Source organism: Arsukibacterium sp. (assembly GCF_033722355.1).
Classification (GTDB): domain Bacteria; phylum Pseudomonadota; class Gammaproteobacteria; order Enterobacterales; family Alteromonadaceae; genus Alishewanella.
In genome coordinates this window covers 1-56,715 of the sequence record NZ_JAWVZF010000003.1, presented here as the reverse complement: position 1 = coordinate 56,715, position 56,715 = coordinate 1, and the positions used below count along the sequence as shown (strand labels likewise).

Below are 56,715 nucleotides of genomic sequence, written 5' to 3'. Positions count from 1 at the left end.
TCAGCAACGGCATCTGCCAGCGTGCTGGCTTGCACCGGCAAGCTTAACAGGGGGCCACTGATGCCGGCTAACGTGGTGATCAGGCAAAGCGATTTTTTCATTGTTGTTCTTCCTCTGCAGTTTGCTCAGTGTCGGGCGCGGGCTGGTAGAAGCGGCTTAGCCATAACCCGGCTTCAAACAGTAACCACATTGGCACCGCCAGCAAGGTTTGTGACAGCACATCAGGTGGCGTAAGCAGCATCCCCAGAATAAAAGCACCGACGATAATATAAGGGCGTTTGCTCGCCAGAACGGCCGGCGTGACGGTACCGGTCCAGACCAGCAATAAGATCGCCACCGGTATTTCAAAGGATAAGCCAAAGGCAAAAAATAATTTCAGGACAAAATCCAGGTAACTGCTGATATCTGTTGCCACGGTGACACCCACCGGAGCGACACTGGTGAAAAAAGCGAATACCAGCGGAAAAACCACAAAATAGGCAAAGGCAATGCCACCGTAAAACAGCAGCGTGCTGCTAATGACCAGCGGTGCGACCAGCCGCTTCTCCTTACCATACAGTGCCGGGGCAATAAATTGCCAAACCTGCAGCAATATATAGGGAATTGCCAGGCAAATCGCAACAATAAAGGTCAGTTTAAAAGGAGCAAAAAAGGGTGCGGCGACATCGGTCGCTATCATACTGCTGCCTTCTGGCAGCACAGCGATTAACGGGGCGGCCAGCAGCTGGTAGATATCTGCAGCGAAATACGCCAGGCTGGCGAATACAACAACCACGGCAATAACGCATTTTAACAGGCGGTTTCGCAACTCAAGTAAATGGCCAAGCAGACTGTCAGCTTCAGGTTTAGTTTTCATGTTTTTTATCAGCAGATCTGGAGGTGGCGGCCGATTTGGGTGCTGCGGTATCGTTAGCTTCACTGTCAGTCAGCTGTGGTGACGGCGGATTAACCGATTTGGCTGCCGCCCGCAGTTCATCCAGCGCGGCTTGCTCTTCCGGTGTCAGATTAAGCAGATTTTTACTTTCCGCATCTTTCAGCTTCTGGTGCAGTTCGTGTACCCGAAGGTTTTCGCTCAGCTCGGCCTGCATTTGGGCACCAAACTGTTTAATACTGCGCACCGTTTTAACGGTACTGCGAATGGCACCTGGCAGCCGCTCTGGTCCCAGGACCAGTAAGGCGATAACGGCAATAAGTAACAGCTCCCAGAAACCCATTTAGCTTTTATCTTTTTCAGATTGTTTACTTTGCTCGCTGTCACTCTGAGTACGCTTTTGCTCAGCGAGCTGTTCGGGTTTGTCTTCAGCCTGCGGTTCTTCATCTTTAACAGAACTACGAAATCCTTTCACTGCAGAGCCAAGGTCGCTGCCAATACCGCGTAATTTTTTTGTACCGAACAACAAGACAATAATCGCCAGAACAATAAGCAACTGCCATATACTAATGCCACCAAAACCCATAATCACACCCTCTGTAATCTATGCTGAAATTGCTGCGCCAGTATGCAACAACTTTATGACAATAGTGCTTTTGCACCGAAAAAGATAGCCCCGGCCAAGAGGACACCTGCCAGCCATAACGGCCCGATGCTAAGGGCTAGTGTACCACTTATCAGGGTGCCGGCGGCAAGCGCTGCCGCAATAATTTGCCGGTGTGTTTTGTGCTGCTGCAGCTGCAGTAATTGCAGCTGTTGCAGCATTAATGCCTGCTGTTTCGGGCCCTGTTCCAGATAGCGATGCAGCAGGGTGGGCATCTGCGGCATTTTTTCTGCCCAGAACGGGGCGTTATCTTTCATTTGGCGCCATAAAGCCGGCAAGCCGACCTGCTGTTTCACCCAGCTTTCCAGAAAGGGCTTGGCTGTTTTCCATAAATCCAGTTGTGGGTAAAGCTGCCGGCCCAGCCCTTCAACATATAATAACGTTTTTTGCAGCAGCACCAGTTGCGGTTGCACCTGCATATTAAAACGGCGGGCGGTACTGAACAAATTCAGTAAGACATGGCCAAATGAAATATCGGCCAGCGGCTTCTGAAAGATAGGTTCACAGACGGTACGGATGGCACTTTCAAACTCTTCCACATTGGTATTAATCGGCACCCAACCCGAATCCAGATGCAACTGTGCCACTTTGCGGTAATCACGGTTAAAAAAAGCGACAAAATTCTCTGCCAGATACCGCTTATCCTCGCTGTTTAATGTGCCGACGATACCGCAGTCAATGCCAATATATTTCGGGTTTTCCGGATGCTCGCGTGAGACAAAAATATTGCCAGGATGCATATCAGCGTGAAAGAAACTGTCACGAAACACCTGGGTAAAGAAGACTTCCACGCCACGTTTGGCCAGTAACTCCATGTCGGTACGCTGGGCGTTTAAGGCAGCGATGTCTGAGACGGGTATACCGTATATCCGTTCCATAACCATGACATTTGGTCGGCTGAAATCACTATAGACATAGGGAATATACAACGAATCGGAGCCTTCAAAATTGCGTCGCAACTGAATGGCGTTAGCCGCTTCGCGTTGCAGGTCAAGTTCATCAAGAATCGTTTTACGGTACTCTGACACTACTTCACGGGGGCGCAGGCGTTTACCGTCGGGTAAATAGCGCGCGGCAATCGCCGCCAGGCCATCCATTAAATCCAGATCAGCGATAATCTGCTGGCGGATGTCCGGTCTGATTACTTTTATAACCACATCAGCATCAGTACCATCAGGCAGGCGTAATACCGCTGCATGTACCTGAGCGATTGAAGCAGACGCCAGCGGCGTGACACTGAAACTGCTGAATAGCTGGCTGATATCAGCCAGCTCAAGCGCCTGTTCAATTAACTGCTGCGCCAGCTCGCCCGGGAACGGGTCGACTTTGTCCTGAAGCCTGGCCAGCTCATCGGCAATTTCTGCCGGCAGCAGATCACGGCGGGTTGATAACATCTGGCCAAATTTTATCCATACCGGGCCAAGACTCTGCAGCGCCAGCCGTAATCGTTTGCCTACCGGGTAACCCGCATAACGGTTGCGCAGCCAAAAAGCGCTTTTGCGCATCGCCCGGGCATACCAGGGCTGCCAGGTGGCAGGAATAAGCTCATCCAGACCGTATTGCAATAACGTCTTCTGAATGTGATAAAAACGACTGAATCGCACCTGTTACTCCTCGACATCGGGCAGGCTGGCAGTCAGCCTGGACACTCTGGCACTGAGTTCACTGACATCCTGACTGAACTGCTGCATTTCAAGGCTGGAAGGGGTCAGTAATAATTCGTCCTGTGCCAGCATGGTCATGCTCTGCTCAATTAACCGGCTTTTTTGTTGTAAATAGCACTGCAATTGCTGAATACTAAGCGCTATTTTATGCGCCATCGCATCACCGACATAGCCTGACAGCGCTTCCTGCCAATCCGGATTGAGACTTTGCAGAAAATAGCTGTATTGCTGGGCGACCTGAATGTCTCCCTCGATCTGCAAGGCATCGGCTTTAATTAAGCGGGTAAGCTGGCTGGCATCCCTGAGCTGACGCAGACTGGCAAGGTCAGTTCTGATATCACAATCAACGGCCTCATTATGCCGGTTAAATAACAGACGGTCAGTGCCGGCCGTCAGTACCAGCCGTAATTTTAATTCGCGCAGCGTAAAAGCCAGTTGCTTTCCCTGCAATTTTTTCAAGCGCTCCGTTGCCTCACTATCCATGCTGATAACACTCTGACACAGCCGTTCGGCACTGGCGCAGAGCAGTTGCGGTAACAGCGCAGTCAACATCAGAATTTAAAACCCCGGTGCAAGGCGACGATACCGCCGGTCAGGTTATGGTAGCTTACCTCGGCAAAGCCGGCGTCGATCATCATATTTTTCAGGGTTTCCTGATCGGGGTGCATCCGGATAGACTCTGCCAGATACTGATAACTTTCTTTATCATTGGCGATCAACTGGCCCATCACCGGCAGCAGTTTGAAGGAGTACATATCGTACACTTTGCTCAGCCATGGTTGCTCTGGCTTGGAAAACTCCAGTACCAGCAGCCGGCCACCAGGTTTTAATACCCGGAACATCGACTGCAACGCTGCCGCTTTATCGGTGACATTTCTCAGGCCAAAACCAATACTGACAATATCAAAGCTGTTGTCGGCAAAGGGCAGGGCTTCAGCATTAGCCTGGACGAATTCGATGTTAGAAATCAGCCCTGAGTCGCGAAGTTTGTCGCGGCCGACATTAAGCATTGACTCGTTTATATCAGCTAATATTACCTTACCGGATGGCCCGACCCGACGCGAAAACAGCGCGGCAATATCGCCTGTGCCGCCAGCAAGATCTAATACCTGCTGACCTGGCCTGACTCCGCTGCAATCCAGGGTAAATCGTTTCCATAAGCGATGAATACCCAATGACATGACATCATTCATAATGTCGTATTTAGCAGCGACTGAATGAAACACATTGGCCACCAGCGAAACTTTTTCAGCAGCGGGAACGGTTTTATATCCAAAATGAGTCGTGTCGTGTTTTGGTTCTGTCATGGGGTGGCCTGCGTCAGCACTAAAAGAATGGGTAGTGTAAAAGAATTGGCCTCAGTAGCCAACTGCTGGTTTTATACGGCTCAGACGGCTGCAGGTTCAGCCGGGTTGTAACATTAATTCGTCTGCAACCTGATTGCGGCCACGTTCTTTTGCCAGTTTTAAAATCTGCGAGCTGCGGGCAAGAAACTGATACCAGTTTTCTTTAGCCTGAAATAGCGCCACGCCCAGAGAAATCGTCACCTTGGGCAGGCTTTTTTTATCGCGGGATGAGACAAATCGTAATTTTTCGACGCCTTTGCGCACTTGCTCTGCTATTTCATTAGCGGTGCGAAGGTCGATGTCTGGTAACAATAATAAAAACTCTTCACCACCTGAGCGAACCGGCATACCACTGGCCTGAACATAGCTGCCAACTTTACGTGCCACTTTACTCAGGATCACATCACCAATGGTCTGGCCGTATTCCTGATTAAAACGACTGAAATGGTCAATATCGACGGCAATAGCGGCAATCCGCCGTTCGGGCTGCTCAGTTAACCAGATATCGACCTGATTCTGCATCGCTACCCGGTTGTAAAGCCCGGTAAGTGGATCCTGCATCCGCTGCAATTTCAGCTGTTCCAGTTCATGGCGTAACTGGTGGCTTTGCTTATTCGCCATCGCCAGCTGGTTGTGTAACTGCTGTTGTTGCTGCTGATAAGATTGTGCCTGTGCCTTGATAATACCGGCAATGTCTGCCAGCCTGGCCGGTTTAGCCGCTAAACTGTCTAACTGGTGTTCCAGCTGCTGAATAAACTGACCGGTTGCCTCAGCCGCTAAGTCGGTATAACCGGATAAACGTCCGACTATGCCGGTAACTTCCCGTAGTAATTGCTCCTGCTCTGCGCTCTCGTCAGCCAGCCAGCGCTGGTACAACTCGGCCATGATAAAATCATCTAACGCTGTTTTGCTGGCCAGCTTCTGCTCAATAGCCTGACATAAACCGGCGTTATTACCACTGATATAGTCGTACACCACCGCATAATTAACCGGATGGATAGCAAGTTGGTTATGCTGCAGGAAAGCTTTGACTAAGCCCGCTTTTTCCAGCGCTTGTTGCAGCGAATCCTGATACTTCATAAGACGATGTTTAGCTCCGGAGCCAATCACTTTATTATTATTTTCGGGTCCCATAGTAACCGAATCCGGCTCGCTGGCAACCTGCTATGTAAACAAAATCGTTCAGTAGCTGAAAATAACGGCAAACAGAATGGAAAATGTCAGCTCAGCTGCTGGTTTTGTCAGTTTAAGCGACTTTTTTCAATAGTAAATCAGGTTACAATCGGTGGCATCATCAGAGGAAGGATCAACGTTATGCGAAATTTGCTTACCCTCGTTGCGTTAATGACTGTGCTGGCGGGCTGTGCAATGGCGCCGAAACAGCAGGATGCCGATCAGCATTTCAGTCAGTTAGCCGATCAGATTTGGCAGGGAGAGACGAGACTGACAGCAAACGAACCAGACCGGTTGCCTGATATGTCGCCGGCAGCATTGAGTGCCCGGCAACAGCAACGGCTTGACTGGCAACAGCAGCTAATGAAGGTCGATACAGAGCTGTTATCAGAACAAAACCAGATTAATCACGCCATCTTGCAATATCGTTTGGCTAACCAGATTGACGAGTACCGCTTTAATGCACATCTGACACCTTTGACCTCAGAATCAGGGTTTCACAGCGCAGTGGCAATGATGCTGCAGCGCAGTAGCTTACGCCAGAGTGCCGATTACGACAATTATCTGAAAAAGCTGGCAACAGTACCGGTATATATGCAGCAACAAACAGACTGGATGCGTCAGGGGCTGCTTACCGGCATTACCCAGCCCAGGGTCGTTCTGGCAGGCTTTGAGAAAAGTATCAGCTCTTATATTACTGATGATATGACAGCCAGTGTGTTCTACCGGCCTTTTCTGGTTAAGCCCGACACTATCAGCCCGGAAAAATGGCAACAGCTGAAGACCAGTGCAGAACAGCTGATACGTGATGACGTGAATCCGGCCTACCAGGCATTTTACGATTTTATGGTGCAGCAATATATCCCGGGTGCCCGCGACAGTATTGCTGCCAGCGCCCTGCCGCAGGGCAGCGCTTTTTATCAGAACAGGCTTGAGCACTATACGACCTTGCAGATGAGTCCCCGGCAGGTGCATGAAACGGGGCTGGCAGAAGTGGCACGCATTCGTGCCCAGATGCAGGCGATTATTGAGCAACTTGAATTCACAGGAACTTTTGCAGATTTTATTCAGTTTCTACGAACCGACCCGCAGTTTTATCCAAAGACAGAACAGGAGTTACTGCGCTACGCTGCCTGGTTATCCAAACAGGCTGATGCCGAATTACCCCGCTTATTTAAAACGCTACCAAGAACACCTTACGGTGTGGTACCGGTACCGGCAGAAATTGCGCCAAAATATACAACAGGTCGCTATGCCGGTGCGTCACGCGATGATCAGGCCGGTTATTACTGGGTAAATACCTACGCGCTTAACCGTCGTCCATTATACGAGATGCCCGCGCTGACCCTGCACGAAGCCGTCCCCGGCCATCATTTACAAATCTCACTGGCCAGAGAGCAGGCCAGCCTGCCAGATTACCGCCGCAGTTTCTATACCTCTGCTTTTGGTGAGGGCTGGGGGTTATATGCAGAGTATCTTGGGCTGGAAATGGGTTTTTACGAGGACCCTTATACTGATTTTGGCCGTCTGACCTATGAAATGTGGCGTGCCGCCCGGCTGGTAGTCGATACCGGTATGCACAGTATGGGCTGGAGCAGACAACAGGCTATTGATTTTCTTGCTGAGAACACTGCATTGTCGATGCACAATGTGAAAACTGAAATTGACCGCTATATCAGCTGGCCGGCACAGGCACTATCGTACAAACTGGGTGAGCTGACGATCAGACGGCTCCGGACAGAGGCTGAGCGACAGCTGGGTAGCAAATTTGATATCCGCCAGTTTCATGATGTGGTGCTGGGTAATGGCAGTGTGCCGCTGGCAGTGCTGGAGCGGCAGGTTGCCGCCTACATTGCCGCCGGGCAGACTGACTAATCTCAGCGGCTTTAAAAAAAGATGCCGGCTGATGCCGGCTCTTTGCGGATAATGACTGTTTTATCTTAACGGTTAGGAACAGCCAATCGCTGGCCGGTTAAGCAGCAGCGTCAGCATCTTAATGTCGAACCACAACCTTAGGTTCTGTATCAATCTGACCGTCGTGATCTATTGCTGCCATTTTATTACCAGCAAACAACACTGCCACTTTGTGGTTGTCTTGTCGCCGGACAAACCGTAACTCATAGCCGAATCGTTGCAACTCAGCGACAGCAAACTTCTGTGCCAAATTGAGCTCTTCCCAGAAATAATGCATATCCTTATTCGTCTGGCGCCTCTCTTGAATCATACCTGGCTCCAACTACATGGACTTATGTTTCGGGTTCAGTCAGGCCAGTCAGGTAAGCGCTAAAATGGTTTGCCATTGTGCGCTGGTAACAGGCATAACAGAAAGTCTGTTGCCTTTACGTACCAACGGCAACTCTACCAGATTAGCTATTTTTTTCAGTTTGTCCAGTGGGATTAGTTCAGGCAGCTTGCAAACAAAAACTAAATCCACAGCTATCCAGCGGGGGCATGCCTCAGTAGATTTCGGATCATAATAAATGCTGCTGCTGTCAAACTGGCTGGGATCCGGGTAAGCCGGTCTGACAACTCTGGCAATACCGGCGATGCCGATATCCTTGCAACTTGAGTGATAAATAAAGACGTCATCACCAACAGCAACATCATCACGCAAAAAATTTCTGGCCTGATAATTTCGAACACCTTCCCAGCTAATGGGTTGGTCTGGTGCATTGGCAAAATCGTCAATACTGCACTCAACCGGTTCTGTTTTAAATAACCAGTAGTTCATCTTTGCCAGCTACCTTGCTTTGCGGCAGAATAGAGAATGCCCAGTGTAGCAAAAGGACCGCCGTATGAGTCAGGTATTAGAGAATTTATTATCGTTATTAAAACTGGAAACCATTGAGTTAGGCCTGTACCGTGGTCAAAGTCAGGATCTGGGTTTTAAAGCCGTATTTGGTGGCCAGGTAATGGGGCAGGCGCTGTCAGCTGCTAAGGAAACCTTGGCAGGTGATCGCAAAGTGCACTCTTTTCATTCTTATTTTTTACGGCCGGGCGATGCGGCAAAACCTATTGTCTATGAAGTTGAAAACATCAGAGACGGCAAAAGCTTCAGTACCCGCCGGGTCAGTGCAATTCAGTATGGCAAGCCCATTTTTTATATGACAGCGTCTTTTCAGACCGAAGAACAGGGATTTAGCCATTATGATCCTATGCCAGAGGTGCCCGGACCGGACGAACTGGTTTCTGATCTGGCATTTTATCAGCAACATGCCTCTCTTATCCCCGAAAGTCTGCGCAGCAAGTTTATCTGTGAAAAACCGATTGAAATGCGGCCAGTTGATTTTCAGAACCCGTTTCAGCCGCAAATCAGTGCGCCAAAACGCTATGTTTGGTTTAAAGCTAATGGCAGTATGCCGGACGATTTGCGGGTTCATAAATATTTGCTGGCGTATGCCTCAGATTTCAACTTTCTGCCCACTGCCTTGCAACCGCATGGCGCCTCGTTTATGGCGGCGAATATGCAGGTTGCAACCATCGACCATGCCATGTGGTTTCATCAGGACTTCCGGTTCGATGACTGGTTACTGTATGCGGTAGACAGCCCGCGGGCCAGCGGCGGGCGTGGCCTGGTGCGGGGGCAGTTTTTTAACCGCAGCGGCGAGCTGGTTGCTTCAACGATCCAGGAGGGCGTGATCCGCCAGTACGCCACGGCCCGTTAAGACGCAGCCTGCTGCGGCATGATGCTTTGCAGGCTTTGCAAAATATCGTTACGCAGTAAGGTGTTAACAGTCTGGGTCAGTTTTTCCAACCGTTCACTTCGGCAAACCTGATTGTGGCTGTCGGTATGGCTGATCCCGGCCTCTTTCAACGCATTGATCAAGGTCGTAAATAAGCCTTTATCGTAATACTCCGGCGCGACAATACCATGCAGATTCAGAAGTCGTTGTGCCAGTTGATGGCTACGTTTTTCTAGCTCAGGCCGGCTCAGCGGCCCTTGTGCCTGCACCAGATTCAGCACTATTGCATAACGCTGCAGGGTATCTTCGGCATTATACGCCAGCAGACTCAATTGATAATAATAGCGGCTTTGCTGTGCCGGCGCATAATAGTTATCGCCATTACTCTCAACTAGTCCCTGCTCTGTCATAAATTGCAGTATTGCCTGACAATAGGTCTGCAAAGAGCTGACATATAAAAATAATTCTGCCTGCAGCAGAGGATATAGCTGCTCAATGTAACCGAGTAACTGCTGGCGGCTGATACTACGCTGATGCAATACAGCGCAAGCCAGCAATGAGGGCAGCATAAATAAATGCAATACGTTATTGCGGTAGTAACGGGCCAGCACACTGTGCTCCGCACTGAGGCCAATTAACTCGCCAAAACCATCACTGCTACTATTTACCTTCTGCAGCGTCAGAGCATGCTTAATCAGGCCATCAGCGTCTGCTTCAGGCAGGCTGACATTCGGATGATAAGGCACCTGCCTCTGCAAGTTAATATATAAATCAAGCTGCTGGGACAATTCGTCCCGGGTCATAATGTGTTTGTCAGTAGCCAGAACACTCAGCGCAATTAAATTGGTGGCATTAAGTGCTGCAGCCTGATTAATGTGCTGCATAACCTGATTAGCGAGTTTAGCGACGAGGGGGTTCAGCCAGTTCGGCTTTTGTACTTCCAGCGGATTAATATGTTTTTTCCAGTCACTTACCTGTTGGTTTAAATATTGATTAAGTTGAATCGGCTCGCCGAAATTAACATAACCGAAGCCATAATCACGTAAGTGGCGGATGGCTTTTAGCACGCCGCCGATAGACTCTTTTTTCTTGCCCTGACCCTGCAGCTCGTTAACATAGGTGCTGACTTCCATAACATGCTCATATCCCAGATACACCGGCACCAGGGTTACGGGGCGTTCAATCCCCCGCAGCATCGACTGTACCGTCATTGCCAGCATACCGGTTTTCGGTTGCAGCAACCGTCCTGTCCTACTGCGCCCCCCTTCGGAATAATACTTAACGGCATACCCTTTACTAAACAACTGGCTCAGGTATTCGCGAAATACTGCTGAATAGAGCTTATTACCGCTAAAGCTGCGACGGATAAAAAAGGCGCCGCCCCGCCGGAAAATCGTCCCTGCCGGCCAGAAATTTAAATTTATACCGGCCGCGATATGCGGCGGTACCAGTCCCTGATGATAAATAACATAGCTAAGTAACAGGTAGTCCATGTGGCTGCGATGGCAAGGCACGTACACAATCTCGTGGCCTTTTTGCGCCAAATCATGCAGCATATCAGCGTTATTAATTTTGATGCCGCTGTAGAGCTTTTTCCACAACCAGCTTAGTACCCGGTCACCAACGCGCAGCGTCGACTCACGGTAATCAGCCGCAATTTCCTGCAGCAATTTATGGGCCTCATTACGGGCCACTTTAACGGGGACTTTTTTGCTGCGGGCTTCATCTTCAATCGCCTGTTTTAACGCAGGTGATGCCAGCAGAGCATTGAACAGCTCACTGCGGTTAACCAATTTCGGACCTGTTGCCGCCAGCTTTTGCCGGTAAAAATGAAAACGTGACATTCTGAGCAGTTTACGCGCCGTATCGGCTGTATCACCAAATTGAGCGGCCATCTGGTTAAGCGATACCGCCCGGCTTAACCGGACCAGGGTGTGGCGGCCCGATACCAGCACAATTAACATTTTCGCCAGCCAATGTGGTGCATTGGCTTCGCCCAACAACCACTTAATACTATTTTCCTTGCCAGGGGCCCGGCCCCACAGAATGGCAACAGGCACCAGCTGGGCATCCAGTTGGGGGTTTGCCAGATGCAGTTGCAGCAGTTGCTGGCCCTGTTCCAGTGCTCGGGTTTTTGACCTGCCACCAATGACACTGTGCGGCTTAACCAGAAATAAAGTGCGGGACAACTGACGGCCATCGAGGGAAACGGGGGTCAGTGGATCAGGTAGCGCCAGTTTCTGACATACCCGGCGCAACGTTGCCAGATCGCTGGCAGACTCAGTGTGACAGACATAAAAAACCGGACGGTTCAGATCAAGTGCCAGCTCCCTCACGGCGTTATCCGGCACTATTTTAAACTTTACTAATACCCGCAGCGGCCATTTTAACAACGTAGTAAAAAACGATAACGGAGAAAACATAACAATACCGGCATAAATCACAGACATACAAGAATATCACGGAAGCCGGTACTGGCAAATTTGCCTTGCTGACAAAAATTTGGCAATTCGTAAAAGCCTGTATATACTCACAGTACTAACTGTATAGGTAGACAGCATTATGAGACCACTTACGCCTCGCCAGGCAGAAATTTTGCAACTTATCAAAGATTATCAGGCAGAGACTGGTATGCCGCCTACCCGTGCTGAAATAGCCAGTCAACTTGGCTTTAAATCAGCTAATGCGGCGGAAGAACATTTAAAGGCTCTGGCAAAAAAAGGGGTGCTTACCATGATGCCCGGTACATCCCGAGGCATCAGGTTGCTGGAGGATGAGCTTGAGCCTGAGCAACTGGGGCTGCCATTAATTGGTAAAGTAGCGGCCGGCCAGCCTATTCTGGCTGCAGAGCATGTGCAGGATCACTATCAGATTGATGCTCACTTATTTAAACCGCACGCTGACTTTCTGCTTAAAGTGCAAGGTATGAGCATGCAGGATATTGGTATTCTGGATGGTGATTTGCTGGCTGTTCATAAAACCTCTCAGGCGCAGCCTGGTCAGGTAATTGTCGCCAGAGTGGATGAGGATGTCACCGTTAAGCGTTTTCAGCGCGATGGCCATCAGGTGTTATTGCATCCGGAAAATAAAGATTTCAGTGTGATAAAAGTAGACCTGCGCCAGCAACAGTTTGCGATTGAAGGCCTGGCGGTTGGAGTAATTCGCAATGGCAGCTGGTTATAAAAAACCTTTAGCTCAATAAGTTAATTGTTAACAAAGGCGCTGGTACGACCTGTTGGTTTTGCCGGCGCTTTTGCTATTTAGGGGTTTACACTGACGTTGATTTGGATGATTCTTAGTCAAAGGTTGCTGAAAAAAATATCGGTTACCGTTTTGGGTTACTGCACGGGCAGTTAAATTAAAAAAAACTATAACAATAATAAAGCAAAGAAACGTCATACATAGGTTCGGGGGTTAGCGGTATTCACCGTATTTTTATCGGTATTCGCCGTGTATTACTGTGTACAGGTTTCTGCAGTTTGCTTTGCAAATGACAGAGGAGAAGTACAGTGGCGAAAACGCGTAGTATACGTTGGTCGCTGCCGACCTTGCTTTTAGCCGCTTCGGCTAATGCAGCAGCCATGCCTTTAAATATGACTAAAGGCGTAACGGAGATCAGCCAGGAGGTTTACAGCCTGCACATGCTGATTTTCTGGATTTGCTGTGTTATCGGGGCAGTGGTGTTTGGGATAATGTTTATTTCTATCCTGTTACACCGAAAATCGCGGGGCGTGCAACCGGCTCAATTTCATGAAAGTACCAAAATAGAAATTCTTTGGACCGCTATTCCGGTGGTCATCTTAATTGGTATGGCTATACCGGCTTCGAAAACGCTAATCGCCATGGATGATACCTCCGCAGCGGATGTCACAGTTCAGATAACCGGCTCGCAGTGGAAGTGGCATTACAAATATCTGGGCAGTGACCTGGAATATTACTCTGTACTGGCCACGCCGCGTGAGCAAATCAGCAACCGCTTTGCAAAAGGTGAAAACTATCTGCTTGAAGTTGACCGGCCACTCGTCATTCCCACCGGCCAGAAAATTCGTTTTTTGATGACCTCTGATGATGTTATTCACTCCTGGTGGGTACCGGCTTTTGCCGTGAAAAAAGATGCCAATCCCGGTTTTATTAACGAAGCCTGGACCAGGGTAGATGAACCCGGTATTTACCGTGGTCAGTGCGCTGAATTGTGCGGTAAAGATCATGCTTATATGCCGGTGGTGGTGGTGGCAAAAAGCCCCGAGGACTACGCTGCATGGAAACTGGCCGAGGAAACCCGGATTGCCGAAGAAAAAGCCGCTGAGCAGGAGCTGTTGGCGATGAATATGGATATGACTGAGCTGATGGCCAATGGCGAACGGACCTACATAGCCTATTGTGCTGCCTGTCATCAACCGAATGGGGCAGGCTTGCCTGGCATTTTCCCTGCGCTGGCAGGGAGTAATCTGATCCTGAATGATAAAGCCGCCCATATCAATATCGTGCTGAATGGTAAAAGCGGTACTGCAATGCAGGCTTTTGGCCGGCAGTTAACCTTAAAAGAACTAGCATCTGTCCTGACGTATACCCGAAACGCCTGGGGGAATGATACCGGTGATGCCGTACAGGCTGCCGATGTTTATAAAGTGCAGCAGGGTGAGGGAGAATAATCATGTCTGTAGTAATTACTGAACCAAATGATCGCGAGCATGAGCATCACGATCATCATGATCATAAACCCAGCGGTATAACACGCTGGTTATATACCACTAACCATAAAGATATCGGCACCATGTATCTGGTGTTCGCGTTAATTATGTTCTTTATTGGTGGTGCAATGGCAATGGTTATCCGGCTGGAACTGTTTCAGCCTGGTATGCAATTTGTAGAACCCCACTTTTTTAACCAGATGACCACGGTTCACGGCCTCATTATGGTATTCGGTGCGGTCATGCCGGCCTTTACCGGCCTGGCTAACTGGATGATCCCGATGATGATTGGTGCGCCTGATATGGCGCTGCCACGAATGAATAACTGGAGCTTCTGGATCCTGCCGTTTGCATTTTTGATTTTGTTACTATCCTTATTTATGCCAGGCGGTGGACCAAGCTTCGGCTGGACTTTCTACGCACCGCTTTCCACTACTTACAGCGGTGACAGTACAGCGTTATTTGTATTCTCAGTACATATTATGGGTATCTCATCTATTATGGGCGCAATCAACGTTATTGTTACCATCTGGAACATGCGGGCACCCGGTATGACCTGGATGAAAATGCCATTATTTGTCTGGACCTGGTTTATAACCGCGTTTTTGCTGATTATGGTCATGCCGGTGCTGGCCGGTGTGGTCACCATGGTATTAACTGACAAATACTTTGGCACCAGCTTCTTTGATGCGGCAGGTGGCGGCGATCCGGTGTTGTTTCAGCATATTTTCTGGTTCTTCGGCCACCCGGAAGTGTACATTATGATTCTGCCGGCTTTCGGTATTGTTTCAGCAATTATTCCAACCTTTGCCCGAAAGAAATTATTTGGGTATGCCTCTATGGTTTACGCCACTGCCAGTATCGCGATACTGTCATTTCTGGTCTGGGCACACCATATGTTTACTACCGGTATGCCAGTGTTCGCGACGCTGTTCTTTATGTATGCCACCATGCTAATCGCAGTGCCTACCGGCGTTAAAGTCTTTAACTGGGTGGCAACGATGTGGCGCGGTGCTATGACGTTTGAAGTGCCGATGATGTTTGCCCTGGCCTTTATTGTATTGTTTACCATCGGCGGATTCTCGGGCCTGATGCTGGCGATAACCCCTGCTGACTTCCAGTATCATGATACGTATTTTGTCGTTGCTCATTTTCACTATGTACTGGTTACCGGTGCTATATTCTCGATAGTTGCAGCGGTGTATTACTGGTTGCCGAAATGGACTGGCAATATGTACGACGAAACGCTGGGACAGTGGCATTTCTGGTGCTCGTTAATTTCAGTAAATATGTTGTTCTTCCCGATGCATTTTGTCGGTCTAGCAGGAATGCCCCGGCGGATCCCGGATTACGCTCTGCAGTTTGCCGATTTTAATGCCTTTATCAGTATCGGTGGCTTTCTGTTCGGATTGTCGCAGCTCATTTTTGTCTGGGTGCTGATTAAATGTGCCCGCGGCGGGGTGAAGGCAACCGATCAGGTATGGGAAGGCGCTGAAGGTCTGGAGTGGGAAGTACCGTCGCCGGCGCCATACCATACCTTTGAAACCCCACCGGTTATTAAGTAAGGAGCAAGCGATGGCGCAGAACAAACCATTAATTGGCAAGCTGCTGCTGGTTACGCTGGCAATGTTTGGCTTTGGTTTCGCGCTGGTGCCGCTTTACGACGTGTTTTGTGATTTAACCGGTATTAATGGTAAAACAGCGGTGGTAGCAGCAACAGGTGACAATGCCATTGTTGATACCAGCCGCGAAATTACTATTGAGTTTCTGGCGCGGCCTAATAAAGACATGCCATGGGTATTTAAACCTGAAATACACAGTATGAAGGTCCACCCCGGTGAAATTCATATCATGAATTATCTGGCAGAAAATCCAACGGGTCGCATGATTGTGGGCCAGGCTGTGCCATCGGTATCGCCGGGCCAGGCTGCACTATATTTTAATAAAATTGAGTGTTTTTGCTTCAGTCAGCAACAACTGGCCGGCGGCAAAAATATGCTGATGCCGTTACAGTTTTATGTGGACCCGGCGTTGCCGCCACAATTTAATACTATAACCCTGAATTACACTTTGTACGATGTCACTCAGGCATGGGCAACCCAGCAACCACAACAAGATAATATTGGGGAATAACATGACAACAAAAACCTATGAAAAATATTATGTTCCCGCCCAGAGTCCATGGCCGATAGTGGGTGCCATAGCATTGTTTTGTATTGCGTTTGGTGCAGGGCACTTCGTCATTGACATCAGTAAGCAGCAAAGTGGCTTTGGTGGCTATTTGCTGCTGGCAGGCTTTGCCATCCTGGTATTTATGCTGGTTGGCTGGTTCAGAAATGTGATTGATGAGTCGATGAGTGGCTTGTACAGCAACCAGATGGACCGCTCGTTCCGTCAGGGAATGAGCTGGTTTATCGTCTCAGAAGTCATGTTTTTTATGGCATTTTTCGGTGCACTGTTTTACGGCCGGATGATAGCAATGCAGTGGCTTGGCGGCGCCAGCAATAATGCGATGACGTTTGAGCTGCTGTGGCCTAATTTTGAACCGGTTTGGCCATTAGTTAAAACGCCGGGCGGTATTGAAACTCAGGCCATGCCGTGGACCGGTTTGCCACTGATTAATACCATTATTCTGCTTACGTCGTCAGTTACCCTGCACTTTGCCCATACCGGGCTGGAGCAGCAAAAACGCGGCCAGTTAAAGCTGATGTTGTTACTGACCCTGCTATTAGGCGCGACTTTCCTGGGCCTGCAGGTATATGAATATATTCATGCTTATCAGGACCTGGGGCTGCGACTGGATTCCGGTTTTTACGGTAATACCTTTTTTCTGCTGACCGGCTTTCATGGCTTACATGTGACACTGGGTGCCATCATCCTGCTGTTTGTGTTTTTCCGGGTGCTGAAAGGGCATTTTACTCCTGAGAAACACTTTGCCTTTCAGGCTGCCGCCTGGTACTGGCATTTTGTTGATGTAGTCTGGATATGCTTGTTTGTTATTGTTTATATCCTGTAACCAGCAAGCTTAATATGGCCTCGGGTTGGGGGTAACCCAGCCCAGGGCTACTGCCAGTAATAGCAGCAGCAATACCAGCACCGAATAGAATACCCGGCGCCCGAGAAAACGTGACATTTGTTTTTGTTCCGGATCGTTACGCAGCATCACAATGCCGGCCCGGAACAGATTGAAAACAATAAATAGTAGTAGCGCAATGATAATAAGCTTTAGCAACATCCTTTCTGATCTCCGGTTGGCAGGTTATGCGGATTAAACTCTTTGGCCGCCATTTTGGCATTCACAAACTGTGGCTGCTGATTACTGTGACGGCTTTTATTATTTTAAGCAAGCTTGGCTACTGGCAGTTACAACGCGCAGAAGAAAAAGCACTGCAGATTAATCAACTGCAGCAACTTCAGCAACAGGGTGCCCTGAACTGGCAACAGCTGGCTGTACTGACAGCGGCCGAGGCCGATGGCGTGCTTTTTGCGGGTGAAGGTCGCTGGCTGAAACCCTTTGTCTGGTTGCTGGATAATCAGATTGTTGATGGTAAAGTTGGCTACGATGTGATTATTCCGGTGCAAAGTACCGCTAAAAGCCGCCCTTTACTGGTTAATCTCGGTTGGGTGGCAGCAGGTATTGACCGGACAAAGCTACCCGAGCTGAAGATCCCAGAGCAACTTCAGCTGCGAGGGCTTATTCGTAGCAAGGTAGGGGGCTTCAGGCTCGGACCGAATACTGAAGCCGAAGGCTGGCCACAACGGATTCAACAACCGGAGCTGGCACAAATGGCAGATCAGTTGCCCGTCAGTTCGTATCCGTTTTTATTGTATCAGCAAGCGGCCAGTCCTTTTTTACCTCATTATCAGGCCGTGGTAATGCCACCAGAAAAACACCATGGTTATGCCTTTCAATGGTTTATGCTGGCAATTGCGGTAGTCGCAGTGGCCATAGCAGCTGCTCGGCGCAGCGGGAGAGAAAATGAACAAAAATAAATTTATGCTGTTGTTTGTTCTGTGTTGTGTATTGCCGCTGGCGGCAGCCAAGCTAGTGCTGGAGATGGGCTGGTTTAATCCGGGCTCGGCCAGCAGAGGAAGCTGGCTTGAACAGGAAATTTTCCTGCTGGATGACATCAGCGGCCAGAAAAAGCACTGGCGGATCGTAATGTTGGCAGATACGGCCTGTGACCAACGTTGTCAGAATGCAATGCATACCGTTAAACAATTATATATCGGCCTTGGCCGCAAACAGGAGCAGGTCCAGCCTGTGGTGGTGGGCACGTTAAACGAGCCGGACGCTTATCCGATGTTTATTCAGCAAAAGGCTGCAACCGATAATCTGGGATATCTGCAGCAACAGATTTTACTGGTCGATCAGAAAGGACTGGTATTACTGAGCTACCCGATGCCTAGCCACCAGGCTGAGATGGCTGACACAGCGCGCAATATTCGCTATGACTTATTAAAATTAATAAATTATGACAGGACGAGCGTATGACCAGACATAAGAAGTTGGTGTCCGTTACCTTATTGCTGACAATGGTAGTCATTATTTACGGTGCTTTTACCCGCTTGACCGATGCTGGCCTAGGTTGTCCGGACTGGCCGGGTTGTTATGGTTTTCTGAAAGTGCCGCAAAAACCAGAAAGCATTGCGCTGGCTGCGCAGGCTTTTCCCGATCGGCCACTAGAGCCGCAGAAAGCCTGGAATGAAATGATTCATCGCTATCTGGCCGGCACATTGGGTTTGCTGATCGCTGCCATTTTTATTTCCAGTATGGTTACTAAAAAACGTCCACAGCGCACGTTACCAACAATATTATTGTTGCTGGTGATAGGTCAGGCCGCATTAGGCGCCTGGACAGTTACCATGAGCTTATTACCAATAGTGGTGCTGGCACATTTACTGGGCGGCTTTACCCTTTATTGCTTACTGGCACTTTACTGGATGCAGCTGACGCCTGAATTGCGGGTGGCGGAACCTGATATAGCAGCAATAAAGCCGTTAGCAGTTGCTGCGGCAGTTATCGTGATGCTGCAAATAGGACTGGGTGGCTGGACCGCAGCAAATTATGCGGCACTGGCCTGTATTGAGCTTCCAGTTTGCGAAGCTGGCTGGCTGGAGAGATTGGCGCTTGATGAGGCTTTTGATCTCCATCTTGGTTATAGTGACTATGAATATGGCGTCATGTCAGCTGAAGCCCGGCAGACGGTGCATGTGTTCCATCGCATCGGCGCTTTTATTACGCTTGGTGTAGTTGGCTGGTTTGCAATCAGCCTGTATCGGCGCGCGCGCACAGCCATAATGCAGAAATTTGCCTTGGCGATTGGCGCAGTATTGTTATTGCAATTTATGCTGGGTCTGTTAAATGTAGTATTGCATCTGCCACTGATTAATGCGGTTGCACACAATTTTGTCGGGGCGAACTTACTGATGCTGATGGTGGTGGTTCTGTATCAGTTATACCGTCCCGTTGGCAGGGAGGTGTAAATGGCAACAATAATAGCAACAAGACACGGAATGTCGCGCTGGCGCGACTATCTGGAATTGACCAAACCCAAAGTGGTGGCCTTGCTGGTGTTAACAGCCTGGGTCGGCATGATGTTGGCGTCAGCCGGTTTGCCGGATATCGCGGTAGTCATCTTTGCGACCATCGGTATTGGCCTGTTGTCGGGGGCTGCTGCTGCGCTCAATCATGTGGTTGATCAACGGATTGATGCTCAGATGGCCCGTACTCACAGCCGGCCGGTTGCTAAAGGCAGAGTGAGTTCGCAGCAGGCGGTGGCTTTTGCCTGTGCACTGGCCGCCACTGGATTTGTATTATTGTATCTGGGAGTAAACCCGCTGACAGCCTGGCTGACCCTACTCAGTTTATTTGGCTATGCTGTGGTATATACGATGTTTTTAAAGCGTGCCACGCCGCAGAATATCGTAATAGGTGGTCTTGCCGGTGCCATGCCGCCGCTGCTGGGTTGGACCGCCGTTACCGGTGAGATCCATGGCTATGCGTTGCTGCTGGTCATGATCATCTTTGCCTGGACGCCACCACATTTCTGGGCATTAGCAATTCACCGGCGTGATGATTACGCTAAGGTGAATATGCCAATGTTGCCGGTTACGCATGGCATTGAATATACCAAAAGTGCCATTTTACTTTATACCGTGCTGCTGTGTCTGGTATGTCTGTTACCCTATATTGTCGGCATGACCGGTGCCGTTTATCTGCTGGGCAGTACCCTGTTAAATTTACGGTTTTTGCAGTATGCCTGGAAGCTAAAATTTAATGCAGACACTAAGACAGCAATGGCGACATTCAAGTTTTCCATCATTCATCTTATGGTATTGTTTTTAGTGCTGCTGCTTGATCATTATTTTAAGGTATCACCGTTTTATGTTTCGTAATCTCATCGTCCTGATGTTGTCGGCTGCAGCGGTTGTTGCTGGCGTTATGTTGTATTTATTGTGGCAACATAAGTCGCTACCGCAACAAGCACTGGTTTATCCGCAGCCCCGGAATTTATCGGAGTTTAAGCTGATTGATCAGGACAATACCGTTCGCCGCCGCGCCGATTTAATGAATAAGTGGACGCTGGCCTTTGTTGGTTATACTTTTTGCCCGGATATTTGCCCGCTGACCCTGGCAAAACTGGCCGGTGTCCGGGATGAGCTGGCGGCTCAGGTAGACCAGCCTCTGCAAATCTGGTTTATTTCAGTAGACCCGCAGCGTGATACACCCGGGCAACTGAAACAATATGTCGACTATTTTAAGCAGCCTGCGCTAACTGGTTTAACGGCTGGCCATGATCAACTGTTCCCGTTCGTGCGGGAGCTGGGATTAATGTACGCGATGAGCAGTACGACAGAGCAGGACTATCTGGTCGATCATAGTGCCTCAGTTGTCCTGATTAACCCCAAGGGCCAGGTTGCGGCTATTTTTAAACCAGACATGCAGCCCGGAGAGGTGCCACTGGTTAATCGCGAGCAGTTACTTAATGATTTTCCACGGGTGCTAAATCAACTACAACAGCGTTAATCTGCACCAGACACTGTTGGCGATGCTGAAACCGGTGGTCTGTTGTTAAGTAAATGGCCATTTTTAAGGCACCAGTACAGGCCATAAAGACTGAATGTCAGCAACCAGGTCAGAATAAACCTGAACATGGGCTGCGGAAAACCCGATTTATGGCCGTATTGCCCTGTTGGTAACAGCCACAGGGCAATACATAAGATACATAACATCATATAGCCTGCCAGCGTTAAAAAAATCAGTTTACTGTTACTTCCACTGGCTGCTGGTTGTGAGCGCTCATTAACGGCATCGTACTGATAAATAGTGAGGTTGAGGTCGTTGCGGGCGTTGTTTACCGCAGCAATATAAGCAAGCCGCTGATCCGGCATAATGTGATCAGTAAGACTTTTATACTGGTAATGTAGTGTCAGTGTTTTGCTGTCCCGGTCAAATGTCAGCTGGCTCTGATAGTGAAAAAACGGATTGTGCTCCTCCACCTGCTCTTCTGTAAACTGCCAGTCGATATCATTCAGTTCGATAGTCATAGTCTGGCTGATATTTACCGGATGGCTAAGGGCATATGGCTGACTGCGGTGGCCAGCAATTTCGGGTGTCTGCAGATAACTGCTGATACCATTACTATAAAATCGTGCGTTTAATTTAGAGGGCGCAGCAGCATCAGCTTGCCAGAAATCGCTAATCTGATAAAACTCGGTAACAGTAATACTGCCTGTTGAGCTATCGTCCGCTTTAATGATAGGTTCTGCCTGGCTGATGGTCGGATAGTAGCGGCTGTAAAACTGGACATAACCGTCAGCTTTCTGGCTGACACTGTTGCTGGCAAACTGAGCGCGCGAACGATCAGCATCTAAACCACTGTATACCGTGCTTACTTTATAATCGACAGGTTCTTTGGGCGTGCCAGTCAACCGGAAGTGCTCGTTGATCGCAGTCTTGGTATGCGCATCAACAGAGCTCATCGTGGTCAATTCGCGCGTCATCGCTGTGAGTTCCAGGGCAAAGCCGAAGTCCGGCTGGTATAACGTATCCAGCGGTCCTGCCTGGAAATTGCGGGTTGGATCGAGCCAATAGCTTTTACCATCTAAATTCAGCTTTACGATAGCATGGTCAAATACTCCGGCCGATGGCAGCCTGGCTGGTAATGTAATGCCATATTCGGTGTTGACCAGTACCGGAACCGCATCGTATCCCAGTTGGCGTAATATGCTAACCAGCAATACACTTTTGTCTTTACAATCGCCATAGCGTTGTTGCAACACCTGCCCGGCGCTTGCTGGTCGGTGAGAGCTTTCAGCTAACTCTATGCCCAGATAACGAATATCAGTCTGCACAAACTGCAAAGCGGCAGCAATTTGCTGCTCAGGTTCCGGATAGTCACGTTGCAGCCGGGCTACTTGCAAAGCGACGGCACGGCTATCGTCAATTGCCGGTGCAAATAGTTTAGTGCCCCATCTTGCAATATCCTGCCAATCCGTACTGTTACTTAACGATAAAATATTATAGGGAGAGTACCACTGTGGCGTATTGTCTTCATATTTAACCGGTCTAATATTGTGTTGAACCAATGTGTAGGTCGTTGTATCCGGGGTCTTGCTGATTTGCAGTGGCACAGGGTCTTTGCTGAATCGATAAGCCAGAGAGTCGGGCTTTTGCCACACTAATCGCCAGTATTGCTGTTGCAGCGGCACAGTCCAGTTTAATTGCTGACTGGTGTTGAAACGGTCGGCAAACACCGGATTACTGCCTGTGAGACTATAGCTGTATTCAACAATATCGCCTACCCGCAAATCAGGTATCACAATATTAAGCGCTGTCTCCCCATGATAAAGTAGTTTTTCCAGATCCTGCTCGGTCTGGACCAAACTGATCCGCGCTTGCGGATAGCGGTTAATTGCTGTGTTATCTCGGATAATATTTAACTGATGGAGAGCGATTTGCTGATAGCCCGGGTCAAAATAAATACTTATCTGACCCGCTTGCTCAAGCCCTTTGCTACTGGTGACTAAGCTCGCATAATGCTCGAAAATCTGGCGTTGTCCATTAGCCGGCACCAGCATTTGCGTGTCTGCCAGCAAATAATAAATCCCGTTACTAATGTCCTGTTCCGGTACATCACTGTTCAGGGCAGGCTGTTGCGAAACGATCCACTGTGGCAGTGGGCTTAATGCTACTTCAGCGACGCCTGGCAAACTTATCAACAGGGTCAGCGCAGCAAAATACTTTGTTAGCTGCTTCACAAAAAATCCATTTTTGTCTAATAATCCGGTTTTATATCAGTAATCTTCAATAGATGCTATTGATTTAACCAGGGCTGTGAATACCAGTAAAAATAGCCTTTTTTGCTCAGCGACGGTGCGGTGCAATTGTAGCGGCTACGGCCACGATTAAGAGGTTTGCTGGCTGTCACTTCGAAGGTATTGTCATTCAGCCATTTAGGTTCAAGGATTTCCGGGCCAGCGTAACAACGTAATTGATCACGCAGAAAATCGGTGATATTAACGGATAAGCGCAAAGTCGGTGGATTAGTACCGATTTGCTGATTCGCTGACAGGTAGTCAGTAATATCGAATGCCAGGGTACGTAATTTCTGTGCCAGGTTAGCAAGATCGGCATACTGTCCGGCTGCCGGATAACGAGGAATACGGGTAAGCAGGGTAGAGTGGCCAATTGCGCCAGACTGTTGACCAATGCCAATAAACCCCAGCCTTTTAACCAGCGCTTCAAGCTGATTATTAAACTCGCCATAGGGATAAGCCAGCCATTGATGGCTTTGGCCGGTTTCCTGTTTAATCCGCCGTTCGGCGTTTAAAATATTCTGTTCCATCCGGGCGAGCCACTCGGCTTCAGTTTCACCGGGTTCCCGTTGAGTCATATGTTCATGATTCATGGCGTGGTTGGCAACCAGCACACCGTCAGCAGCCATTGTTCTGACCTGGTCCCAGCTCAGCACCGGCCCCACCCGGTTATCGATACTGCCCGGGCTGATAAAAATAGTATAGGGGTAGCCGAACTCCATCAGGATAGGATGTGCCGTAGTGAAGTTATTTTCAAAGCTGTCATCAAAGGTAATGACGACGGCATTGTCTGCTACAGGTTTACCTTGCTTAAGCTGATTTACCAGCACATCCAGTCCGATTACGTCAAATTTATTATCCCGCAGGTACTGCAGATGCTGCCGCAATTCCGCTGCCGTTACACTACTGACACGTGGCGTATCAGCCGCGACATGATGATAAATCAGCATTACTGCCGCCCGGGCCGGCGACAGTAAGCAGCAAAGACAACAGAGAGTAATAATCAGACGCATAACAACCCACGGTAATTTATGGTAACCAGAGTGCTTAATAGTACAGCAAGACACAGAATCAGTAGTAAGAATGCTCACCACGCTGATGCTCAGTAATGTCGCGAACACCATTCAGCTCGCCGTTGAACCGGGCTAACAGTTCTTTTTCAATACCTTCTTTCAAGGTTAAATCCACTTGCGAACAGCCGTTGCAGCCACCACCAAACTGTAACACCGCCACGCCATCTTCAGTTAATTCCATAACGGATACGCGGCCACCATGGTTAGCCAGTTGTGGATTAATTTCGGCATCAATCACATACTGCACCCGCTCCATTAGCGGCGCATTGTCATTCACCTTGCGCACTTTGGCGTTCGGCGCTTTTAACGTCAGTTGTGAACCCATCTGATCGGTGACAAAGTCGATTTCAGCGTCAACTAAAAAGGGTTTGCTTTCGGCATCAATGACTGCATTAAAGCCGGTAAATTCAATCTGAATGTCGCTTTCTTCAATGGCATCTGCCGGACAGTAAGATACGCCACACTCCGCCTGCGCCGTGCCGGGGTTAACAACAAATACCCGGATACTGGTACCAGCAGCTTGCTTTTCCAGTAGCTTTGCAAAATGGGCTTGCGCCTGTTCTGAAATAGAAATCATGATAGTACCTGACTAAATTACTAGGTTAATGCGTATCATACTCCGACTCAGGCGTTGATGCCAGCCCTGCTTGAGTTTTGCTGTTGTTTCTGGCTAACTGAGCGCGCAAAAAATTAAAGGAAACAGGCATGAAACTGACTGTAGTGTTTTTTTTGGTACTCTGGGCCACGCTGGCGCAGGCGCAATATTTTAATGAGCCGGTGGATACCAGTCTGCCAACCCCACAGCAAACCTTAGGCCACGCCGTTGGCGACTGGCATGCCCGGCATGATCAGATACAGCGTTACTTTGAGCAGCTGGCCAGCCAATCAGATAAAGCGATGTTAGAGGTGATCGGTTATAGCCACGAACAGCGGCCCCTGTTACAGCTGGTGATTTCGTCGCCTGAAAATTTACAGCGGCTGGAAGAGATTCGGCAGCAGCATCGGGAGCAGGCGAAACAGGATCAACCTATTGCCAGCGACGCCCCGGTAATTATCTGGCTTGGCTACGGCGTTCATGGTAATGAGCCAAGCGCAGCAAATGCGGCACTGGTACTGGCCCATTATTTAACGGCCGTTAACACTGAAGAAGTCACCGCGTGGTTAAACCGTGCCGTGATTTTAATTCAGCCCAGTCTTAATCCTGACGGCCATGACAGGTTTGCGCTGTGGGCAAATATGCATAAAGGCGCTAAGCCGGTTGCAGACCCCCAGCATCGGGAGCATATAGAGCCATGGCCAAATGGCCGACCTAATCATTACTGGTTCGATTTAAACCGGGACTGGTTATTATTACAACATCCGGAAAGTCAGGCCCGGATTGCCCAGTTCCAGCAGTGGTTGCCGAACGTGGTGGGTGACTTTCACGAAATGGGTACTAATAGCAGTTATTTTTTTCAACCCGGCATTCCCAGCCGTAACTATCCGCTCACGCCCATACGTAATTTTGAGATAACGGCAGCAATCGCAGCGTTTCATGCTGCCGCCTTTGATGAGCGTAAACAGCTTTATTACAGTGAAGAGAGCTTTGATGATTTCTATATCGGCAAAGGCTCAACCTATCCGGATGTTAACGGTAGCGTTGGCATTCTGTTTGAACAAGCCAGCAGCCGGGGCCACATTCAGGAGTCCATTAATGGACTGCTCAGTTTCAGTGACACAATAAAAAATCAGTTTACAGCTTCACTATCAACCATCCGTGGGGCGGTGGCAAAACGGCAGGAACTATTAGCTTACCAGCAAGCCTTCTATCAGACTGCGCTGGCCCAGGCTAAAACTGATAAAACCAAAGGTTTTATCCTGGTCGATGAAGGTGATCAAAGCCGGCTATATGCGCTGCTTGACCTGTTGCAGCGCCATCATATAGCAGTTTATCCGCTGGACCGTGACTGGCAGGACGATGATATCAAATATCAGGCCGGGAAAAGTTTCTATGTGCCGTTACAGCAGGCACAGTACCGGCTAATTAAAGCGGCATTTTCCACTGAGAAAAATTTCCCGGATAATACCTTTTATGATGTTTCAAGCTGGACCTTACCTTATGCTTTTAATGTTGAGTTTAAAGCAGTAAGCCGTGAACCCGGCAGGGCGCTGGCCGACAGCCAGTGGCAAGCCCCGCCACAACTGAAGCAACCGCTAGTTGCCGGTGCATATGCTTATGTCTTCAGCTGGCAGGATCAACAAGCCCCGGTTTTATTACAGGCACTATTGGCTGAGGGCATGGAAGTGCGATCAGCGCTGCACAGCTTCAGTGCCGTGACCGGTGACAGCACGGCACAGTTTGCAGCTGGCAGTATGCTGATAGCTGCCGGTTTGCAGCAACGTCCTGACTGGTTTGATCGTCTGCAACAGTTACAGCAGCAATATCCGGTGAAGGTGCATGCAATACGCAGTGGCCTGACCCCGGATGGCAGCGACTTAGGCAGTCATAATTTTGTGGTTGTTAATAAGCCTGAAGTGCTGTTGATTGCCGGGCCCGGAGTCGATTCAACCGAAGCGGGCGAGGTGTGGTATAACCTTGAACGTTTGGCCGGTATTTCGCCGAGTATGGTAGAGCCAGATCGGTTAAGCAGGATTAACCTAAGTCGTTATACCCATATTATTCTGACGGATGGCAATTACCGGCAATGGCAGGAAAGCGAGATCAGCCAGCTGAAACAGTGGACGGAGCAGGGCGGTGTTTTGTGGGGGCATAAAGAAGGTGCTGCCTGGCTGGCCAAAGCGGGCTTGCTGCAAACTGGTGTCTGGCAGGCCAAGGAAATGCGGCAATTGATCCCGCAGCAGAACTTAAGCTACGCTGATCGTGAAGCTCTGGCAGCGAAGCAGCGGATTGCCGGTGCCATATTCAGTGCCGAGCTGGACCTGAGTCATCCGTTAACTTTTGGTATACCTCGCAGCCGTTTACCTCTGTTTAAAAATGATATTATGCTGTTGCAACCGGCCAGTTCGCCATTTGTCAATGTGGCACTGTACAGTACCGAACCGCATTTGGCAGGCTACACCGCCAGTGAATATGTACCTAAAATTGCCCAGGGCGCAGCCATTGTTGCCCATAATCTGGGGCGGGGCCGGGTAATTGCCATGACAGACAATCCGGTGTTTCGTGGCTATTTTTATGGCTCTAGCCGCATACTGATCAATGCCATGTTTTTAGGTAACGCTTTTAATGCCCCGATTCAGTCTGAGTAATCGGCTGCCGGTGTGACTGCCAGTGTCCAGATACTGATCGTTGTCACCCCGGCCCGGCGTAATAATCGAGCCAGCGCATTGGCGGTAGCACCAGTGGTGATAACATCGTCAATCACTGCGACATGGCAAGGCAGGTCTGCTGCCTGTGGTGTCAGGCTGAATGACTGTTGCAAATTGCTCAGTCGTTGCCGCCGGTTAAGACCACGCTGACTGAGGCTGGCAGATTTATTAAATAATGCCAGCACTGGGATCTGGAGTTGTTGTCCCAGTGCCTCGGCCAGTAACTGCGCCTGATTAAAACCCCGTTGCTGGTGTTTACGCCAGTGCAACGGCACATATGTCAGGGCCTGAGGCAGTGGCATATTATTACTGCAGTGTGTCAGTAACAAACACATTTGTTGTAGTAATAGCTCGCCCGCTGCTAAATCGGTGGCATATTTCCAGCGTGAGATCCAGTGCTGATAAGGCTGCTGATATAGTGCCAGACAAAGCAGACGGTCAAATTTAGCGTTTTGCAGGCCCCGGCTGATAGCAGGCAACAATAACAAATTGTAATGGCACAGCTGATACGGCAACACAGGCAGGGCTTGTTGGCAGAACGAGCAAAGATGATGTTCGGCAGCAGCCCGTGGCAGACTGCACCAGATACACTGGGCAGGCAACAGCAGATGCCAGCAGCGGCGGAACAGCACAGCAAATTTATTTATCATATCAGTAACAACAAGGAAACATAAAGGCAGCATGGCAGAAATTAGTGATACTGACAAACCTGTTTTGGTGCTGCTGCATGGCTGGGGAGTAAACCAGGGAGTCTGGCAGACAATTCTGGCGGATATTATACCCACTGTGCAGGTATTAACCCCCGATATTCCGGGTTTCGGTCTGGCACAGCCCCTGCCACAACCCTGCAGTTTCGACCAGGTGCTTGCTCGGCTCGCCAGCCAGATCCCGGCAAACAGTCTTGTTTGTGGCTGGTCACTGGGCGGCTTGCTGGCTATCGCCCTGGCTGACCATTACCCGGAAAAAGTACGGCAACTGGGGCTTATAGCAGCCACTCCGTGCTTTTTGCGACAAACTGACTGGCCGGGCATGCAGGCATCGGTAATGCAGCAGTTTGCCCAATCCCTTCAACGCGATTTATCCCAGACGGTCAGTCGCTTTTTAGCTATTCAGGCAATGGGTTCAGCGACGGCTAAATCCGACGCTGCAACTCTTAAACAGACTATTGCCTCTTACCCGCAGGCGAGTGCAGCAGCACTGAGTGCTGGGCTGACATTTTTGACTACTGAGGACTTACGTCACAGTTTTGCCCGGTTAACCCAACCGGTTTCCGGATGTTTTGGCGCCTTGGATTCATTAGTACCGGTAGCGGTTGTCCCTGCATTAGAAAAATTGCAACCGTCCGCTAAAATAAGCGTACTGGAGAAAGCGTCACATGCCCCGTTTATTTCTCACCGGGCGGCATTTCTGGCTTGGTTAAACGGTTGGCTGACGTCAGCAACGCTGTCAGACCATTAATGACCTTTCTTTTTGCTTCGTTTTGGTTAATAATTAAACACTATTCACGCCACAGGAGCCAGTTATGGAGATTCAATCAGCATTTAATGCCGGTTTGCAGGGATTTCAGCGTGCTTCAGCCGGTATAACAGAAGCAACAGTTAATATTAACCGACAAACCAACGCCAACCGTGAGCAGGTAGCCGCTGCTGAAACTGACGTACGTCAGGCTGAGGCGACAGAGCAGAACCGCCAGGTACAATCACAAACGCCGTCTGTGGAGCAAAGTCTGGTGCAATTATCTGGTGAGGCTCGTAATGCTGAAGCCAACGTACGCACTATTCAGGCTGCTGACGAAGCGCTGGGCACCATTATTGATGTCCGGGTTTAAGCTAAATGCAAATTACATCCTATTATCCTAACGTCAGCATAAATACGGCTAACCCGCCTACCGAGTTAGCCAGGCGGGATATGCAGCGACGGGAACTGGTTGATCCGGTTCGTGAAGCGGATAAAGGGAAGCCGGAGCGGGCGGTTGCTACCGAGGAAAAAGGCCGCAGTAGTAATCCAGCCGGTCAGGTTAGTGGTTATGATAGCAATGGTAAAGCTACTGAAACGCAACAAGCGGTAGAAGGTAGACCAGATAGTTCACAAGATGATAGCCGGCAACAGCAGCAAAGCGAGGCGGAACAACGTCAGGAGCAGGCCGAGCAGCAGGAGATCAGGGAGCTGCAGAGCAGGGATCAGGAAGTTCGCAGTCATGAACAAGCCCATGCCAGTATTGGCGGTCGATATGCAGGAGCGCCGAGCTACAGCTATGAGCTTGGCCCTGATGGACGCCAATATGCCGTGGCGGGAGAAGTACAGATTGATATTGCGCCGGTGCCGGGCGACCCGCAGGCAACCATCCAGAAAATGCAGCAGGTAAAAGCGGCAGCACTGGCGCCGGCAGAACCTTCTTCAGCAGACAGACGGATCGCTGCTGAAGCCAGTCAGCGCTTGTTGCAGGCGCAAGCTGAGCTGGTTGCCGAGAAAACGGCTCCCCCCCAAACAACAGCCGTTACAGGTAACAGTACCGAAACAGCAGCACCGGCCGCTGCTGCTATTGACGATTCGCAAATTCGCTATGACAGCGAAACGCGCGGCAGATCAGGTAGCGTAGCCGGATTAGTTTTTCCAGAACTTGATACGCTGGCACAAATGCAGCAGCGTAGCCAGATTATCAGCCGGTTTTACCAGTTGGCGACAGAACCAGCGCAGCGACCGCTGCGCCAGCAAGCCTGAAATTATCCGCGTTACTCTTTTCTGCCAATTGATCAGTCGGTTATTTCTTAAATTTGGCCAGGGCTTCGGCAAAAGCATTGCCCATTGCCGCATTAGCCGGTTCAGGTTTTGCTGCTTTTGGTGCTGTCCGGTCGGGTTTTGCCGAAGATGGCCGGGATGTTTTTGCAGCAATATTATCTGCTGATTTAACCTGAGGTTGTTCGTCCAGCCGCATAGTCAGTGCAATCCGCTTGCGATGGATATCAACCTCTAATACTTTAACTTTGACAATATCACCGGCCTTTACCACCTGATGCGGATCGCTGACAAATTTATCTGTTAGCGACGAAATGTGGACCAGTCCATCCTGATGAACGCCGATATCCACAAAAGCACCAAAATTAGTAACATTGGTAATAACGCCTTCGAGCAGCATAGCCGGTTTCAGATCCTGCAGGGTTTCCACTCCCTCTTTAAAACTGGCTGTTTTAAACTCCGGGCGCGGGTCACGACCAGGTTTATCCAATTCTTTCAGAATGTCGCTGATGGTGGGTAAACCAAAGTTGTCATCAACAAAGTCTGCCGGGTTAATCGTCCGTAAAAAACTGCTGTTACCGATTACAGCGCTGACAGGTTGCCTGGCAGTTTTCAGGATCTTTTCTACCAGAGGGTAAGCCTCAGGATGCACTGCTGACGCATCCAGCGGGTTGCTGCCGTTACTGATGCGCAAGAAGCCGGCGGCTTGTTCATAGGCTTTCGGGCCAAGCCGGGGAACCTTCAACAGCTCTTTACGTTCATTAAACCGGCCATTGTCATCGCGGTACTGCACGATATTCTGTGCCAGCGTTTTATTCAAGCCGGCTACCCGGGCCAGCAATGGCGCAGAGGCCGTATTTAAATCTACACCAACTGCAGTAACACAATCTTCTACCACAGCGTCGAGCGAGCGTGTCAACAGACTCTGGTTAACATCGTGCTGGTATTGGCCCACCCCGATAGCCTTAGGTTCGATTTTCACCAGCTCTGCCAGAGGATCCTGCAGACGCCGGCCAATCGATACCGCTCCACGCAGTGATACGTCAAGATCAGGAAATTCCTGCGCGGCCAGTTCTGACGCTGAATAAATTGACGCACCCGCTTCAGATACCATCACTTTATGCAAAGAACTGCCACCTGCCGCTTTAATAACGTCGCCAGCCAGCTTGTCTGTTTCGCGCGAGGCGGTACCATTGCCAATCGCTATCAGTTCAATTTTGTGCTGCTGACATAACAGACTGAGCGTGCGGACCGATTTGTCCCACAAATTTTGTGGCGCATGTGGAAAAATAGTGGTGTGGGTTAGCAGTTTACCGGTTTCATCTATTACGGCACACTTAACCCCGGTCCTCAGGCCAGGATCCAGTGCCAGCGTGCGGCGCATGCCGGCAGGAGCGGCCATCAGTAAGTCAGCCATATTACGGGCGAATACTTTTATTGCCTCCAGCTCAGCACGTTCACGTAGCTCATTAAGTAAATCATTTTCCAGGTGTAAATGCAGTTTTATTTTCCAGGTCCATTGCACCACGGTTCGTAAAAATGCATCTGCCGGGCGTTGTTGCTGCCGGATGTCAAAATGATCGGCAACCATCTGCTCGCATAGTGCATGAGCATTTAGCTCGTCGCTGTCAGGCAGCAGGTGTAATTGCAGTATGCCCTCGTTACGGCCCCGAAACATTGCCAGCGCGCGGTGGGACGGAATATTGCGCCACAGTTCGGTATGACTGAAGTAGTCACGGAACTTGGCTCCCTCCTGTTCTTTACCGGCGACAACACTGCTTTTCAAAACCGCATCGCGGCTCAGTTTTGCTCTTAGCCGGGCCAGCAGGGTGGCGTCTTCAGCAAAGCGCTCCATCAGAATAAATTTAACGCCGTCCAATACCGCTTTGGTGTCAGTAAAGCCGGCGTCGGCGTTAATAAATACAGAAGCCTGCTGCTCGGGATCACGTTGAGGATCAGCCAGGATAGCATCGGCTAACGGCGCCAGGCCCGCCTCAATCGCCATTTGTCCTTTGGTACGGCGCTTAGCCTTGTAAGGCAGATAGAGATCTTCCAGCCGGGTTTTATTGTCTGCGGCAAGAATGTCGCGTTCCAGTTCTGTGCTGAGCTTACCCTGCTCAGCGATTGTTTTTAAAATTACCTGGCGTCGCTCTTCCAGCTCGCGCAGGTAATTGAGTCGTTGATCCAGTAAACGCAATTGAGTATCGTCCAGTGCACCGGTGACTTCTTTGCGGTAACGGGCGATAAAAGGCACAGTTGCGCCTTCATCTAACAAGGCTATGGCGGCAGCAACTTGTTCTGGCCGGGCGGAGATTTCACTGGCAATTTGTTTTACAATCATTGACATAAATATAGGATCCTTCGACTTCGCAGCCTCAGTGGCAAGCAAAGTATGATACGAAATATGAAAAGCAGGGTGAATTGTCTACTTTCGGCATGAAAAAATCCAATCTGATTACACGGGAAGGCTACGATACTCTGGAGCGGGAATTACGTTACCTTTGGAAAGAGGAGCGGCCGAGGGTTACCCAACAGGTTGCTGATGCCGCCGCACTGGGTGACCGCTCTGAAAATGCAGAATATATTTACGGTAAAAAACGGCTAAGAGAAATTGATCGGCGGGTTCGCTTTCTGACCAAACGACTTGAGCAGTTACAAATCGTTTATGCTTCGCCTAAGCAGCATGGCAAGGTTTACTTCGGCGCCTGGGTGGAGCTTGAAGATGAAATGGGTCAGCAGAAAAATTACCGTTTGGTGGGCCCAGATGAGTTCGATTTACGATTGGATAAACTAAGCATCGACTCGCCGCTGGCCAGAGCATTACTGGGTAAATCGTTAGATGATGAAATAACTGTCATGACACCGGCGGGTGAGCAGTGGTATTTAATTACGGCTATTCGTTATTCACCTTAAACTGATAAGATCAATCGTCTGGCTAAAAAATGCACTATACTTAAGCTGGATTTTAGTTCTATGGGAGGGCCTTGAAATGAAATCCCGTCGCCAGCTTTTGTTACTGATCCCGGCTGCTGTTATTTTAACAGGGTGCAGTGTGACACCAAAATATGTCATCACACCTGATTACGAATATATGCAGAAAGTAGAGGCATCAACCCGTTACCACGCGAATGCCGCCAAAGTTTACTGGGTCAACCCTCCAGTAAAACGTGTGCTTCGTGAGGATATTAAGCCGAACTGAAAAATTTTGTAACACAGTTTAACCGCCATGGTAGTAACAATGGCGGTTTTTTCGTTTATAGTGAAAAAAAACAACGGAAACTTGCGTGATGACCAGCCAGGAAACTCTGAAAATTATTGTAGTTGATGATGATTTACGTTTGCGTGCTTTGCTTGAGCGCTACCTGGTAGAGCAGGGCTATCAGGTGCGGAGTGTCGGTAATTATGAACAGATGCAGCGGCTGATGGAGCGTGAGCATTTTCATCTGGTGGTGCTTGATTTGATGTTACCCGGCGAGGATGGCTTATCGATCTGTCGCAAGCTACGCCAGCAGAATAATGATGTCCCTATTATTATGTTAACCGCCAAAGGAGATGAAGTGGACCGGATTATCGGTCTGGAGATGGGCGCCGATGATTACCTGCCAAAGCCTTTTAATCCCCGTGAGTTACTGGCACGGATCCGCGCTGTGCTGCGGCGAAAAAGTAAAGACTTGCCAGGTGCGCCTTCGCAGGAGGAAACCATTATCAGCTTTGGGCCTTTTACCTTTAATTTAGCCACCCGGGAAATGCGTAAAGGTGAGCAGCCCTTGCCCCTGACCAGTGGTGAATACGCAGTGCTTAAAGTATTGGTCAGTCACCCCCGTGAACCCTTATCGCGGGATAAACTGATGAATCAGGCCAGGGGCCGCGACTATTCGGCGATGGAGCGCAGTATTGACGTGCAGGTTTCCCGTTTAAGACGCATGCTGGAAGACGATGCTGCTAATCCCCGCTATATTCAGACCGTCTGGGGGCTGGGATACGTGTTTGTCCCCGACGGCAGCATCGCCTGATGCGCCTGCTACCCCGTAGCGCTTTCGGCCAGACAGTATTTTTAATCGGTTTTTTATTATTGATTAACCAGCTGGTGTCCTATGTGTCGGTCGCGCTTTATTTTATTAAACCCACTACTCAGCAAATAAACCATCTGATAGCCAAGCAGATTAAAGTGGTATTTATTGATGTTGGACAGAACACACCGGTGTTATCAGATGAGCTGACAAAGCGGTTCAGCGCAGCGACGGGTATTGAGGTTTACAGCGAAGCGGAAGCAATGCAGCAAGGGCTGGCTAATGCCCGTTATTATCGTTATTTTTCAGAGCAGATGTCTTCTGAGCTTTCAGGTCAGGCTGAGGTACGGATCGAGCAGGGAGACGCTTTCGCGTTTTGGGTAAAGCCACCGCAAGCACCACAGTATTGGGTAAAAGTACCGTTGTCCGGCCTGGATGAAACCGATTTTTCACCGTTAACCTTTTATTTGCTCCTGATTGGTATTTTGAGCGTTGGCGGAGCCTGGGTGTTCGCCCGCCATTTAAACCGGCCTCTAAAATCACTGCAACAGGCAGCGTTGCAGGTTGGTCGGGGCGATATCCCGCCGCCGTTGAAAGCGGATAAAGGCTCTACCGAGATCATCGCGGTGATCCGGGCTTTTAATTACATGGCAGAGGGTATTAAACGGCTGGAACAGGACAGGGCATTGCTGATGGCCGGTGTATCACATGATTTACGCACCCCGCTGACGAGGATCAGACTGGCTTCTGAAATGATGGCGGAGTCCGACAGTTGGATTCGGGATGGTATCGTTAATGACATTGACGATATGAACGCCATCATTGACCAGTTTATTGATTTTTTGCGTCATCATAAGCAGGAAAGTCTGCAACAGGTTAATTTAAATGAATTAATAAACGAACTTGTTCTGGCAGAGCAGGTGCAACAGCGGCATTTTATCACTGAGCTTGACCCCAGATTGCCGGACATAATGTTGCGAAAAATCGCAATGAAGCGGGTGCTGAATAATTTGCTTGAAAATGCGTTACGTTATAGTGCAGGCGATATCGAAATTAGCACCGGTTATGAAAAAAGTCGCAAACAGGTTTATCTGGAGGTTAGAGATCACGGGCCTGGTATTCCGGAGCATAAAATGGATGCCATGTTCGCCCCTTTTACCCAGGGTGATGAAGCCCGTGGCAGTGGTGGTTCAGGTTTAGGCCTGGCGATTATTAAGAAAATCGTCGATGCCCATCAGGGTAGTATCAGTTTATTTAATCACGCCCATGGTGGTTTGGTCGTCAGAGTATATTTACCTGTCAAAGCAGTCGGATAGCATCGATGCCGCCTTGTTTTAATGCAACAGCTGCCGCGGTAAAATTAAGCGCTAATGTCAACATTTAGTAACGATTATCTGATTTTCTGCGGTGTTTTTTCGCGGAATTGACGCAATTTCTTACAATTCAGATATTACATCCCGTTACATTTGTGGTAAAAAAACCAGGCTTCGTAAAGCAAATTACGCTTTTGAGCTAAACGGCTTTAGCGTTTAATTAATAACGTTGAAGGGCGTAAACAAATAATCCACATAGCCTGGTTGCTTCACCCTCTGTTGTCGCCAGGCTTTGTAAAAATTATAAAAGTACACACGCAGTACAATAGGAGTGAACCTTGGGAACCATGAATAAAGCCCTACTGGCAACCGCAGTCAGCCTTGCGATATCAGGCACGGCTCATGCGGGTTTTGAACAATATCGCGCAGGCTTTGGCCAAAGTGTCCATGAAGTTGTCGGCAAGGTAACCGTAAGTCTGAATGAACAGGAACAAACGCCTAGCGCCTGGTTTGTTGTTTTGAAAGCCCCTGCAGCGAGTGCGGCTTTGTCAGGTACCAGTTTTGATCAGCAGCAGGCGCAACAGTATGTTGCTCTGGCAGAGCAGGCTCAGCAGCAGGTCACCGCCGCTTTAATGCAGCTTGATACTGATGCCGAAATTCTCACTACTACTAAAAACCTGGCTGCGGGCCTGGTCGTTAATGCCACTGCCGACGCGTTAAAGGCGTTACAGCACAATCCACTTGTTGAATCCGTCTTACCAATTTATGACAGCGAATTGCATGTGGCTGACAGTGCGGCCTATATTAAGGCCGTGCAGACTGTTCAGTCAGGCAAGGCAACCGGTGAAGGTGTAAGAGTTGCCATTCTTGACACTGGTATCGACTACACCCATGCCGCTTTAGGTGGTGCCGGCACTGCAGAGGCCTATAGTGCGGCCCGGGCTAATACCGGTGAGGTAAGCTGGCCACAGGGTAGTGTGATTGGCGGCTATAACTTTATTGGTAATACACCGAACCCGATTGACCCGGCGAATGAGGGCCACGGCACGTCAGTGGCCAACTCAGTGAATGGTATCGCGCCGGATGTCGACTTTTATGGTTATAAAGTATGTGCACCCGCACCGGTTAACTGTACAGGTTTAGCCCAGATTAGAGCGCTGGAAGCGTCAATGGACCCTAACGGTGACAGCAATATGGCTGACCGGGTCGATATTGTTAATATGTCATTAGGTGGCGATTTTGGCTCTACCCAGACTCAGTCAGGTACGCAGTTTTTAATTCAGCGTGCAGTTGAACTGGGCGTTAATATGGTGATATCCGCCGGCAACGATGGCAATGTACCGTTTATTGTTGGTGGTCCAAGTACAACGCCTAATGCGTTGTCAGTTGGTGCGATGACCCACCCTACCTCTCTGGTTGGCACTTTCAGCAGTCAGTTGATTGAGGGTGAAGAAACCGCCATGGTGGCTGCGGGCTTTAATCCTTCATTTGATTTTGCCTTTAATTCTGCTGATACTCCTTTAGTGTTGGTGCCCGGCGAGTACACCGCCTGTAACCCATTGGCTGAAGATGCTGACCTTAGCGGTAAAGCAGTGCTGCTGTCGCGTGGCGCCTGTGCCTTTACCCAAAAAGTATTAAATGCCCAGGCCCGTGGGGCAGCTTTTGTCATTATTGCTAACAGCAATCCGGGTGAAGCGCCGATAGTCGCTGGTGGTTCAAACCCGGAGATTGCCATTCCTGCGGTGATGATTACCAAAGAAATTGGTGATGCGATCCGTGCCAAACTGCTTGATGGTATGGCTGTCAGCTATGATATTAACTCTGTTGCCAAATCCGGCGCCGGGGCAGCAGCTACCTTTACCTCGCGCGGCCCGTCAATGAACGGCTTGTTAAAACCGGAAATTACTGCCCCGGGTGTGGCAATTATGGTTGCCGATGCTGGTTCTGGTGATGGTCTTGCACCAGCGACAGGAACATCATTTTCCGGCCCGATAACAGCGGGTGCTGCCGCCCTGGTGCGCGGTGCTCTGCCGGATCGAAATGCTTTTGAAATAAAAGCGACGATGATGAATACAGCTAATTTGACAGTGCATCGTGATCCGATCGAAATAAACCCTGATGCTGAACTGGCACCGATCAGCATGATTGGCGCTGGTTTAGTGGATGTAGAAAAGGCCGTTAACAGCCCGGTTGCTGCCTGGGTTTATAATGCTGAGCATAATACCCGCCAGGCAGCGCTATCCTTTGGTCTGCAGACCATGGCAGCAGTTAGCAGCATCACCAAAACGGTCAGCCTGAAAAACTTCAGCAATCAAGCTAAAACGTATTCTTTAGCCATCAATGATCGTTACGCTGAAAAAACCGCAACAGCAGCTTTAAGCTGGCAGCATCCGGCAACGATCACCGTACAACCTGGTCAAACAGTCAATTTCGATGTGACGTTAACGGTTAACCCTGCCAATCTGCCAGAGTTTGAACTGGCAAACGGCCTGACCTGGCAAGCTTATCTGGCAGCAGAAAAGCTGGATCAGGCTGAGTATGATGGTGCCTTAGTCTTTAACGACACAAGTACTGACGCTGACCATGATTTGCACCTGGTATATCATCTGATACCAAAAGCTGCTGGCAAACTGGCATTAAGTAGCGAAATGGTTGACGATGAAGTCGCCACTAAACTGACTAATACCGGTGTGATTGATGTTGAGCCATTTGCTTCGGCACTGGTAGCAACCTCTGCTGCAAACAGCGCATTACAACCCATGCATGATATCCGAGCCATTACCATGGACATTGTGCCAGCATCCTGGTGTGATGCCGGTTATGCGCTTTATCCAACGTTCCATCTGGATGGCCCGATAAATCACCTGTTACAGGGTAATTATGCGCTTGACCTGGATATTAACAATGATGGCGTGCTGGATTACACCATGAATACCTTATTGGTAACCCGTTTAGGTGCAACGTACAGCGCGTTCCCGGGTGTTATGGTGTCTTTTAATACCCGTTTTGGCAGATTATCTGGCGCACTTGGCGATGTTTATCACTTTGCCGGTGGTAAGCAGGTTACCTTGGAGTCATGTTTTGAAGACGTTGGTTTGACCGCAGCTGATATGGGCCGCACAGTGACGGCGCGGTTCCGGACCGATAGCAACAGCTACTCACTGAACGCTAACTTTATCGCTGATCAGGTGACTTCGCCGGTAAGGGTGGAGGCTTCCCCGCAAATTAGTTTAGTGAATGAACTGAATGTTGCTGAGGCTGCAAGTGTTAGTGCGACCGACGATGCCGAAGTTGATAACATTGTCGAAGTATTAGCACCTGGCCAGTCTGCCTACATTATGCGCACTGCCGGCGATAACCGCAGCTATGTGATGATGTCAGCGCAGGCAGAAGCCGTTGCTATCGCTAACTATGCAGCACCAATTGCTGAACCCGTTGTTGATGCAGGTCAGGAGCTCAGTGTTGCTGAAAACGCCACAAACGGCACTGTGATCGGCCAGATAGCTGCAACCGTGGATTTCCGCACCGCAGTGACGGAGTTCGTGACATTGGCCAGCACATCTGACGCTGTGGTGGTGCAGGATGATGGCTCTGTGGTCGTCGCAAATTCCTCTGTCCTGGATTTTGAAGCTGGCATGACGGAGATCCAAATGGAAGTCGCCGTGCTGGATTCAAATGGCGGCATGTCTGCCCCGGTATCGGTTACGGTTAACGTCAATAACGTACCGGATGAACAACCGGTGGTAACGGTGAATTTAACAACACAGCAGCTTGAAATTGGCAGTGCCGCCGGCATGGTGCTGGGCAATGTGTCGGTCGCAATTACTGAAGCAGATGCCAGTCTGGTTTCAGTCAGTACCAACAACCCGCTGTTTAAGGTAGAGAACGGCCAGCTTAAGTTAGCCAGAATGGCAGTGAAATCTGATATCAGAACGCACACTGTAACCATTACTGCAACAGACAGCTCTGGCATGCAGGGTTCTGCCAACGCTCAGGTCACGGTTAACAAAGGCTCAAGCGGTAGCTTTGGCATCTTTGCTCTATTGTTACTGCCGTTGGCGCTGCTGCGTCGTCGTTCGAAAACAAACTAAGTTGTACTGAGAAAATAACCTCAGAAAAAAGCCCCGCAACTGCGGGGCTTTCTTTATTAAAGCTGATTGCAAATTTGCTGCAGCTCTTCTGCGCTGAACTGATATTGCTGGTTACAGTACTCGCAGGTCATTTCAAGTTTACCTTCTGCAATATGTTCACTGAGCGCCTCTTTGCCCAGGCTGTATAAGGCAGATTCACATTTCTGCCGGGAGCAACCGCAAACAAAGTTGACATCCTGAGCCTGGAACAGCTCAACCTGCTCCTGGTGAAACAGCCGGTACAGCATTTGTTCGGCAGGCAGGGATAACAGTTCATCTGCGGTCACTGTGTCGGCCAAGATCACCAGCTCAGCAAAGTCATTGGCGGCTTTATCCGGTTCAACTGGCAGCACTTGCAGCATCAAGCCGGCAGCACGGTTGCTGGCCGCTATGTCAGTATAAATGTACAAGCGGGTAGGCAATTGCTCCGACTGGGCAAAGTAGCTCTCAAGGGTGCTGGTCAGCGTGTCGCCTGCTAACGGAATAATGCCCTGATAACGCTCACCCTGGCGGGGCGTAATAGTCACAATCAGATAGCCTTCACCTATTAGCTCCCGAAAACTGCTGCCACTTAATTCAGCCTGTAGCCGCACAACTGCGCGGAAGTTCTGCTGATTGTCGCCATTTACTGCGGCAAATTTAACCGGGCCATCGCCCTGCAACTGTACGGCGATCTCGCCATCAAATTTCAGGGTCGCAGTAATTAAACTGGTCGCGACGACAAGCTCGGCCAGTAACTGTTTCACCGGTAAAGGGTAATTGTGGTTTCGTAACATCTGGTCCAGGCTGGCCTTAACCTGCACCAGCTCGCCTCTGACATGTTTTTGCTGGAACAAAAAGCGGTGTAACTTATCCGGGTTCATAAGGTCTCTCTTACTGCTTGGATTTTAAAAGTAATAACTGCCGGCGCATTTTTTTATCCGGTTTAGTATCCGGGTGCGGGGCAAACAGGCTGTTAGTTTTACGAAGCTCGGCCCGGGCCAGTCGTTGTTCAGTACTGGCTGCTGTTTCCTGATAAAGCGCCTGCGCCAGCGGCGCCGCCAGTCGTTTTTCTGACAACCCCATGACTACTACCGTTTTTTCATCGCTGCCTTGTGCCAGCTTAATGGTGGCGCCGATCTCGACCTGACGGCTTGCTTTGCAACGCTGGTCATTGTAGTGTACTTTGCCGCCTTCGATCATGCTTTTAGCAAGGGCGCGGGTTTTGTAAAACCGGCAGGCCCAAAGCCACTTATCCAGCCTGATGCTGTCATTCTGCTGTAATTTGGCTTGCGTGGTTGTCATATTTATCCTGTAAGCTGAACTGAATAAGTATTATAGTGCCAAACGACTACTGAAGCGTAGTACCGGCATTGTTTTTGCTGTTATGAAGTTGTAAAAATACCGGCCCGCTCTTGTTGGTAAGCCGACAACTGAGTAAGATGAATCTGAACTATTTATAAGAAAGCTGAAATGAATCTGTCTTTGTCGATGCAAGATTTTAATCGTTATAGTCAGCGGTTGCCGGTCAGTGCTTTACGTAAGTTACTGAACGTGGCGCTGGTGCTGATCCTTGCCTGGTTACTGGCGCGGTTAAGCTGGCAGTTGATACCGGCACCACAGCTGCCTGAGCCGACACCGTCACAGCAAACTGCTGTTGTGGCCACCGGACAACCCGGAACATCGCTTGAGCAATTATTAAGTTTCCCGCTGTTTGGTAAAGTGGCTGCCGAGCCGCCACAGCCAGCTGTTGTCGTAACCGAAGCGCCGAAAACCCAGCTGAATGTAAAACTGACTGGTGTGGTTGCCAGGCCAGACCCCGCCAGTGGCAGCGCTATTATTGAAAGTCGTGGTACTGAAGGGACCTACGCGGTTGGCGATACTATCGAGGGCACGAATGCTGAATTAAAGCAGGTATTAATTGACCGGGTATTAATTCAGCAGGCTGGCCGGTTTGAAACGCTGATGCTTGATGGTATTGAATATACCAAAATGGCTCAGGCTAACGCCGGTCTGGGGCGTGAAGATAGCCCTGAGCCTGCTTTTGAAAATGAATTGGTTGCACTGCCGCAGGCAGAAGCGCCGAGCCTTGATGAGCCGACATTACCGGTAAGCCGGGATGAGCTGCTGGCAGAGCCAATGAAGTTTTTTGATTATGTGCGGGTGTCTCCGCAGACACGGGACGGCAATTTGATTGGCTACCGGTTAATGCCGGGAAAAGACCCGGCATTATTTAATCAGCTGGGGCTGCAGCAAAACGATTTGGCTGTCGAAATTAATGGTATACCGCTGAATGATATGCAACAGGCGATGCGGGTGATTAATGAACTCAGAGACGCGACAGAAGCGGCAATTAAAATAGAACGTGATGGCGAAGTCAGAGATATTCTGTTTAGTCTGTCGCAATAATATAATTAGATAACAATTGGTTAATTTCTCATGATATCAGGTGGTTTTCTCAGGGGTTCAGGACGTGCTTTAGCCGGTTTGCTGGCTGGCGCGGTGTTTAGTTTTGCGGTTCTGGCTGATACAGACCAGGTGCAGTACTCACCAAATTTTAAAGGTACTGATATCAACGAGTTTATTAATATCGTCGGTATGAACCTGAAGAAGACCATTATTGTCGACCCGCAGGTCCGTGGCCGGATTAATGTTCGCAGTTATGAGATGCTTAACGAAGAGCAGTACTACCAGTTCTTTTTAAATGTGCTGGAAGTCTATGGCTTTGCTGTTGTTGAAATGGAAAGCGGGATCCTTAAAGTCGTTCGTAATAAAGATGCTAAGACCTCTAATATACCGGTAGTGGGGGATGAGGATCCTGGTTACGGCGATGAAATGGTCACCCGGGTTGTTCAGGTGCGTAATGTGTCAGTCCGGGAGCTGGCACCGCTGTTACGCCAGTTCAGCAATCAGGCTGGCGGTGGCCACGTGGTTAACTACGATCCTTCAAATGTCATTATGATGACGGGCCCGGCTGCTGTCGTGAACCGGATAGTTGATATTATCCGGCGGGTAGATAAAGCGGGCGACCAGGAACTGGAAATTCTGAAACTGGAATTTGCCTCGGCCGGTGAAATTGTCAGGATCCTGGAAAATATTTATAAAAGCCAGGGCCGGGCCGAACAACCTGATTTCCTGATCCCGAAAATTGTCGCTGATGAGCGGACGAACAGTGTTATCGTCAGTGGCGAGTTACAAGCGCGTAAGCGGGTCATCGAACTGGCCAAACGGCTGGATGCCGAATTACAGACCAGCGGTAACACCCGGGTTCATTACCTGAAATATGCCAAAGCAGAAGAATTAGTACCGGTATTAAAAGGGGTCAGTGAGTCTATCGTCGCTGAAGTACAAGGCGCTGCAGGTACGGCGGCTGCTCAGGGTGCCAGACGAAGCGCCGGCAGCGGCAGGGAAATCAGTATTGAGGCCCATGCTGACAGCAACTCACTGGTAGTGACTGCCCAGCCCGATATGATGCGATCGCTGGAAGATGTTATCCGCCAGCTGGATATCCGCCGCGCTCAGGTACTGGTCGAAGCCATTATTGTTGAAGTATTTGAAGGTGACGGCACCGATTTCGGTGTCCAGTGGCTTAACGCCAATGGCGGTGGCACTAATTTTACCGGTGGCAACACTATTCCGATCATTAGCGTGGCGGCCGGTGCGGTTCAGGCATCACAAGTCACGCCAGGTACGACTACAACGACTATCGTCGATGGCGTGCCGGTAACTCAGACAACACCCGCTTCCAATCGTGATTATTCTAAGTTAGCGCAAGCGCTGCAGGGCTTAAACGGTGCCATGCTGGGGTTTGTGCAGGGAGACTGGGCTGCCATTTTGCAGGCGGTGCGCACCAGTACCAATTCAAATGTACTGGCAACCCCGCATATTACCACTATGGATAACCAGGAAGCGTTTTTCCTGGTCGGGCAGGAGGTGCCGGTAATTACCGGTTCAACTACCGGCGATAATAATACCAATCCCTTTCAGTCGGTACAGCGTCAGGAGGTGGGGATTAAACTGAAAGTCACGCCACAAATAAATGAAGGTAATGCGGTCCAGCTGACGATTGAGCAGGAAGTATCCAGCATTGGCGGTGCTACTGCGGTTGATATCACCATTAACAAACGGGAAATTAAAACCACGGTGTTAGCTGATGACGGTGCCACGGTAGTGCTGGGTGGGTTAATTGATGAAGACGTGCAGGAAAGTGAATCTAAAGTACCGTTGTTAGGCGACATCCCTGTTTTGGGACATTTATTTAAATCAACCAGTGTTACCAAGCAAAAGCGCAATCTGATGGTCTTTATTAAGGCCACGATTGTCAGGGAAGGCTCTGCCATCTCTGGTATTTCAAAAGCGAAATATAATCATATCCGTGCTGAGCAATTGCTGCGTGAGGAAGAGGGTATCCGCTTAATGCCAAACACCAACCAGGTGGTACTGCCAGAATGGGATGAATCACTGGCAATACCACCCACATTTGAGCGCTATATGCAGGAGCAGCAGCAACAGCAACCAGCGGCTGAGCAGCAGCCTGTCAGCGGAAACCGCGACTAATGGCAGGCGTGATAGCAGAAGACGACGTTAAGCCTGTTAGTAACCGGATTAGGTTACCATTTAGCTTTGCCAAACGTCATGGTGTGCTGCTGCAACAGCAGCAGCACGGCTGGCTGCTTTATGTGCAACCGGCCACCCGGCCAGAGTCGGTACTGGAAGTCCGGCGGCTGCTGGCCGAGAGTTTCAGCGTTTCGCCGGTATCGGCCACAGAATTTGAAGCCCTGCTGGAAGCCAGTTATCAGCGTGATTCTTCTGAGGCACAGCAGCTGATGGAAGATATTGGCAACGAGGTGAATCTGGCGTCTTTGGCTGACGATATTCCGGAAACTGAAGATTTGCTGGAAAATGAAGACGACGCTCCTATTATCAAATTGATCAATGCCATGCTTGGTGAAGCGATTAAGCTTGGCGCATCAGATATTCATATCGAAACTTTCGAAAAAGCCCTGATTATCCGGTTCAGGGTTGATGGCCTGCTGCGGGAAGTTCTCAGGCCCAACCGGCGCTTGTCCAGTTTGCTGGTCTCGCGGATTAAAGTAATGTCAAAAATGGACATTGCTGAAAAACGGGTGCCGCAGGATGGCCGTATCAGCTTGCGGATAGCCGGCCGGGCTGTTGATGTCCGGGTGTCAACCATGCCATCAAGTCATGGTGAGCGGGTAGTACTGCGGTTACTGGATAAAAATAACTCACATTTAAATCTGGCCGATTTAGGCATGACGTTAGCGGTGCAACAGGCCTTCTCCAGACTGATTTTAAAACCGCATGGCATCATTCTGGTCACCGGCCCGACCGGCTCGGGTAAAAGTACCACTTTATATGCCGGTCTGACTGAAATTAATACCAAAGACCGGAATATTCTGACGGTGGAAGACCCGATAGAGTATGAACTGGAAGGCATTGGTCAGACTCAGGTGAATACCAAAGTCAGCATGACGTTCGCCCGTGGTCTGCGCGCTATTTTGCGTCAGGACCCGGATGTTGTGATGGTGGGTGAAATCCGCGATCTGGAAACTGCTCAGATTGCTGTCCAGGCCAGTTTAACCGGTCACCTGGTTTTATCTACCCTGCACACGAATACTGCAGCCGGCGCAATTACCCGGCTGGAGGATATGGGCGTGGAGGCATTTCTACTGTCATCCAGTTTACTCGGTGTGCTGGCGCAGCGGTTGGTGCGCACGCTGTGCAGCCACTGTAAAGCGTTACACGAACCTGACAAAGAAGAGCGGAACCTGCTGGGTATCACCAAAAAAGAAGGACAGCAGATCTTCCGTGCCAAAGGGTGCGAGCATTGCAACTACACGGGGTACCGCGGCCGTACCGGTATTCACGAATTATTGCTGGTGGATGAAACCATCCGGGAGATGATCCATAACGGTAAGGGTGAACAGTCGATAGAAAAGTATGCCCGAGCTCATTGTCCCAGTATCCGGGTAGACGGTTTCAGCAAAGTTCTGGCAGGCGAAACGACACTGGAAGAGGTGTTACGGGTTACCCGTGAGGATGTGTAATGGCCGCATTTGAATATCTGGCGCTGGATTTACGCGGTAAGAAAAATAAAGGCGTGCTGGAAGCGGATAACGCGCGCCATGCCAGGCAGATGTTGCGTGAACAAAAACTGCAGCCGCTGAGTGTTGAGCTGGCATCGCAACAGGAAAAGCTGGTTGCGTCAGGCAGAAAGTGGCTGAGCCGGAAGATTTCTGCTGCAGAATTAGCCTTGTTAACGCGTCAGCTGGCAACACTGGTTGAGGCCGCACTACCGATTGAAAGCGCCTTACTGGCGGTGGCAGAGCAGTGTGAAAAGCCGCGTTTGCAGAACATGATGATGGCCGTGCGCTCCAAAGTCGTCGAAGGTTACACGTTAGCAGAAGGCCTGGCAGAGTTTCCTCATGTATTTGACCATTTATTCCGCTCAATGGTGGCAGCCGGCGAAAAGTCGGGCCATCTGGAGCAGGTGCTTAACCGGTTGGCTGATTATACCGAGCAACGCCAGTACATGCGCAGCCAGATCCTGCAGGCGCTGTTGTATCCGATCATTTTAACCTGCTTCGCGGTGCTGGTGATTAGCATTCTGCTGGCGGCAGTAGTACCTAAAATAGTTGGCCAGTTTGAACATATGGGCCAGTCTTTACCGGGTACCACGTTATTTCTGATTGCTGCCAGTGATTTTATTCGCAGCTACGGTATTTTATTATTGCTGGCTATTATGCTGGCAGCCGTGTTCTGGCAGCGGGCGTTGCGCAAGCCAGAACTGAAATATCGCTGGGATCGGTTCACCCTGCAGCTGGGTTTGTTTGGCAAAGTAAGCCGTGGCCTTAATACAGCCCGGTTTGCCCGCACCCTGAGTATTCTGAATGCCAGCTCTGTACCGCTGCTTGAAGCAATGCGGATAAGTGCCGATGTGCTCGGTAACAGCTATATGAAAGAAGCGGTTGCTGAAGCAACCGGGCGGGTCCGCGAAGGAACCTCACTTAGAAACGCGCTCGAGCAAACCAAAATGTTCCCGCCGATGATGTTGCATATGATTGCCAGTGGCGAAAAAAGTGGCCAGCTCGACAGCATGCTGGAGCGGGCAGCGAATGCTCAGGACAAAGAGTTTGAGACGTTAGTAACGGTATCATTAAAGGTATTTGAACCGGTATTGGTCTCAGTAATGGCAGGTATGGTGTTATTTATTGTCATGGCAATATTACAACCCATTTTAGCGTTAAATAATATGGTAGGTGGATAAGATGTTAAGGCAGATACAAAAAGGTTTTACCTTGCTCGAGGTAATGGTGGTTATCGTTATTCTGGGTATTATCGCCAGTATGGTAGTGCCGAATTTAATGGGTAATCAGGAGCAGGCTGCCCGCCAGAAGGTGGTGGTAGATATTCAGCAGCTGGAAAGTGCGCTGGACATGTACCGGCTGCGTAACGGTTTTTATCCCACTACTGAGCAGGGACTTGAGTCCTTGGTGACTGCAGCGACCTCCCAACCGGCACCGCGCTCTTTTCCTGAGGGCGGTTTTATCCGCAGATTACCCAAAGATCCGTGGAACGAAGACTATATTCTGGTGAGCCCGGGGCAGCTGGGCCGGATTGATGTCTACAGCAAGGGCCCGGACCGGGTGGCAGGTACTGATGATGACATTGGTAACTGGAACCTGGACGCGGCAGACAGCAGCAATAACTAATGATAACTACCTTGTCAGGCCGCTTGCGCCAGACTGGCTTTACCCTGCTGGAGGTGATGCTGGTTTTGTTGTTAATCGGTCTTCTGGCGACAACGGTGGTGCTGAACTTCAGCGGGGATTCGCCAGAACAGCGACTGAATAAAGAGACAGAACGCTTTCAGCAGGTTTTTCAGTTTATTGCAGAAACCGCGATGCTAAAGCAGCAGGAATGGGGCCTGGTACTTAACCCGGGCAGCTATCAATTCGTCTATTTTGATGGTGAAAAATGGCAATTGGCTGAACAGATTAAGGCCGCTACTGAGTACAAGCTGGCTGACGATATTCAGCTGCAGCTGGAGCTGGAAGGCTTACCAGGCGCAGAACTGAGCCTGTTAAGCCAGTTGAACTGGCAGGATGATGACGAGGTTGCTGACAGCGAGCAACCGCCGGTGCTACCTCAGGTATTTATGTTATCTTCAGGTGAAATCAGCCCGTTCCGGCTGAGTTTCCAACTGGGAGACGGTCCTGACAAGGTAAGCCAGACCGTTGGCACAGATTTTACCATTCCGCTTAACCGCTCTGACGTGATAACGGTACGCTGATGAATAGCCGCGGTTTTACTTTGTTAGAGCTGCTGGTTGCCATGGCCATCTTTGCCACGGCTGGTTTAGCAATTATGCAGGCGAGTGCGGGGCATATCCGGGCGCTCAGTCAGATAGAAGAAATGACGATAGCCGGTTATGTCGCTAATAATCAGCTGCAACTGGCTATGCTTGAGCCTGTTTGGCCGCCGAAGGAAATATTACAGGGCGAGGTGGAAATGGCAAACCGGCAATGGCTGTGGCGACAGCAGGCAACGACAGTGCCGGATGCCGATTTGCGTCAGCTGGTGGTCAGTGTCAGTCTGGCAGAGCAGCCTGATGACATACTGCTGCAACTGACAACATTTATAGGCAAGCCCAGTGGTTAAACAACATGGTTTTACCTTTATTGAAATGTTGCTGGCCACCGCGATATTTGCCATGGTCGGCCTGGCGTCTGTTGCGGTGTTGACCAGTGTCACCAACAGCGACGAGCTGTCACAGCAGGCAACAGCCAGAATTCAGCAGTTACAACGCACGATGTTGATGCTGGAGCGGGATTTTATGCAAATCAGCGCCCGGCACGTCCGCCTGGATGGCGAAGCACCGGTGAAGTACCGGCTGTACGGAGAGCAGTATTTACTGGATAGTGAAGATCATGGCCTCAGTTTCACCCGGCAGGGCTGGCGTAATCCTGGACACATATTGCCTCGTGGCGAGGTACAGCTGGTTGCATACCGGTTAGAAGAAGGTAACTTGCTCCGCCTGTTCAGCCTCTATCCTGATGCGGTAGCCGGCAGTGAGCCGCTTTCGCAAATATTGCAGCATGATTTAACCGCGTTTGAGGTGCGGTATCTGCAGGGAGAGCAGTGGCTGGAAAAATGGCAGGACAGCGTCATGCCAAAAGCGGTGAAGGTCACGCTCACCCATGACTATCTTGGTGAAATAGAGCGTATCTTCAGCTTGCCGGCAGGGTTGGTGGTGCAACGTAACAGCACTGACCCTGATGCAGATCCGGCCGGTCGGGACCGGCAAAACAACAACCGTGAAACGCCGGGTAACAGTAATAACCCCGTTCAGCCTGATGATCAGCGGCGGGGGCTGCGCTGATGTTAAAATCCGAACGTGGCGCGGCACTAATTACCGTATTAATGATTGTCGCGATAGTGGTGGTGATTGCGGTGAATATGACCGGCCGCCTGCAACTGCAGCTGCAACGTCAGCAGAATCTGCAGCAGCAACAGCAGGCATTCTGGTATGCGATGGGCGCTGAGCATTTTGCAAGGGTTTTGCTCAGCCGCAGCCTCAGCGGTGAGCAGACCGTTCATCTGGGCCAGGACTGGGCGCAAAGCGGTGCCAGCTTCCCGGTTACTGATGGCAATATTGCCGGCGAGATCACCGATCTGCAGGCCTGTTTTAATTTAAATGCCTTACAGCAGGCAGGCCAGCGTGGCGCGTCCGGCCGGATTGAACCGACGGCAGCGCAGCGCAGTTTTCAGCGTTTACTGGAACTGGCCGCCACTGAGCTATCCATGCCTGCAGAGTATCTGGCAGCACGAGTGCATGACTGGCTGGATGAGGATAGTTTACTCAGTACCGCGGGCAGTGCTGAGGAAGATGATTATGCTTCATTACCGTTTCCCTACTACAGCGCTAACTCGTTAATGGTATCGGTCAGTGAACTCAGACAGATACTGGACATTACGCCGGCGGATATTCAACTGCTGTTACCTTACATCTGTGTGATCCCGGAAAATAATCAGTTGCAGCTCAATATTAATACTCTGACCGAGCAAACGGCCGTGTTACTGGCAATGCTGGTACCGGAACTCACTGAGGCCGACGCCGCAGATATGATCGCTGACCGGCCGGAAGAAGGCTTTAGCAGTGTCGATGAATTACTGGCCTTACCACAATTAGCGGGGGTAGAGGTGGCAGATGACGTTAAAGCGTTATTAACGATAAAGTCCAGTTACTTTCAGTTAGTCGCAACCACATCTTATCTGGAAACGGGTTTCGTGCTAACGTCAGTGCTAAGAGTAGATGATGAGAATACAGTCAGGGTATTGGCCCGGCGATTTGGAGGCCAGGGGTGAGTGAACAGTTAATTATCAGGCTGGGAAGCCGGGCTGGCGACACCGTCAGCTGGCTGGTTTGGCAGAGCCATAATAATGAAATAATAGCGTCAGGTGAAATAGCCAATGCAGACGAGCTGCCAGAGCTGGCTCAGCGGCTGGGTAACCGGCCTGTTGTCGCGTTGGTTCCGGCTTCTGACGTGGTATTAAAACAGGTTAATCTGCCTACCCGACCCACCCGGCAAATTCTGCAGGCATTACCTTACATGCTGGAAGACGAACAGGCTGAAGATATTGATCAGCTGTGGCTGGCACTGGGGGAGCTGACGCAGCAGGAAGGTCAGTATCAGCAGCAGGTAGCCGTTGTAAAACGGACCCGGATGGACGACTGGCTAAGCTGGTTGCAGCAGGCAGGTTTTAAAGTAGTAAAAATGCTACCGGATGCCTTACTGCTGCCAGATAGCCCACAGCCAGCCTGCATTGAGTTGAATGGCCAGTGGCTGATTAAGCAAGGTCCCTGGCAGGCCAGTGCTGTAGATAGCAGCTGGTGGCCGCAATATCTGGCATTGGCTGCTCTGCCAAATATTGCCAGCTACAGCCCATGGCCGGCTGATATTATGCAATCTCAGCAAAATATGGAACCTGAGCTGCCGCTGGCTTTGCTTGCCAGACAACTGCAACAGGTCGACTTTACCTTGCTGCAAGGGCCTTATGCGCCTAAACGCCAGACCAATAAATACTGGCAGCAATGGCGCAGTACTGCAGCTCTGGCTGCTTTGTGTTTTGGTGTCTATCTGCTGGTCCAGGGCTTTGCTATCTGGCAATTAGATAAACAGTTAACGCAGGTGCAGCAACAAAGTCTTGCCCGGTATCAGCAGGCTTTTCCCGGTGAAACCGTGGTCAATCTGTCACGCCAGGTTGAACAAAAGCTGGCAATGGTGGGAATGGGTAACGAGTCTGCTAATTTCCTGACATTATTAACCGCGCTGCAGCGTCAGCTGGCCGAAGTCGGCGACATTAATATTGATAGTTTACGCTTCGATGCGGAGCGTACTGAGCTGAGGTTCTCTGCCAATGCCGGAGGCTTTCAGAATTTCGAGCGGTTAAAAACCGCACTGGAAAGTGCCGGCTATCTGATAGAGCAGGGTGCACTGAGTAATGATGGTGCCCGGGTACAAGGCACTGTTGTAATGCGGAGTAGGGCATGAAGCAGCAAATTCACAACTGGTGGGGCAGTCTGGCAAACCGTGAGCAGCGGCTGGTGAGCTTAGCGGCCCTGGCGCTCGCCGTTGGCGCGCTGTACTGGTTTGTCTGGCAGCCATTGCAGCAGGGCTACACCAGCAAGCGGGCGGCATTACAACAAGCTCAGCTCCAGCTGGCAAAATTACAGCAAGCGCTACCCCAGATCCAGCAGGCGGCAGCCAGTCAGGAACGGGTAGGAGGAAGTCTGGCGCAAATTGTAAGTAACAGCTCCCGCACCTACAACATCCGGGTAAGCCGGATGCAGCCACAAAATAATCAGTTGCAACTGGTGCTGGAGGACCTGCCCTTTGAACAGTTATTGCGCTGGCTTGCTCAGCTGCAAACAACACACGGCGTAAAACTGGTTAGTCTGGATGTTGCCAATACCGATCAAAGTGGCATGGTCCGGGTAAGACGAATGGTAATTGAATAGTATGAAGTATTGGAAATTAACTCTGGTTGGCGTACTGACTTATCTGTGCTTTGTAGTGTACTTGGTACCTGCCGCCTGGTTTGTGTATTGGTTAGGTCTGCCGGGGAATATTCAGGTTGGCCAGGTGCAGGGCACCATCTGGCAGGGTTCAGCAACGGTTGTTCAGTATCAGGGATTACAATTTCAGCAATTACGCTGGCAGTTTAATGGCTGGTCGTTATTGCGTCTTGCTCCGCAAGTCAGCCTGACTGCAGGTAGCATTGGCGAACGGGAACAACCCTATATTACCGCCCGCATAGCTTACAGTTTCAGTGGCCTTGAAATGCAGCAGGCACTGGTGCGGTTACCGGTCAGTCAGTTGTTACCACTGATAAAATTACCGTTACCGGTCGTTGCAACAGGTGAGCTGATGGTTGAGGTGCAGCAATTCCAGCAGGGCGAACCCTGGTGCAAGAGCCTTGAGGGGAATGCCAGCTGGCTGGATGCCAGGCTGCAGCCGCCAACCGGAACCTGGCTGGAACTAAACAGTATTGTTGCTGACTTACGCTGTCAGGACGGCAGCCCGGTTGTGATAACCGATGGCAATAACAGTCTGGGTCTGGCGGTAACAGCAGCTGTCGAAAACAACCGCCTGACCGTAAATGGCACCCTGAAGCCGGAAGCCAGTCTGCCACAGGAAGTCCATCAGGCGATGCAGTTTGTCGGCCGACCCGATGAACAAGGTCGCTATACCATCAGATTTTAGCGCCGGTAGCAGCGTTTACCTTGCCTCTGTCTTTAATTTGGAATGGGCCAGAATATCCGGCAATAACGGCGTGTAGTCAGTTATTGCCGGAAACTCACTAATAGTTCTGGTTTGCTGCCGGCTGTCTGGGTTTGCCACAGCCAGTAAATGCTTAATGCCAAAGTGTTTAGCGGCGGTCAGAATGGGCAGGCTGTCGTCGACAAATAACGTGGTGTCATTGTCAAAACCAAGCCGTTGTTGCAGCTTTTGCCACAATGCCCAGCTTTCTTTGGTTACCCCAAATTCATGGGTGGAAATAAGATTGTCGATATATTTTGCTAAATCGGTGCGTTCAAGTTTTAGCGACAAGCTGTCGGGGTGCGCATTCGTCACTAACACAATATTGCGGCCGGATTGTTTCAGAGCAGTTAAAAATGCCGGCACATCGGGACGCATCTGAATTTTATCCATGACTTCACGTTTTAGTTCAGTAATAGGCAATTGTAACCGTTTGCCCCAGTAATCAAGACAATACCATTGTATTTTGCCCGTTAATTCAGCATATTCACTCTGCAACTGAGCTTTGGCATCAGCCAGGGTAATACCGCTGATTTCAGACCAGCGCAGCGGTAAATGCTCCAGCCAGAAATGATTGTCAAAGTGCAAATCCAGCAAAGTGCCATCCATATCCAGTAATACGGTGTCAATTTCTGCCCAGTCCAGCATAGGTTTTTCCTGCCTTTCGTTTTATAGTAGCCACAGCAGATTGTAACAGAGGGCAAGTGATGACGCAGCGCCATACGACTAAACAGGTACCGGAAATTCTGGCGCAGGAAATCGTGGCGCAAAGCAGGTTGTTTAAAATCGAGCAGTTGCAACTGCGTTTCAGCAATGGCGCAGAGCGGGTGTATGAGCGGATGCGGGGCTCAGGCCGCGGCGCGGTCATGATAGTGGCATGCCCCGACCCTGATCATTTTTATCTGATCCGGGAATACAGTGCCGGTACCCATGATTATCAGCTGGGGTTTCCCAAAGGGCTTATTGATCCTGGCGAAGACGTGCTGGCAGCAGCGAACCGCGAATTAAAAGAAGAAATCGGTTTTGGCGCCGGCCGCTTTGTACCGCTGAAGTCACTGGCGCTCGCACCGGGATATTTTAATGCTACAATGCATATAGTTATGGCGTTCGATTTATATCCTGAGCAACAGCTGGGTGATGAACCTGAACCGCTGGAACTTATCAGCTGGGCGCGCCAAGACAGTGATCTGTTATTACAACAGGTTGATTTTACCGAAGCTCGGAGCGTTGCCGCCCTGTTACTGGCACAGCAATACCTGGAAGCAAATCCGGATGTTTTTAAGCAAACTGCTTGAGAGTGTAAAACAGACCGCCCGTGAAGCCGGCCAGCATTTATGGCAGCTGTATCAAAGCGGTGACTTTGTAGCCGGACAAAAAGCCGATACCAGCCCGGTGACCACGGCAGATCTTGAAGCCAATGCCTTAATCATTGCCCGTTTGTCAGATTTAACGCCGGATATTCCTGTTATTTCAGAAGAAACCACCTTATTACCGTTGGCACAGCGCCAGCACTGGCCGCGTTATTGGCTAATCGACCCAATGGATGGCACTCAGGAATTTGTCGCCCGCAGTGGTGATTTCGCCGTAAGTATTGCGCTGGTAGAACATGGCTGGCCAGCACTGGGGGTTATCTACTGGCCAAAAGAAGATATTCTTTACTATGCCAGCCGGGGCCATGGCTCATTTAAACAGCAGCGTAATATTATTAACCGGATGCAGGTGCATCAGCATCAGCAGGGTGAAGTGCTCAGAATTGCTGTAAGCCGCCGCCAGCCGTTACAACCTATCATATCGCTACTGAGCAAGCGGCAGTCGGTCGAGTATATTCCACTTGGCAGTTGTTCCCTGAAGAGCTGTCTGGTTGCAGAAGGCAAAGCAGACTGTTATCTGCGGCTTGGGCCGACCGGCGAATGGGATACCGGCGCTGTGCACATTATTGTCGAAGAAGCGGGCGGCAAAATCCTTGACAGTCAGTTTGCCCCCCTTAGCTATAATCAGCGCGAAACCCTGGCCAATCCCGATTTTATGGTGATAGGTCAGGCAGAACTGCCATGGCGGGAGCTCATTCAGGCCAAACCGACTACCCGCCCTCTGGTTTCATAACCAAGCGTTTTTTCTGCATAACTGTGCTATAGGCCAGATAACACGCGGTTTAGTGTGGTTTTAGCGCCATTCTCAACTATCTTTTTTCTGCTGAAAACGCTAAGATGCACGGGTATTTTTTGGGCAAAAACCAGGCTGTTGCCCAAAAAATAACATAAATAATAAGTCCGCTAGAGACTGCACCCTTACCTACAGTACCCTTAGGAGTTACATCATGTCCGATCTGGATCTGGGCCAATACGGCATTACAGATGTCACGGAAATCGTTTATAACCCGTCATATGACTTATTGTTTGCGGAAGAAACCCGTAGCGATCTGCAAGGTTATGAACAAGGCAAACTGACCAAGCTGGGCGCGGTTTCAGTAGATACCGGTATTTTTACCGGCCGCTCCCCGAAAGATAAATATATTGTTCGTGATGACACTACCCGTGATACCGTCTGGTGGTCTGATCAGGGCAAAAATGACAATAAAGCCATCAGCACACAAGTCTGGACTGAACTAAAATCCCTGGTCACTAAGCAGTTATCAGGCAAACGTCTGTTTGTGGTTGATACTTACTGTGGCGCCAATGCTGATACCCGTTTAGCCGTTCGCTTTATTACTGAAGTGGCCTGGCAGGCACACTTCGTCAAAAACATGTTTATCCGGCCGACTGATGAAGAGCTGAAAAGCTACCAGCCAGATTTTATCGTGATGAACGGTGCCAAGTGCACTAACCCGAACTGGCAGCAGCAGGGCTTAAACTCTGAAAATTTCGTTGCCTTTAACCTGACAGAACGGATGCAGCTGATTGGTGGCACCTGGTACGGCGGCGAGATGAAAAAAGGTATGTTCTCAATGATGAACTACTTTTTGCCATTAAAAGGCATCGCGTCTATGCACTGCTCGGCCAACGTCGGTAAAGATGGCGATGTTGCCGTATTCTTTGGCTTGTCAGGTACCGGTAAAACAACCCTGTCGACCGATCCAAAGCGCCAGCTGATTGGTGATGACGAACACGGCTGGGACGATGACGGGGTATTCAACTTTGAGGGCGGCTGCTACGCCAAGACCATCAATTTATCAGAAGAAAACGAGCCGGATATTTACCATGCTATCCGCCGTGATGCGCTGCTGGAAAACGTCAGTGTTGCAGCTGATGGCACTATCGATTTTGACGATGGTTCTAAAACCGAGAATACCAGGGTGTCTTACCCGATTTATCATATCGATAATATCGTTACCCCGGTATCCAAAGCCGGCCATGCTAAAAAAGTCATTTTCTTAACCGCTGATGCCTTTGGTGTATTACCACCGGTCTCAAAACTGACTGACGAGCAGGCTAAGTATCACTTTTTATCAGGCTTTACTGCCAAGCTGGCGGGAACAGAACGTGGTATTACCGAGCCTACCCCAACGTTTTCCAGTTGTTTTGGTGCGGCCTTTTTAAGCCTGCACCCGACTCAATATGCAGAAGTACTGGGCAAGCGAATGGCTGCAGCGGGTGCAGAAGCCTATCTGGTGAATACCGGCTGGAACGGCACTGGTAAGCGGATCTCGATTAAAGCTACCCGCGCTATAATCGACGCCATTCTAGATGGCAGCATTGAAAATGCCGAGTTTGTACAACTGCCGTATTTTAATCTGGCAATGCCGAAGCATCTGCATGGCGTGGAAGATGGTATTCTGGATCCGCGGGCGACTTACCCTGACCCGGCAGACTGGGATAAAAAGGCAAAAGATCTGGCCAAGCGATTTGTCGATAACTTTGCTAAGTTTACTGACAATGCTGAGGGCAAGGCCCTGGTTGCCGCCGGCCCGCAG

Annotated in this window: 55 protein-coding genes; 36 read left to right on the top strand and 19 right to left on the bottom strand. The window is 49.9% G+C overall.

Translation table 11 applies throughout. The features are described from left to right. Positions 1-97 precede the first annotated feature (97 nt). The 7 genes from tatC to R3177_RS00840 form a co-directional block, all read right to left on the bottom strand. Positions 98-856 carry a twin-arginine translocase subunit TatC gene (tatC, locus tag R3177_RS00870; RefSeq protein ID WP_318969154.1) on the bottom strand — a complete coding sequence of 253 codons (759 nt, stop codon included), beginning with the start codon at positions 854-856 and terminating at the stop codon, positions 98-100. Further along, on the bottom strand, positions 846-1,214 hold the full coding sequence (tatB, locus tag R3177_RS00865; RefSeq protein ID WP_318969153.1) for a Sec-independent protein translocase protein TatB: 369 nt from the start codon (positions 1,212-1,214) through the stop codon (positions 846-848). The genes tatC and tatB overlap by 11 nt, the downstream gene beginning before the upstream one ends. After that, a complete protein-coding gene (gene tatA, locus R3177_RS00860; RefSeq protein WP_318969152.1) occupies positions 1,215-1,457 on the bottom strand; it encodes a Sec-independent protein translocase subunit TatA in 243 nt (80 codons plus the stop codon). Positions 1,458-1,510: 53 nt separating this feature from the next. Continuing rightward, on the bottom strand, positions 1,511-3,139 hold the full coding sequence (gene ubiB, locus R3177_RS00855; RefSeq protein ID WP_318969151.1) for a ubiquinone biosynthesis regulatory protein kinase UbiB: 1,629 nt from the start codon (positions 3,137-3,139) through the stop codon (positions 1,511-1,513). A 3-nt stretch (positions 3,140-3,142) separates the two neighbouring features. Next, entirely contained in the window at positions 3,143-3,751 is a 609-nt protein-coding gene (locus tag R3177_RS00850) for an SCP2 domain-containing protein (protein WP_318969150.1), read from the bottom strand. Then, the gene (ubiE, locus tag R3177_RS00845) at positions 3,751-4,506 is read right to left on the bottom strand and encodes a bifunctional demethylmenaquinone methyltransferase/2-methoxy-6-polyprenyl-1,4-benzoquinol methylase UbiE (protein WP_318969149.1); all 756 of its coding nucleotides are present in this window, start codon (positions 4,504-4,506) and stop codon (positions 3,751-3,753) included. The genes R3177_RS00850 and ubiE overlap by 1 nt, the downstream gene beginning before the upstream one ends. A 96-nt stretch (positions 4,507-4,602) precedes the next feature. Continuing rightward, positions 4,603-5,625 carry a GGDEF domain-containing protein gene (locus tag R3177_RS00840; protein WP_318969148.1) on the bottom strand — a complete coding sequence of 341 codons (1,023 nt, stop codon included), beginning with the start codon at positions 5,623-5,625 and terminating at the stop codon, positions 4,603-4,605. A gap of 234 nt (positions 5,626-5,859) precedes the next feature. On the opposite strand from R3177_RS00840, the gene R3177_RS00835 reads away from it, so the two are divergent. Next, a complete protein-coding gene (locus R3177_RS00835) occupies positions 5,860-7,593 on the top strand; it encodes a DUF885 domain-containing protein (protein ID WP_318969147.1) in 1,734 nt (577 codons plus the stop codon). A 118-nt stretch (positions 7,594-7,711) separates the two neighbouring features. On the opposite strand, the gene R3177_RS00830 is transcribed toward R3177_RS00835, so the two are convergent. Both R3177_RS00830 and R3177_RS00825 read right to left on the bottom strand, forming a co-directional pair. Beyond that, positions 7,712-7,942: a hypothetical protein gene (locus tag R3177_RS00830; RefSeq protein ID WP_318969146.1), complete on the bottom strand. Its 231-nt coding sequence runs from the start codon at positions 7,940-7,942 to the stop codon at positions 7,712-7,714. A gap of 48 nt (positions 7,943-7,990) precedes the next feature. Continuing rightward, positions 7,991-8,449, bottom strand: coding sequence for an EVE domain-containing protein (locus R3177_RS00825; RefSeq protein ID WP_318969145.1), 459 nt, complete (start codon positions 8,447-8,449; stop codon positions 7,991-7,993). Positions 8,450-8,513: 64 nt separating this feature from the next. Between R3177_RS00825 and tesB the strand changes: the two genes are divergently transcribed. Further along, entirely contained in the window at positions 8,514-9,383 is an 870-nt protein-coding gene (gene tesB, locus R3177_RS00820; protein ID WP_318969144.1) for an acyl-CoA thioesterase II, read from the top strand. Here tesB and plsB read toward each other — a convergent pair. Beyond that, positions 9,380-11,851 carry a glycerol-3-phosphate 1-O-acyltransferase PlsB gene (plsB, locus tag R3177_RS00815; protein ID WP_318969143.1) on the bottom strand — a complete coding sequence of 824 codons (2,472 nt, stop codon included), beginning with the start codon at positions 11,849-11,851 and terminating at the stop codon, positions 9,380-9,382. The genes tesB and plsB overlap by 4 nt on opposite strands. 112 nt (positions 11,852-11,963) lie before the next feature. On the opposite strand from plsB, the gene lexA reads away from it, so the two are divergent. The 5 genes from lexA to R3177_RS00790 all read left to right on the top strand — a co-directional run bounded on the left by lexA (position 11,964) and on the right by R3177_RS00790 (position 17,108). Beyond that, positions 11,964-12,584: a transcriptional repressor LexA gene (gene lexA / locus R3177_RS00810; RefSeq protein ID WP_318969142.1), complete on the top strand. Its 621-nt coding sequence runs from the start codon at positions 11,964-11,966 to the stop codon at positions 12,582-12,584. Between the two features lie 398 nt (positions 12,585-12,982). Further along, positions 12,983-14,053: a cytochrome c oxidase subunit II gene (gene coxB, locus R3177_RS00805; RefSeq protein ID WP_318969141.1), complete on the top strand. Its 1,071-nt coding sequence runs from the start codon at positions 12,983-12,985 to the stop codon at positions 14,051-14,053. A gap of 2 nt (positions 14,054-14,055) precedes the next feature. Then, on the top strand, positions 14,056-15,657 hold the full coding sequence (gene ctaD, locus R3177_RS00800; RefSeq protein ID WP_318969140.1) for a cytochrome c oxidase subunit I: 1,602 nt from the start codon (positions 14,056-14,058) through the stop codon (positions 15,655-15,657). A gap of 10 nt (positions 15,658-15,667) precedes the next feature. Next, positions 15,668-16,225: a cytochrome c oxidase assembly protein gene (locus tag R3177_RS00795; protein WP_318969139.1), complete on the top strand. Its 558-nt coding sequence runs from the start codon at positions 15,668-15,670 to the stop codon at positions 16,223-16,225. A gap of 1 nt (position 16,226) precedes the next feature. Next, on the top strand, positions 16,227-17,108 hold the full coding sequence (locus R3177_RS00790) for a cytochrome c oxidase subunit 3 (RefSeq protein WP_318969138.1): 882 nt from the start codon (positions 16,227-16,229) through the stop codon (positions 17,106-17,108). A 9-nt stretch (positions 17,109-17,117) separates the two neighbouring features. Here the strand turns inward: R3177_RS00790 and R3177_RS00785 are convergent, their stop codons facing one another. Next, positions 17,118-17,327 (bottom strand): DUF2909 domain-containing protein, encoded by a 210-nt coding sequence (locus R3177_RS00785; RefSeq protein WP_318969137.1) that lies wholly within the window; start codon positions 17,325-17,327, stop codon positions 17,118-17,120. 26 nt (positions 17,328-17,353) lie between these two features. Here R3177_RS00785 and R3177_RS00780 point away from each other — a divergent pair, with 26 nt between their 5' ends. Genes R3177_RS00780 through R3177_RS00760 form a run of 5 tightly spaced genes read left to right on the top strand, consistent with a single transcriptional unit; the run spans position 17,354 to position 21,122 of the window. Beyond that, positions 17,354-18,085 carry an SURF1 family protein gene (locus R3177_RS00780; protein ID WP_318969136.1) on the top strand — a complete coding sequence of 244 codons (732 nt, stop codon included), beginning with the start codon at positions 17,354-17,356 and terminating at the stop codon, positions 18,083-18,085. Then, complete coding sequence (locus R3177_RS00775; RefSeq protein WP_318969135.1) at positions 18,072-18,587, top strand: hypothetical protein; 516 nt, start codon at positions 18,072-18,074, stop codon at positions 18,585-18,587. Before R3177_RS00780 ends, R3177_RS00775 begins: the two co-directional genes overlap by 14 nt. Then, entirely contained in the window at positions 18,584-19,579 is a 996-nt protein-coding gene (locus R3177_RS00770; RefSeq protein ID WP_318969134.1) for a COX15/CtaA family protein, read from the top strand. Before R3177_RS00775 ends, R3177_RS00770 begins: the two co-directional genes overlap by 4 nt. Further along, a complete protein-coding gene (cyoE, locus tag R3177_RS00765; RefSeq protein ID WP_318969133.1) occupies positions 19,580-20,491 on the top strand; it encodes a heme o synthase in 912 nt (303 codons plus the stop codon). It abuts the gene before it with no gap. Beyond that, the gene (locus R3177_RS00760; RefSeq protein WP_318969132.1) at positions 20,481-21,122 is read left to right on the top strand and encodes an SCO family protein; all 642 of its coding nucleotides are present in this window, start codon (positions 20,481-20,483) and stop codon (positions 21,120-21,122) included. The genes cyoE and R3177_RS00760 overlap by 11 nt, the downstream gene beginning before the upstream one ends. Here the strand turns inward: R3177_RS00760 and R3177_RS00755 are convergent. The 3 genes from R3177_RS00755 to nfuA form a co-directional block, all read right to left on the bottom strand. Further along, on the bottom strand, positions 21,119-23,356 hold the full coding sequence (locus R3177_RS00755) for a DUF3857 domain-containing transglutaminase family protein (protein ID WP_318969131.1): 2,238 nt from the start codon (positions 23,354-23,356) through the stop codon (positions 21,119-21,121). The genes R3177_RS00760 and R3177_RS00755 overlap by 4 nt on opposite strands. Before the next feature lie 56 nt (positions 23,357-23,412). Further along, positions 23,413-24,363 (bottom strand): polysaccharide deacetylase family protein, encoded by a 951-nt coding sequence (locus R3177_RS00750; RefSeq protein WP_318969130.1) that lies wholly within the window; start codon positions 24,361-24,363, stop codon positions 23,413-23,415. A gap of 121 nt (positions 24,364-24,484) precedes the next feature. Then, entirely contained in the window at positions 24,485-25,063 is a 579-nt protein-coding gene (gene nfuA, locus R3177_RS00745) for a Fe-S biogenesis protein NfuA (RefSeq protein WP_318969129.1), read from the bottom strand. Between the two features lie 128 nt (positions 25,064-25,191). On the opposite strand from nfuA, the gene R3177_RS00740 reads away from it, so the two are divergent. Beyond that, the gene (locus R3177_RS00740; RefSeq protein ID WP_318969128.1) at positions 25,192-27,732 is read left to right on the top strand and encodes a M14 family zinc carboxypeptidase; all 2,541 of its coding nucleotides are present in this window, start codon (positions 25,192-25,194) and stop codon (positions 27,730-27,732) included. Here the strand turns inward: R3177_RS00740 and R3177_RS00735 are convergent. Next, positions 27,720-28,442, bottom strand: a complete 723-nt coding sequence (locus tag R3177_RS00735; protein ID WP_318969127.1) for a ComF family protein — start codon at positions 28,440-28,442, stop codon at positions 27,720-27,722. The two genes, R3177_RS00740 and R3177_RS00735, sit on opposite strands and share 13 nt — an antisense overlap. 31 nt (positions 28,443-28,473) lie before the next feature. Between R3177_RS00735 and bioH the strand changes: the two genes are divergently transcribed. The 3 genes from bioH (at position 28,474) to R3177_RS00720 (ending at position 30,513) form a co-directional block, all read left to right on the top strand. Next, on the top strand, positions 28,474-29,250 hold the full coding sequence (gene bioH, locus R3177_RS00730) for a pimeloyl-ACP methyl ester esterase BioH (protein ID WP_318969126.1): 777 nt from the start codon (positions 28,474-28,476) through the stop codon (positions 29,248-29,250). Positions 29,251-29,314: 64 nt separating this feature from the next. Then, positions 29,315-29,620, top strand: coding sequence for an excinuclease ATPase subunit (locus R3177_RS00725; RefSeq protein WP_318969125.1), 306 nt, complete (start codon positions 29,315-29,317; stop codon positions 29,618-29,620). 5 nt (positions 29,621-29,625) lie between these two features. Further along, a complete protein-coding gene (locus R3177_RS00720; RefSeq protein WP_318969124.1) occupies positions 29,626-30,513 on the top strand; it encodes a putative metalloprotease CJM1_0395 family protein in 888 nt (295 codons plus the stop codon). A gap of 40 nt (positions 30,514-30,553) precedes the next feature. Here the strand turns inward: R3177_RS00720 and R3177_RS00715 are convergent, their stop codons facing one another. Beyond that, positions 30,554-32,875: a Tex family protein gene (locus R3177_RS00715; RefSeq protein WP_318969123.1), complete on the bottom strand. Its 2,322-nt coding sequence runs from the start codon at positions 32,873-32,875 to the stop codon at positions 30,554-30,556. Between the two features lie 74 nt (positions 32,876-32,949). On the opposite strand from R3177_RS00715, the gene greB reads away from it, so the two are divergent. The 5 genes from greB (at position 32,950) to R3177_RS00690 (ending at position 39,942) form a co-directional block, all read left to right on the top strand. After that, positions 32,950-33,441, top strand: coding sequence for a transcription elongation factor GreB (gene greB / locus R3177_RS00710; RefSeq protein ID WP_413229051.1), 492 nt, complete (start codon positions 32,950-32,952; stop codon positions 33,439-33,441). A 76-nt stretch (positions 33,442-33,517) separates the two neighbouring features. Further along, positions 33,518-33,727, top strand: coding sequence for a hypothetical protein (locus R3177_RS00705; protein WP_318969122.1), 210 nt, complete (start codon positions 33,518-33,520; stop codon positions 33,725-33,727). Between the two features lie 88 nt (positions 33,728-33,815). Then, positions 33,816-34,541, top strand: coding sequence for a two-component system response regulator OmpR (ompR, locus tag R3177_RS00700; protein ID WP_318969121.1), 726 nt, complete (start codon positions 33,816-33,818; stop codon positions 34,539-34,541). After that, positions 34,541-35,854 (top strand): two-component system sensor histidine kinase EnvZ, encoded by a 1,314-nt coding sequence (envZ, locus tag R3177_RS00695; protein WP_318969120.1) that lies wholly within the window; start codon positions 34,541-34,543, stop codon positions 35,852-35,854. Before ompR ends, envZ begins: the two co-directional genes overlap by 1 nt. 344 nt (positions 35,855-36,198) lie before the next feature. Next, a complete protein-coding gene (locus tag R3177_RS00690; RefSeq protein ID WP_318969119.1) occupies positions 36,199-39,942 on the top strand; it encodes a S8 family serine peptidase in 3,744 nt (1,247 codons plus the stop codon). A gap of 56 nt (positions 39,943-39,998) precedes the next feature. Here the strand turns inward: R3177_RS00690 and hslO are convergent, their stop codons facing one another. Both hslO and hslR read right to left on the bottom strand, forming a co-directional pair. Continuing rightward, positions 39,999-40,844: an Hsp33 family molecular chaperone HslO gene (gene hslO / locus R3177_RS00685; RefSeq protein WP_318969118.1), complete on the bottom strand. Its 846-nt coding sequence runs from the start codon at positions 40,842-40,844 to the stop codon at positions 39,999-40,001. A 10-nt stretch (positions 40,845-40,854) separates the two neighbouring features. Continuing rightward, complete coding sequence (gene hslR / locus R3177_RS00680) at positions 40,855-41,265, bottom strand: ribosome-associated heat shock protein Hsp15 (RefSeq protein ID WP_318969117.1); 411 nt, start codon at positions 41,263-41,265, stop codon at positions 40,855-40,857. 168 nt (positions 41,266-41,433) lie between these two features. Here hslR and gspC point away from each other — a divergent pair, with 168 nt between their 5' ends. From gspC to R3177_RS00620, 12 genes are all read left to right on the top strand, one after another. After that, positions 41,434-42,369 carry a type II secretion system protein GspC gene (gene gspC, locus R3177_RS00675; RefSeq protein ID WP_318969116.1) on the top strand — a complete coding sequence of 312 codons (936 nt, stop codon included), beginning with the start codon at positions 41,434-41,436 and terminating at the stop codon, positions 42,367-42,369. Positions 42,370-42,462: 93 nt separating this feature from the next. Next, positions 42,463-44,517, top strand: coding sequence for a type II secretion system secretin GspD (gspD, locus tag R3177_RS00670; RefSeq protein ID WP_318969115.1), 2,055 nt, complete (start codon positions 42,463-42,465; stop codon positions 44,515-44,517). Beyond that, entirely contained in the window at positions 44,517-46,028 is a 1,512-nt protein-coding gene (gene gspE / locus R3177_RS00665; RefSeq protein ID WP_318969114.1) for a type II secretion system ATPase GspE, read from the top strand. Before gspD ends, gspE begins: the two co-directional genes overlap by 1 nt. After that, positions 46,028-47,248 (top strand): type II secretion system inner membrane protein GspF, encoded by a 1,221-nt coding sequence (gspF, locus tag R3177_RS00660; RefSeq protein WP_318969113.1) that lies wholly within the window; start codon positions 46,028-46,030, stop codon positions 47,246-47,248. Before gspE ends, gspF begins: the two co-directional genes overlap by 1 nt. 1 nt (position 47,249) lies before the next feature. Further along, on the top strand, positions 47,250-47,693 hold the full coding sequence (gene gspG / locus R3177_RS00655) for a type II secretion system major pseudopilin GspG (RefSeq protein WP_318969112.1): 444 nt from the start codon (positions 47,250-47,252) through the stop codon (positions 47,691-47,693). Next, the gene (gspH, locus tag R3177_RS00650; RefSeq protein WP_318969111.1) at positions 47,693-48,274 is read left to right on the top strand and encodes a type II secretion system minor pseudopilin GspH; all 582 of its coding nucleotides are present in this window, start codon (positions 47,693-47,695) and stop codon (positions 48,272-48,274) included. The genes gspG and gspH overlap by 1 nt, the downstream gene beginning before the upstream one ends. Continuing rightward, entirely contained in the window at positions 48,274-48,642 is a 369-nt protein-coding gene (gene gspI, locus R3177_RS00645; RefSeq protein WP_318969110.1) for a type II secretion system minor pseudopilin GspI, read from the top strand. Before gspH ends, gspI begins: the two co-directional genes overlap by 1 nt. After that, positions 48,635-49,363 carry a type II secretion system minor pseudopilin GspJ gene (gene gspJ / locus R3177_RS00640; RefSeq protein ID WP_318969109.1) on the top strand — a complete coding sequence of 243 codons (729 nt, stop codon included), beginning with the start codon at positions 48,635-48,637 and terminating at the stop codon, positions 49,361-49,363. The genes gspI and gspJ overlap by 8 nt, the downstream gene beginning before the upstream one ends. Further along, entirely contained in the window at positions 49,363-50,349 is a 987-nt protein-coding gene (gspK, locus tag R3177_RS00635; protein WP_318969108.1) for a type II secretion system minor pseudopilin GspK, read from the top strand. Before gspJ ends, gspK begins: the two co-directional genes overlap by 1 nt. Then, a complete protein-coding gene (gene gspL, locus R3177_RS00630; protein ID WP_318969107.1) occupies positions 50,346-51,536 on the top strand; it encodes a type II secretion system protein GspL in 1,191 nt (396 codons plus the stop codon). Before gspK ends, gspL begins: the two co-directional genes overlap by 4 nt. Further along, positions 51,533-52,003 carry a type II secretion system protein GspM gene (gene gspM / locus R3177_RS00625; protein WP_318969106.1) on the top strand — a complete coding sequence of 157 codons (471 nt, stop codon included), beginning with the start codon at positions 51,533-51,535 and terminating at the stop codon, positions 52,001-52,003. The genes gspL and gspM overlap by 4 nt, the downstream gene beginning before the upstream one ends. A gap of 1 nt (position 52,004) precedes the next feature. Further along, positions 52,005-52,748 carry a type II secretion system protein N gene (locus tag R3177_RS00620; RefSeq protein ID WP_318969105.1) on the top strand — a complete coding sequence of 248 codons (744 nt, stop codon included), beginning with the start codon at positions 52,005-52,007 and terminating at the stop codon, positions 52,746-52,748. A 15-nt stretch (positions 52,749-52,763) separates the two neighbouring features. Here R3177_RS00620 and yrfG read toward each other — a convergent pair whose 3' ends face one another. Beyond that, positions 52,764-53,453, bottom strand: coding sequence for a GMP/IMP nucleotidase (gene yrfG, locus R3177_RS00615; protein ID WP_318969104.1), 690 nt, complete (start codon positions 53,451-53,453; stop codon positions 52,764-52,766). Positions 53,454-53,512: 59 nt separating this feature from the next. Here yrfG and nudE point away from each other — a divergent pair, with 59 nt between their 5' ends. The 3 genes from nudE to pckA form a co-directional block, all read left to right on the top strand. Continuing rightward, a complete protein-coding gene (nudE, locus tag R3177_RS00610) occupies positions 53,513-54,100 on the top strand; it encodes an ADP compounds hydrolase NudE (protein WP_318969103.1) in 588 nt (195 codons plus the stop codon). Next, complete coding sequence (gene cysQ / locus R3177_RS00605) at positions 54,078-54,908, top strand: 3'(2'),5'-bisphosphate nucleotidase CysQ (protein WP_318969102.1); 831 nt, start codon at positions 54,078-54,080, stop codon at positions 54,906-54,908. The genes nudE and cysQ overlap by 23 nt, the downstream gene beginning before the upstream one ends. A 214-nt stretch (positions 54,909-55,122) precedes the next feature. Continuing rightward, positions 55,123-56,715: phosphoenolpyruvate carboxykinase (ATP) (gene pckA, locus R3177_RS00600; protein ID WP_318969101.1), on the top strand; the 1,593-nt coding region annotated here is incomplete at its 3' end.

Bases quoted from the DNA above. Each gene is read 5' to 3' on its own strand.
- tatC (WP_318969154.1), bottom strand. From the start codon at position 856: ATGAAAACTAAACCTGAAGCTGACAGTCTGCTTGGCCATTTACTTGAG.
- tatB (WP_318969153.1), bottom strand. From the start codon at position 1,214: ATGGGTTTCTGGGAGCTGTTACTTATTGCCGTTATCGCCTTACTGGTC.
- tatA (WP_318969152.1), bottom strand. From the start codon at position 1,457: ATGGGTTTTGGTGGCATTAGTATATGGCAGTTGCTTATTGTTCTGGCG.
- R3177_RS00850 (WP_318969150.1), bottom strand. From the start codon at position 3,751: ATGTTGACTGCGCTGTTACCGCAACTGCTCTGCGCCAGTGCCGAACGG.
- ubiE (WP_318969149.1), bottom strand. From the start codon at position 4,506: ATGACAGAACCAAAACACGACACGACTCATTTTGGATATAAAACCGTT.
- R3177_RS00840 (WP_318969148.1), bottom strand. From the start codon at position 5,625: ATGAAGTATCAGGATTCGCTGCAACAAGCGCTGGAAAAAGCGGGCTTA.
- R3177_RS00835 (WP_318969147.1), top strand. From the start codon at position 5,860: ATGCGAAATTTGCTTACCCTCGTTGCGTTAATGACTGTGCTGGCGGGC.
- R3177_RS00830 (WP_318969146.1), bottom strand. From the start codon at position 7,942: ATGATTCAAGAGAGGCGCCAGACGAATAAGGATATGCATTATTTCTGG.
- R3177_RS00825 (WP_318969145.1), bottom strand. From the start codon at position 8,449: ATGAACTACTGGTTATTTAAAACAGAACCGGTTGAGTGCAGTATTGAC.
- tesB (WP_318969144.1), top strand. From the start codon at position 8,514: ATGAGTCAGGTATTAGAGAATTTATTATCGTTATTAAAACTGGAAACC.
- plsB (WP_318969143.1), bottom strand. From the start codon at position 11,851: ATGTCTGTGATTTATGCCGGTATTGTTATGTTTTCTCCGTTATCGTTT.
- lexA (WP_318969142.1), top strand. From the start codon at position 11,964: ATGAGACCACTTACGCCTCGCCAGGCAGAAATTTTGCAACTTATCAAA.
- coxB (WP_318969141.1), top strand. From the start codon at position 12,983: ATGCCTTTAAATATGACTAAAGGCGTAACGGAGATCAGCCAGGAGGTT.
- ctaD (WP_318969140.1), top strand. From the start codon at position 14,056: ATGTCTGTAGTAATTACTGAACCAAATGATCGCGAGCATGAGCATCAC.
- R3177_RS00795 (WP_318969139.1), top strand. From the start codon at position 15,668: ATGGCGCAGAACAAACCATTAATTGGCAAGCTGCTGCTGGTTACGCTG.
- R3177_RS00790 (WP_318969138.1), top strand. From the start codon at position 16,227: ATGACAACAAAAACCTATGAAAAATATTATGTTCCCGCCCAGAGTCCA.
- R3177_RS00785 (WP_318969137.1), bottom strand. From the start codon at position 17,327: ATGTTGCTAAAGCTTATTATCATTGCGCTACTACTATTTATTGTTTTC.
- R3177_RS00780 (WP_318969136.1), top strand. From the start codon at position 17,354: ATGCGGATTAAACTCTTTGGCCGCCATTTTGGCATTCACAAACTGTGG.
- R3177_RS00775 (WP_318969135.1), top strand. From the start codon at position 18,072: ATGAACAAAAATAAATTTATGCTGTTGTTTGTTCTGTGTTGTGTATTG.
- R3177_RS00770 (WP_318969134.1), top strand. From the start codon at position 18,584: ATGACCAGACATAAGAAGTTGGTGTCCGTTACCTTATTGCTGACAATG.
- cyoE (WP_318969133.1), top strand. From the start codon at position 19,580: ATGGCAACAATAATAGCAACAAGACACGGAATGTCGCGCTGGCGCGAC.
- R3177_RS00760 (WP_318969132.1), top strand. From the start codon at position 20,481: ATGTTTCGTAATCTCATCGTCCTGATGTTGTCGGCTGCAGCGGTTGTT.
- R3177_RS00750 (WP_318969130.1), bottom strand. From the start codon at position 24,363: ATGCTGATTTATCATCATGTCGCGGCTGATACGCCACGTGTCAGTAGT.
- nfuA (WP_318969129.1), bottom strand. From the start codon at position 25,063: ATGATTTCTATTTCAGAACAGGCGCAAGCCCATTTTGCAAAGCTACTG.
- R3177_RS00740 (WP_318969128.1), top strand. From the start codon at position 25,192: ATGAAACTGACTGTAGTGTTTTTTTTGGTACTCTGGGCCACGCTGGCG.
- R3177_RS00735 (WP_318969127.1), bottom strand. From the start codon at position 28,442: ATGATAAATAAATTTGCTGTGCTGTTCCGCCGCTGCTGGCATCTGCTG.
- bioH (WP_318969126.1), top strand. From the start codon at position 28,474: ATGGCAGAAATTAGTGATACTGACAAACCTGTTTTGGTGCTGCTGCAT.
- R3177_RS00725 (WP_318969125.1), top strand. From the start codon at position 29,315: ATGGAGATTCAATCAGCATTTAATGCCGGTTTGCAGGGATTTCAGCGT.
- R3177_RS00720 (WP_318969124.1), top strand. From the start codon at position 29,626: ATGCAAATTACATCCTATTATCCTAACGTCAGCATAAATACGGCTAAC.
- R3177_RS00715 (WP_318969123.1), bottom strand. From the start codon at position 32,875: ATGTCAATGATTGTAAAACAAATTGCCAGTGAAATCTCCGCCCGGCCA.
- R3177_RS00705 (WP_318969122.1), top strand. From the start codon at position 33,518: ATGAAATCCCGTCGCCAGCTTTTGTTACTGATCCCGGCTGCTGTTATT.
- ompR (WP_318969121.1), top strand. From the start codon at position 33,816: ATGACCAGCCAGGAAACTCTGAAAATTATTGTAGTTGATGATGATTTA.
- envZ (WP_318969120.1), top strand. From the start codon at position 34,541: ATGCGCCTGCTACCCCGTAGCGCTTTCGGCCAGACAGTATTTTTAATC.
- R3177_RS00690 (WP_318969119.1), top strand. From the start codon at position 36,199: ATGAATAAAGCCCTACTGGCAACCGCAGTCAGCCTTGCGATATCAGGC.
- hslO (WP_318969118.1), bottom strand. From the start codon at position 40,844: ATGAACCCGGATAAGTTACACCGCTTTTTGTTCCAGCAAAAACATGTC.
- hslR (WP_318969117.1), bottom strand. From the start codon at position 41,265: ATGACAACCACGCAAGCCAAATTACAGCAGAATGACAGCATCAGGCTG.
- gspC (WP_318969116.1), top strand. From the start codon at position 41,434: ATGAATCTGTCTTTGTCGATGCAAGATTTTAATCGTTATAGTCAGCGG.
- gspE (WP_318969114.1), top strand. From the start codon at position 44,517: ATGGCAGGCGTGATAGCAGAAGACGACGTTAAGCCTGTTAGTAACCGG.
- gspF (WP_318969113.1), top strand. From the start codon at position 46,028: ATGGCCGCATTTGAATATCTGGCGCTGGATTTACGCGGTAAGAAAAAT.
- gspG (WP_318969112.1), top strand. From the start codon at position 47,250: ATGTTAAGGCAGATACAAAAAGGTTTTACCTTGCTCGAGGTAATGGTG.
- gspH (WP_318969111.1), top strand. From the start codon at position 47,693: ATGATAACTACCTTGTCAGGCCGCTTGCGCCAGACTGGCTTTACCCTG.
- gspI (WP_318969110.1), top strand. From the start codon at position 48,274: ATGAATAGCCGCGGTTTTACTTTGTTAGAGCTGCTGGTTGCCATGGCC.
- gspK (WP_318969108.1), top strand. From the start codon at position 49,363: ATGTTAAAATCCGAACGTGGCGCGGCACTAATTACCGTATTAATGATT.
- gspM (WP_318969106.1), top strand. From the start codon at position 51,533: ATGAAGCAGCAAATTCACAACTGGTGGGGCAGTCTGGCAAACCGTGAG.
- R3177_RS00620 (WP_318969105.1), top strand. From the start codon at position 52,005: ATGAAGTATTGGAAATTAACTCTGGTTGGCGTACTGACTTATCTGTGC.
- yrfG (WP_318969104.1), bottom strand. From the start codon at position 53,453: ATGCTGGACTGGGCAGAAATTGACACCGTATTACTGGATATGGATGGC.
- nudE (WP_318969103.1), top strand. From the start codon at position 53,513: ATGACGCAGCGCCATACGACTAAACAGGTACCGGAAATTCTGGCGCAG.
- cysQ (WP_318969102.1), top strand. From the start codon at position 54,078: ATGTTTTTAAGCAAACTGCTTGAGAGTGTAAAACAGACCGCCCGTGAA.